The organism is Klebsiella sp. A-Nf5, assembly GCF_002810545.1.
Taxonomy (GTDB): domain Bacteria; phylum Pseudomonadota; class Gammaproteobacteria; order Enterobacterales; family Enterobacteriaceae; genus Klebsiella; species Klebsiella variicola.
Window position 1 is genome coordinate 1 of record NZ_PIOG01000042.1, and the last position, 52,006, is coordinate 52,006.

General features: G+C 56.8%; 44 protein-coding genes and 1 tRNA gene. 22 read left to right on the forward strand and 23 right to left on the reverse strand.

The features are described from left to right. Both gyrA and rcsC read left to right on the forward strand, forming a co-directional pair. Positions 1-2,107: DNA topoisomerase (ATP-hydrolyzing) subunit A (gene gyrA, locus CWM53_RS05360; RefSeq protein ID WP_100750724.1), on the forward strand; the 2,107-nt coding region annotated here is incomplete at its 5' end. A gap of 131 nt (positions 2,108-2,238) precedes the next feature. Next, a complete protein-coding gene (gene rcsC, locus CWM53_RS05365) occupies positions 2,239-5,079 on the forward strand; it encodes a two-component system sensor histidine kinase RcsC (protein ID WP_100730114.1) in 2,841 nt (946 codons plus the stop codon). A gap of 45 nt (positions 5,080-5,124) precedes the next feature. On the opposite strand, the gene rcsB is transcribed toward rcsC, so the two are convergent. Together rcsB and rcsD are read right to left on the reverse strand one after the other, a co-directional pair. Further along, a complete protein-coding gene (gene rcsB / locus CWM53_RS05370) occupies positions 5,125-5,775 on the reverse strand; it encodes a response regulator transcription factor RcsB (protein ID WP_004201684.1) in 651 nt (216 codons plus the stop codon). Positions 5,776-5,790: 15 nt separating this feature from the next. Then, the gene (gene rcsD, locus CWM53_RS05375) at positions 5,791-8,448 is read right to left on the reverse strand and encodes a phosphotransferase RcsD (RefSeq protein ID WP_074387966.1); all 2,658 of its coding nucleotides are present in this window, start codon (positions 8,446-8,448) and stop codon (positions 5,791-5,793) included. A 771-nt stretch (positions 8,449-9,219) separates the two neighbouring features. On the opposite strand from rcsD, the gene CWM53_RS05380 reads away from it, so the two are divergent. The 6 genes from CWM53_RS05380 to mgtE all read left to right on the forward strand — a co-directional run bounded on the left by CWM53_RS05380 (position 9,220) and on the right by mgtE (position 16,568). Further along, the gene (locus CWM53_RS05380) at positions 9,220-10,311 is read left to right on the forward strand and encodes a porin OmpC (RefSeq protein ID WP_061153822.1); all 1,092 of its coding nucleotides are present in this window, start codon (positions 9,220-9,222) and stop codon (positions 10,309-10,311) included. 103 nt (positions 10,312-10,414) lie between these two features. Beyond that, positions 10,415-11,467, forward strand: a complete 1,053-nt coding sequence (apbE, locus tag CWM53_RS05385; protein WP_074387967.1) for an FAD:protein FMN transferase ApbE — start codon at positions 10,415-10,417, stop codon at positions 11,465-11,467. Positions 11,468-11,540: 73 nt separating this feature from the next. Beyond that, the gene (gene ada, locus CWM53_RS05390) at positions 11,541-12,605 is read left to right on the forward strand and encodes a bifunctional DNA-binding transcriptional regulator/O6-methylguanine-DNA methyltransferase Ada (RefSeq protein ID WP_100730115.1); all 1,065 of its coding nucleotides are present in this window, start codon (positions 11,541-11,543) and stop codon (positions 12,603-12,605) included. Further along, positions 12,605-13,258: a DNA oxidative demethylase AlkB gene (gene alkB, locus CWM53_RS05395; protein WP_074387969.1), complete on the forward strand. Its 654-nt coding sequence runs from the start codon at positions 12,605-12,607 to the stop codon at positions 13,256-13,258. Before ada ends, alkB begins: the two co-directional genes overlap by 1 nt. A gap of 74 nt (positions 13,259-13,332) precedes the next feature. Further along, positions 13,333-14,976: a multidrug ABC transporter permease/ATP-binding protein gene (locus CWM53_RS05400; RefSeq protein WP_074387970.1), complete on the forward strand. Its 1,644-nt coding sequence runs from the start codon at positions 13,333-13,335 to the stop codon at positions 14,974-14,976. Between the two features lie 155 nt (positions 14,977-15,131). Further along, positions 15,132-16,568 carry a magnesium transporter gene (gene mgtE / locus CWM53_RS05405; RefSeq protein WP_061153827.1) on the forward strand — a complete coding sequence of 479 codons (1,437 nt, stop codon included), beginning with the start codon at positions 15,132-15,134 and terminating at the stop codon, positions 16,566-16,568. Here mgtE and CWM53_RS05410 read toward each other — a convergent pair. Further along, complete coding sequence (locus CWM53_RS05410) at positions 16,531-17,691, reverse strand: SulP family inorganic anion transporter (RefSeq protein WP_074388007.1); 1,161 nt, start codon at positions 17,689-17,691, stop codon at positions 16,531-16,533. The two genes, mgtE and CWM53_RS05410, sit on opposite strands and share 38 nt — an antisense overlap. 359 nt (positions 17,692-18,050) lie before the next feature. Between CWM53_RS05410 and mqo the strand changes: the two genes are divergently transcribed. Next, on the forward strand, positions 18,051-19,685 hold the full coding sequence (mqo, locus tag CWM53_RS05415; protein ID WP_032733376.1) for a malate dehydrogenase (quinone): 1,635 nt from the start codon (positions 18,051-18,053) through the stop codon (positions 19,683-19,685). Positions 19,686-19,750: 65 nt separating this feature from the next. On the opposite strand, the gene eco is transcribed toward mqo, so the two are convergent. From eco to CWM53_RS05435, 4 genes are all read right to left on the reverse strand, one after another. Further along, on the reverse strand, positions 19,751-20,242 hold the full coding sequence (gene eco, locus CWM53_RS05420) for a serine protease inhibitor ecotin (RefSeq protein ID WP_032733375.1): 492 nt from the start codon (positions 20,240-20,242) through the stop codon (positions 19,751-19,753). 153 nt (positions 20,243-20,395) lie between these two features. Beyond that, positions 20,396-21,505 (reverse strand): AI-2E family transporter, encoded by a 1,110-nt coding sequence (locus CWM53_RS05425; RefSeq protein ID WP_008803986.1) that lies wholly within the window; start codon positions 21,503-21,505, stop codon positions 20,396-20,398. A 348-nt stretch (positions 21,506-21,853) separates the two neighbouring features. Further along, on the reverse strand, positions 21,854-22,042 hold the full coding sequence (locus CWM53_RS05430) for a hypothetical protein (RefSeq protein ID WP_074387972.1): 189 nt from the start codon (positions 22,040-22,042) through the stop codon (positions 21,854-21,856). A gap of 70 nt (positions 22,043-22,112) precedes the next feature. Next, complete coding sequence (locus CWM53_RS05435; RefSeq protein ID WP_004102265.1) at positions 22,113-22,322, reverse strand: YdgH/BhsA/McbA-like domain containing protein; 210 nt, start codon at positions 22,320-22,322, stop codon at positions 22,113-22,115. A gap of 333 nt (positions 22,323-22,655) precedes the next feature. Here CWM53_RS05435 and CWM53_RS05440 point away from each other — a divergent pair, with 333 nt between their 5' ends. The 7 genes from CWM53_RS05440 to CWM53_RS05470 all read left to right on the forward strand — a co-directional run bounded on the left by CWM53_RS05440 (position 22,656) and on the right by CWM53_RS05470 (position 27,822). Next, on the forward strand, positions 22,656-23,396 hold the full coding sequence (locus CWM53_RS05440) for an amino acid ABC transporter ATP-binding protein (RefSeq protein WP_008803988.1): 741 nt from the start codon (positions 22,656-22,658) through the stop codon (positions 23,394-23,396). 8 nt (positions 23,397-23,404) lie between these two features. Beyond that, positions 23,405-24,103 carry an ABC transporter permease subunit gene (locus CWM53_RS05445; RefSeq protein ID WP_061156331.1) on the forward strand — a complete coding sequence of 233 codons (699 nt, stop codon included), beginning with the start codon at positions 23,405-23,407 and terminating at the stop codon, positions 24,101-24,103. 9 nt (positions 24,104-24,112) lie between these two features. Further along, complete coding sequence (locus tag CWM53_RS05450) at positions 24,113-24,865, forward strand: amino acid ABC transporter permease (protein ID WP_100730116.1); 753 nt, start codon at positions 24,113-24,115, stop codon at positions 24,863-24,865. Continuing rightward, positions 24,855-25,697, forward strand: a complete 843-nt coding sequence (locus tag CWM53_RS05455; RefSeq protein WP_100681029.1) for a transporter substrate-binding domain-containing protein — start codon at positions 24,855-24,857, stop codon at positions 25,695-25,697. The genes CWM53_RS05450 and CWM53_RS05455 overlap by 11 nt, the downstream gene beginning before the upstream one ends. Before the next feature lie 4 nt (positions 25,698-25,701). Further along, entirely contained in the window at positions 25,702-26,241 is a 540-nt protein-coding gene (locus CWM53_RS05460) for an L-2-amino-thiazoline-4-carboxylic acid hydrolase (protein ID WP_100730117.1), read from the forward strand. Between the two features lie 208 nt (positions 26,242-26,449). Then, the gene (locus tag CWM53_RS05465; protein WP_074387976.1) at positions 26,450-27,238 is read left to right on the forward strand and encodes a pyrroline-5-carboxylate reductase family protein; all 789 of its coding nucleotides are present in this window, start codon (positions 26,450-26,452) and stop codon (positions 27,236-27,238) included. A 224-nt stretch (positions 27,239-27,462) separates the two neighbouring features. Beyond that, positions 27,463-27,822 (forward strand): colicin E1 family microcin immunity protein, encoded by a 360-nt coding sequence (locus CWM53_RS05470; protein WP_100730118.1) that lies wholly within the window; start codon positions 27,463-27,465, stop codon positions 27,820-27,822. A 272-nt stretch (positions 27,823-28,094) separates the two neighbouring features. Here CWM53_RS05470 and CWM53_RS05475 read toward each other — a convergent pair whose 3' ends face one another. From CWM53_RS05475 to CWM53_RS05490, 4 genes are all read right to left on the reverse strand, one after another. After that, positions 28,095-28,733 carry a tyrosine-type recombinase/integrase gene (locus CWM53_RS05475; RefSeq protein WP_407045615.1) on the reverse strand — a complete coding sequence of 213 codons (639 nt, stop codon included), beginning with the start codon at positions 28,731-28,733 and terminating at the stop codon, positions 28,095-28,097. Positions 28,734-28,831: 98 nt separating this feature from the next. Beyond that, positions 28,832-28,908, reverse strand: a tRNA-Pro gene (locus CWM53_RS05480). Between the two features lie 76 nt (positions 28,909-28,984). Then, on the reverse strand, positions 28,985-30,745 hold the full coding sequence (yejM, locus tag CWM53_RS05485) for an LPS biosynthesis-modulating metalloenzyme YejM (protein ID WP_100631137.1): 1,761 nt from the start codon (positions 30,743-30,745) through the stop codon (positions 28,985-28,987). An 18-nt stretch (positions 30,746-30,763) separates the two neighbouring features. After that, positions 30,764-30,991, reverse strand: coding sequence for a YejL family protein (locus tag CWM53_RS05490; RefSeq protein WP_004195346.1), 228 nt, complete (start codon positions 30,989-30,991; stop codon positions 30,764-30,766). Positions 30,992-31,177: 186 nt separating this feature from the next. Here CWM53_RS05490 and yejK point away from each other — a divergent pair, with 186 nt between their 5' ends. Beyond that, entirely contained in the window at positions 31,178-32,185 is a 1,008-nt protein-coding gene (yejK, locus tag CWM53_RS05500) for a nucleoid-associated protein YejK (RefSeq protein WP_074388020.1), read from the forward strand. Between the two features lie 10 nt (positions 32,186-32,195). Here yejK and CWM53_RS05505 read toward each other — a convergent pair whose 3' ends face one another. Then, complete coding sequence (locus CWM53_RS05505; protein ID WP_074388021.1) at positions 32,196-32,957, reverse strand: DeoR/GlpR family DNA-binding transcription regulator; 762 nt, start codon at positions 32,955-32,957, stop codon at positions 32,196-32,198. Between the two features lie 81 nt (positions 32,958-33,038). Here CWM53_RS05505 and CWM53_RS05510 point away from each other — a divergent pair, with 81 nt between their 5' ends. After that, positions 33,039-33,635 (forward strand): NUDIX domain-containing protein, encoded by a 597-nt coding sequence (locus CWM53_RS05510; protein ID WP_074388022.1) that lies wholly within the window; start codon positions 33,039-33,041, stop codon positions 33,633-33,635. A gap of 79 nt (positions 33,636-33,714) precedes the next feature. On the opposite strand, the gene rplY is transcribed toward CWM53_RS05510, so the two are convergent. Together rplY and CWM53_RS05520 are read right to left on the reverse strand one after the other, a co-directional pair. Beyond that, the gene (rplY, locus tag CWM53_RS05515) at positions 33,715-33,999 is read right to left on the reverse strand and encodes a 50S ribosomal protein L25 (RefSeq protein ID WP_008804000.1); all 285 of its coding nucleotides are present in this window, start codon (positions 33,997-33,999) and stop codon (positions 33,715-33,717) included. A 136-nt stretch (positions 34,000-34,135) separates the two neighbouring features. Continuing rightward, positions 34,136-35,893, reverse strand: a complete 1,758-nt coding sequence (locus tag CWM53_RS05520; RefSeq protein WP_074388023.1) for a DEAD/DEAH box helicase — start codon at positions 35,891-35,893, stop codon at positions 34,136-34,138. A gap of 147 nt (positions 35,894-36,040) precedes the next feature. On the opposite strand from CWM53_RS05520, the gene rsuA reads away from it, so the two are divergent. From rsuA to CWM53_RS05535, 3 genes are all read left to right on the forward strand, one after another. Beyond that, positions 36,041-36,760 (forward strand): 16S rRNA pseudouridine(516) synthase RsuA, encoded by a 720-nt coding sequence (rsuA, locus tag CWM53_RS05525; RefSeq protein WP_061153842.1) that lies wholly within the window; start codon positions 36,041-36,043, stop codon positions 36,758-36,760. After that, the gene (locus CWM53_RS05530) at positions 36,757-37,953 is read left to right on the forward strand and encodes a Bcr/CflA family multidrug efflux MFS transporter (RefSeq protein ID WP_074388024.1); all 1,197 of its coding nucleotides are present in this window, start codon (positions 36,757-36,759) and stop codon (positions 37,951-37,953) included. The genes rsuA and CWM53_RS05530 overlap by 4 nt, the downstream gene beginning before the upstream one ends. A gap of 330 nt (positions 37,954-38,283) precedes the next feature. Next, entirely contained in the window at positions 38,284-38,628 is a 345-nt protein-coding gene (locus CWM53_RS05535) for a YejG family protein (protein ID WP_002912974.1), read from the forward strand. Positions 38,629-38,631: 3 nt separating this feature from the next. Here the strand turns inward: CWM53_RS05535 and yejF are convergent, their stop codons facing one another. From yejF to CWM53_RS05580, 9 genes are all read right to left on the reverse strand, one after another. Beyond that, entirely contained in the window at positions 38,632-40,221 is a 1,590-nt protein-coding gene (gene yejF, locus CWM53_RS05540) for a microcin C ABC transporter ATP-binding protein YejF (RefSeq protein WP_100730119.1), read from the reverse strand. A gap of 1 nt (position 40,222) precedes the next feature. Then, a complete protein-coding gene (locus tag CWM53_RS05545; protein ID WP_012967542.1) occupies positions 40,223-41,248 on the reverse strand; it encodes a microcin C ABC transporter permease in 1,026 nt (341 codons plus the stop codon). Further along, positions 41,248-42,342, reverse strand: coding sequence for a microcin C ABC transporter permease YejB (locus CWM53_RS05550; RefSeq protein WP_008804006.1), 1,095 nt, complete (start codon positions 42,340-42,342; stop codon positions 41,248-41,250). The genes CWM53_RS05545 and CWM53_RS05550 overlap by 1 nt, the downstream gene beginning before the upstream one ends. Positions 42,343-42,351: 9 nt before the next feature. Beyond that, entirely contained in the window at positions 42,352-44,157 is a 1,806-nt protein-coding gene (locus CWM53_RS05555; RefSeq protein ID WP_100730120.1) for an extracellular solute-binding protein, read from the reverse strand. Between the two features lie 68 nt (positions 44,158-44,225). Beyond that, complete coding sequence (locus tag CWM53_RS05560; protein ID WP_100631143.1) at positions 44,226-45,788, reverse strand: cyclic di-GMP phosphodiesterase; 1,563 nt, start codon at positions 45,786-45,788, stop codon at positions 44,226-44,228. A gap of 188 nt (positions 45,789-45,976) precedes the next feature. Further along, positions 45,977-46,546 carry a bifunctional murein DD-endopeptidase/murein LD-carboxypeptidase gene (gene mepS, locus CWM53_RS05565; protein WP_004201653.1) on the reverse strand — a complete coding sequence of 190 codons (570 nt, stop codon included), beginning with the start codon at positions 46,544-46,546 and terminating at the stop codon, positions 45,977-45,979. 426 nt (positions 46,547-46,972) lie between these two features. Then, the gene (locus CWM53_RS05570) at positions 46,973-47,686 is read right to left on the reverse strand and encodes a phosphatase PAP2 family protein (protein ID WP_165785028.1); all 714 of its coding nucleotides are present in this window, start codon (positions 47,684-47,686) and stop codon (positions 46,973-46,975) included. Between the two features lie 28 nt (positions 47,687-47,714). After that, positions 47,715-48,701 carry a CobW family GTP-binding protein gene (locus CWM53_RS05575; protein ID WP_100631144.1) on the reverse strand — a complete coding sequence of 329 codons (987 nt, stop codon included), beginning with the start codon at positions 48,699-48,701 and terminating at the stop codon, positions 47,715-47,717. Positions 48,702-48,821: 120 nt separating this feature from the next. After that, complete coding sequence (locus CWM53_RS05580; RefSeq protein ID WP_100730121.1) at positions 48,822-50,288, reverse strand: mannitol dehydrogenase family protein; 1,467 nt, start codon at positions 50,286-50,288, stop codon at positions 48,822-48,824. A 207-nt stretch (positions 50,289-50,495) separates the two neighbouring features. Between CWM53_RS05580 and uxuA the strand changes: the two genes are divergently transcribed. Beyond that, the gene (gene uxuA / locus CWM53_RS05585; RefSeq protein WP_074388032.1) at positions 50,496-51,686 is read left to right on the forward strand and encodes a mannonate dehydratase; all 1,191 of its coding nucleotides are present in this window, start codon (positions 50,496-50,498) and stop codon (positions 51,684-51,686) included. Positions 51,687-52,006: the final 320 nt, after the last annotated feature.

The window sequence follows — 52,006 nt, forward strand, 5'->3', positions numbered from 1 at the left end:
AGGGATGGCCACCAACATACCGCCGCATAACCTGACGGAAGTGATCAACGGCTGTCTGGCGTATGTTGACGATGAAGACATCAGCATTGAAGGGCTGATGGCGCATATTCCAGGCCCTGATTTCCCGACCGCCGCCATTATCAATGGCCGTCGTGGCATTGAAGAGGCCTACCGCACCGGTCGCGGTAAAGTGTACATCCGCGCCCGCGCGGAAGTGGAAGTGGACGCGAAATCCGGCCGCGAAACCATCATCGTGCACGAAATTCCGTATCAGGTGAACAAAGCGCGCCTGATTGAGAAAATCGCCGAGCTGGTGAAAGAAAAACGCGTGGAAGGCATCAGCGCGCTGCGTGACGAGTCTGATAAAGACGGGATGCGCATCGTGATTGAAGTGAAGCGCGATGCGGTAGGGGAAGTGGTGCTCAACAACCTCTATTCCCAGACCCAGCTGCAGGTCTCCTTCGGCATCAACATGGTTGCTCTGCACCATGGTCAGCCGAAGATCATGAACCTGAAGGACATCATCGCCGCGTTTGTACGTCACCGCCGCGAAGTGGTGACCCGCCGTACGATTTTTGAACTGCGCAAAGCACGCGACCGGGCGCATATCCTCGAAGCGTTGGCCGTTGCGCTGGCCAACATCGACCCGATTATCGAACTGATCCGTCGCGCGCCGACTCCGGCAGAAGCGAAAGTGGCGCTGGTTGCCCAGGCGTGGGATCTCGGTAACGTTGCGGCGATGCTGGAGCGCGCCGGTGATGACGCCGCGCGTCCGGAATGGCTGGAGCCAGAGTTCGGCGTGCGCGATGGTAAATACTACCTGACCGAGCAGCAGGCCCAGGCGATTCTGGATCTGCGTCTGCAGAAACTGACCGGCCTTGAGCATGAAAAACTGCTCGACGAATATAAAGAGCTGCTGGAGCAGATCGCGGAACTGCTGCACATTCTCGGCAGCGCCGACCGTCTGATGGAAGTGATTCGCGAAGAGCTGGAGCTGATCCGCGACCAGTTCGGCGACGAACGTCGTACCGAAATCACTGCCAACAGCGCTGATATTAACATCGAAGATCTGATCAACCAGGAAGACGTGGTGGTCACCCTGTCGCATCAGGGCTATGTGAAGTATCAGCCGCTGACCGACTACGAAGCACAGCGTCGTGGCGGCAAAGGCAAGTCAGCAGCGCGCATTAAAGAAGAAGACTTCATTGACCGCCTGCTGGTGGCTAACACCCATGACACCATCCTCTGCTTCTCGAGCCGCGGCCGTCTGTACTGGATGAAGGTCTATCAGCTGCCGGAAGCCAGCCGCGGCGCGCGCGGTCGTCCGATCGTCAACCTGCTGCCGCTGGAAGCCGATGAGCGTATCACCGCCATCCTGCCGGTCCGCGAGTACGAAGAGGGCGTCAACGTCTTTATGGCGACCGCCAGCGGTACCGTGAAGAAAACCGCGCTGACCGAGTTCAGCCGTCCGCGTTCCGCCGGTATCATCGCGGTCAATCTGAACGAAGGCGATGAGCTGATCGGCGTCGATCTGACCTCCGGTCAGGATGAAGTGATGCTGTTCTCCGCGGCCGGTAAGGTTGTGCGCTTCAAAGAAGACGCCGTTCGCGCCATGGGCCGTACCGCCACCGGCGTACGCGGCATCAAGCTGGCGGAAAATGACAGCGTCGTCTCGCTGATTATTCCGCGCGGCGAAGGCGCGATCCTGACGGTGACGCAAAACGGTTACGGTAAACGTACCGCAGCGGCGGAGTATCCGACCAAATCGCGTGCCACTCAGGGCGTTATCTCGATCAAAGTCACCGAGCGTAACGGTTCCGTGGTGGGCGCCGTGCAGGTGGATGACTGCGATCAGATCATGATGATCACCGACGCCGGGACGCTGGTTCGTACCCGCGTTTCCGAGGTGAGCATCGTGGGCCGTAACACCCAGGGCGTGATCCTCATCCGCACCGCGGAAGATGAAAACGTGGTGGGTCTGCAGCGCGTGGCAGAGCCGGTGGACGACGAAGAACTGGATGCCATCGACGGTAGCGTAGCGGAAGGCGATGACGATATCGCCCCGGAAGCGGATACCGATGACGACATCGCCGAAGACGAAGAGTAATCGTCCGCGGTAAATGTTCTGAAAGGGCCGGGTATTCTCCCGGCCCTTTTTGCATTAACATTGCGGCAAAGCTGGTTTACCGCTACTTTAACCCCATTCTGTTGAGTCCCTGACGGCCGAGCATCGCCACATTGAAATATCTTGCCTCGTTTCATACAACCCTGAAGGTTTCACGTTATCTGTTCAGAGCGCTGGCGGTATTGCTGTGGCTGCTGATTGCGTTTGTCTCTGTGTTCTATATCGTTAATGCCCTGCACGAGCGGGAAGCCGAGATCCATCAGGAGCTCAATCTCAATGCCGATCAGGCCCAGCGCTATATTCAGCGTACGGCGGATGTGATTAAAGAGCTGAAGTACGTCGCCGGTAACCGCCTGTCGGCAGGGGATGCGGTAGCGCAAGGGCAAAATAGCGATATAGCAGTGCCCAACTTTGAACCCCTGTACCCTGATTCCGATTGCAGCGCGATGAGCACCACCTGGCGTAATTCGCTGCAATCGCTGGCGTGGTTTATGCGCTACTGGCGGGATAATTTTACCGCTGCTTACGACCTTAACCGCATCTTTCTCATTGGCAGCGATAACCTCTGCATGGCCAACTTTGGCCTGCGGGATGTGCCGATTGAGCGCGATCAGGCGCTGAAAGTCCTGCATCAGCACATTGAGCAATATCGCAACGCGCCGCAAAACGAGCGAGGCAACAACCTGTTCTGGATAAGCCAGGGCGTGCGTCCCGGCGTGGGCTACTTTTATGCCCTGACCCCGGTCTATATGGCCAACCGTCTGCAGGCGATGCTCGGCGTGGAGCAGACCATCCGTATGGAAAGCTTCTTCACGCCGGGCAGTTTGCCGATGAGCGTGACGATTTTTGACGATAACGGCCAGCCGCTGATCTCGCTGGCCGGCGCGGAAGGCAAAATCCAGAGCGAAGCGAAGTGGATGCAGGAGCGGATGTGGTTTGGCTACAGCGCCGGCTTTCGCGAGCTGGTGCTGAAAAAAAGCCTGGCGCCGTCCTCCTTAAGCATCGTCTATTCCGTTTCGGTGGACCAGGTGCTGGAGCGGATCCGCATGCTCATCATCAACGCCATCATTCTCAATATCCTGACCGGGGCAATGCTGTTTGCGCTGGCGCGAATGTATGAGCGGCGCATTTTTATCCCGGCGGAAAATGATGCTCAGCGACTGGAAGAGCATGAACAGTTCAACCGCAAAATCGTGGCCTCCGCCCCGGTGGGGATCTGTATTCTGCGCACCGTCGACGGGACCAATATTCTCAGTAACGAGCTGGCGCACAACTACCTGAACATGCTGACCCATGAGGATCGCCAGCGGCTGACGCAGATTATCTGCGGCCAGCAGGTCAACTTTGTCGATGTGCTGACCAGTAACCATACCAACCTGCAGATTAGCTTTGTCCATTCGCGTTATCGCAATGAAAACGTCGCCATCTGTGTGCTGGTGGACGTTTCCGCCCGCGTGAAAATGGAGGAGTCGCTGCAGGAGATGGCCCAGGCGGCTGAACAGGCCAGCCAGTCGAAATCGATGTTCCTCGCGACCGTCAGCCATGAGCTGCGTACCCCGCTATACGGCATCATCGGTAACCTCGATCTACTGCAGACGAAGGCCCTGCCGAAGGGCGTTGATCGCCTGGTGACGGCGATGAACAACTCTTCCAGCCTGCTGCTGAAAATCATCAGCGATATTCTCGATTTCTCGAAAATCGAGTCTGAGCAGTTGAAGATCGAGCCGCGGGAGTTTTCCCCACGCGAAGTGATGAACCATATTTCTGCCAACTATCTGCCGCTGGTGGTACGCAAGCAGCTGGGTCTGTACTGCTTTATCGAGCCGGATGTCCCGGAGCAGATGTCCGGCGACCCGATGCGCCTGCAGCAGGTGATCTCTAACCTGCTGAGCAATGCGATCAAGTTCACCGACACCGGCTGTATTATCCTGCACGTCCAGTGTGCGGGGGATTATCTGCAGATTAGCGTCCGCGATACCGGGGAGGGGATCCCGGCGAAAGAGGTGTTGCGCCTGTTCGACCCCTTCTTCCAGGTGGGGACCGGCGTGCAGCGAAACTTCCAGGGCACCGGCCTTGGCCTGGCGATCTGTGAAAAGCTGATCAGCATGATGGATGGCGATATCGCCGTGGAAACGGAGCCGGGGATGGGCAGCCGCTTTACCATCCGTATCCCGCTGTATGGCGTGCAGAATACACCGCAGGTGACGGCGGACGGTTTCGCTGGCAAGACCTGCTGGCTGGCAATCCATAATACCTCGCTGGCGATGTTCGTCACGTCGCTGCTCAGCTATCACGGCCTGACGGTACGCCGCCATGCCGGAGAAACGCCGGATGCCGACGATGTCTTGCTGACTGACGATGAAGCGCAGGCGGGTTGGCGGGGAAGTGCGATGGTTATCTTCTGCCGCCGCCATATCGGCATCCCGCAGGAGCGAGCCGCCGGTGAGTGGCTGCACAGCGTGACGACGCCGCATGAACTGCTGCCGCTGCTGGGGCGTATTTTCCACGTCGCCCTCGACAGCGCGGAGAATAGCCGGGCGCTGATGGCGCCGGACGCGCAGATCGGTAATAACGACGACATGATGATCCTCGTGGTCGACGATCACCCGATTAACCGCCGTCTGCTGGCGGATCAACTGGGATCGCTCGGCTATCAGTGCGTGACCGCTAACGACGGGGTCGACGCGCTCAACGTACTTAGCAAACAGCATATCGATATCGTGCTCAGCGACGTCAACATGCCCAATATGGATGGTTATCGTCTGACGCAGCGCATTCGTCAGCTTGGCCTGACGCTGCCGGTGATCGGCGTCACCGCCAATGCCCTGGCGGAAGAGAAGCAGCGCTGTCTGGAATCGGGGATGGACAGCTGTCTGTCCAAGCCGGTGACGCTTGACGTGCTGAAGCAAACGCTGACGGTGTATGCGGCGCGGGTACGTAACGGGCGGGAATAACGGGGAGCTCCGTCTCGCCGGGGCGAGACGGAGAAAGCAAAGGGATTACTCTTTATCCGTCGAGCTCAGCGAGACGGAGGAGAGGTAGTTCAGCAGCGCAATGTCGTTTTCCACGCCCAGCTTCATCATCGCCGACTTCTTCTGGCTACTGATGGTTTTGATGCTGCGGTTGAGCTTTTTGGCGATCTCGGTCACCAGGAAGCCTTCAGCGAACAGACGCAGCACTTCGCTCTCTTTCGGCGACAGGCGTTTATCGCCATAGCCGCTGGCGCTGATTTTTTCCAGCAGACGAGAGACGCTTTCCGGTGTGAATTTCTTCCCTTTCTGCAGCGCGGCCAGCGCTTTTGGCAGGTCGGTTGGCGCACCCTGCTTGAGGACGATCCCTTCGATATCCAGATCCAGCACCGCGCTGAGGATCGCCGGGTTGTTGTTCATGGTCAGAACAATGATCGACAGATCCGGGAAGTGGCGCTTGATGTATTTAATCAGCGTGATCCCGTCGCCGTATTTATCACCGGGCATGGACAGATCGGTGATCAGCACATGGGCGTCCAGCTTCGGAAGATTGTTGATAAGGGCCGTGGAGTCTTCAAACTCGCCAACGACGTTCACCCACTCAATTTGCTCAAGTGACTTACGAATACCGAACAGTACGATCGGATGGTCATCGGCAATAATTACGTTCATAGTGTTCATGTATAAGGCTACCTTCTACAGCAAGCTCTTGACGTAAGCGTCAATGTCGCTGATATATTTTTCTATGCCTTGCGCATCCTTTTCGCGAATCAGATGCTCAAGCGTTTCACATAACTGCTTGCCGGGTATCAGATTAAGCATAGCAAATGCCCCTTTGAGGCGGTGGGCGGTTTGCGCCAGAGCAGCAAAATCACCCGCTTCGATTTCAGTATACAATCTCTGAACATCATCCGGTACCGTATCGGCAAACAGTGCGTAATAGCCGCTGGCATGGAGTTCGGCGTTACTCTCGTTTCCTGAGGTGGCGGGCTGAACCGCCTCCTCCGCCAGCTGCTGCTCAATAAGCTGCAGGATAGCCTCCTGCATCGCCGTGCTAATATTAAAGTTGACCCGCAGTTGTCCCGGGCCGATCTTGCGTATCCCCACCTCATCATCGCTTAAAAGCAAGCCCGAAGCAGTAAGATTAGACGGATTATCCGTTAAATACAGATCGAACGCTTGACTTGTCGCCCGATCGTCCGGCGTGATGCAGGACGCCCCCCAGCTCTCCAGCTGGCGGGTGACAATCCGCCGCACTTCACTGGAGGTCACATCCAGCAGGACGATAACGTCATCCAGCAGATGTTCGCCCGCCTCTGGCGCCTCTTCGCTGGCCGGCATTTTCAGATGCAGGGTATAACGAGTCCCCAGCGACTCCCGCGCTTTGATGGTCAACTGCCCACCCAGTTTGCGCGTCATGCGGTCGCACAGCCAGAAGGTGAGGGCGTTTGCTTTGCCGTACAGATCGCTCTGGGTCGCGTTGAGATACGGGAAGTGCAAATTATCGATCTCGTTTGCCGAGACGCCGTTGCCGGTATCCAGAATGCGGAAGGTCAAACGATCGCTGGCCGACTCGTCCTGGCAAACGTCGAGGGTGATCTTGCCGATAGGCGTGGTGGTGATGGAATACTGGATTAACAGCACCAGTGTGCGTCGCAGGGCTTCACGGTCACCGTAGCGCTGCTCACCGGCAGGGAGCGCGTTATTGATCAGCAGCTGCAGACCCTTGCGCTTCATCGCCGGCAGAACTTCCGGTACAACGTCATCGATCAGTTCCTGAACCGAGAACAGCGCCTGGCTGGTTTTCCAGGTGTCGCTTTCCAGCAGATTAGCAAGCTGAATGTCATCGATCAGTTTGACCAGCTCATCGGCGTGCTGCGCCAGCGTCCGGTTCTCTGTACTGCTGAGCGCCGCCGCCTCTGCCGCCAGAGTCAGGGCGGGCTGCTTCAGGGCGCTGCCAATGTGCTGCATAAAGGCCGCCCGGCCCTGCTGGTTTTTCTCATACAAGCGCTGGGCCTGCTTGAGCTTTTTATTGACCAGCACTTCACGGTCCTGGTCACGGATAATCAGGATCTGCGTGCGCGGCGCGACCTGGCTGCGATACTGGCGGATTTCATACTGCTCGTTGTTGACGGTGGCCTGAATCACCCCCTGATGCTGGTCCGCCATATTGGTGATGTTCTGCAGATTCAGATGCGGGAGCAGGTGGTCGGCAATAGGGTTGCTGATAAGGGTTCGGTTGGCTTCCTGATCGTGGACCAGCAGCCCCAGCGGCAGCAAAGAAACAATCTCTTCATTAATAGCGCGCAGCAGACGCAGTTCGCTGTTGGCGGCGGAAGGGAGCCCGGCGCCAGACGGACTGCTGCGTCCTTTAAAGTGACGAAAGGTGGTAAAACCAAACAGCGCCAGCGCCAGCAGGCCGATGTTGAGCAGCAGCGGCAGAAGAATATTCTGCAGGGCGGCCAGCAGCATGCTGCTCAGCGGTACCGTCCAGAGTAACTGCATACCGGTCGTGCTGATATCAGTGGCGATGTCGATCTGCATGCCGTTAAAAGTGATCCCGATATGGTCGGTGGTCTCTTTGTCAGGATTGGTGGCAAGGTTTTGCGACGGGTCTGGCTCAATACGGAAGCTGTCCAACGCCATGCCCGGCGGGATCAGATCGTTAATCGGCAGGTCGAAAGCGACCACGGTGGCCAGGTGTCCGGGCTGGTTGAAGGTGGTGCGTAACGTAAAGTAGTGCGCATTCTGCCAGGCGAGATGGCGCAGCGGCGAGAAGGTCTCGCGCTCATCAAGGGTATTGGCCTGCAGCAGCATCTCCGCGCGCCGGGATTCCACCACGCTACTGATCGTTGACTCTTTAAAGCTTGAGGAGAGGTCCTTCAACGGCAGGGTTGAGACCAGAATCAGGCTATTGTCCAGACCATTGAGATAGTACATCGACCATGGGATGGTCTCCGCGCCCCACAAAATATCGAGATAATCGGACATTTTCTGCGTCATCTCGAGGGTCGAGCTGTCATGGGAGCCAAAAATCAGCGCTTCGGTTTTACGCCGGGGCTTCTCAAGGTAGTAGACGTCCTGTTTTAAACGCGTCTCCTGCAAGCCACCGCTCGAAGCGTTAGCCGAGGTCGCGGCGATATTGTCGTAAATCTGCCAGGTAGCATAGCGCCAGGTGTCAATGCGCTGGTGCAAGGCGTGGGAGACATCAACCACCTGATAGCTCTTCTCTTTCAGCCAGGCATTGACGGCACTTTGAATCATCACCCCCATCGTCGCCAGCAGGACAATAACCATCAAAATGAAGAAGCGGCTGATGTTGCCGGGGATCAGGGAGAATTTTTTCGGGGTCATCTTGTGGCTGAACGACTCATCATTGTTTGTAAACAGGATGTAGCGCCAGAGTAACTGGCAACAAAGCAGATGCTGCAGGCAGTATAAAGGCTAATGGCGTAAATCCATACTACAGAATGGTGCCAGCGGCGCGATACCCTCCAGGAATTATCTTAGAATCGAAGCGCAAATGAAACCGCGCCATCAACGCTGACCAGTAGCGATATTGACAAAATGTGGGGATAAGAATCGCACGAAATAACAAGACATTGGCTGAATAAGAGCAACTAACAAGCTAATTGATTGATTAATAGTCGTTAGGGAATCTTTGGCTGTAGCACAGATAAATTAAAGTTGTGTAAAGAAGGGTAAAAAAAACCGGATGCGAGGCATCCGGTTGAAATAGGGGTAAACAGACATTCAGAACTGAATGACGGTAATAAATAAAGTTAATGATGATAGCGACTGTTATTTTAGTCACCAATGATAGTTTTGTTTTACCATTCAGTGCTATAGGGTTATTTCTATGTATGTGATTGATTATAAATGGTTAAATATTTTTTTTGATTATTAGTGCGTATTTCCCAGACCATTTTGCGGTGCAAAAAGTTCCGCCAAATTTACAAATTGAAACATCTTGTGGGCATTTTGAAACATCTTAGAAGTTTTAGTATCATATTCTTGTTGGATTATTCTGCATTTTGCAGCACAATGAAATAGCCGACTGATTAGAAGGGTAATCAGTAAGCAGTGGCATAATAAAAGGCATATAACAAACAGAGGGTTAATAACATGAAAGTTAAAGTACTGTCCCTCCTGGTACCGGCTCTGCTGGTAGCAGGCGCAGCAAATGCGGCTGAAATTTATAACAAAGATGGCAACAAATTAGACCTGTACGGTAAAATCGATGGCCTGCACTACTTCTCTGACGACAAGAGCGTAGACGGCGACCAAACCTACATGCGTGTAGGCGTTAAAGGCGAAACTCAGATCAACGACCAGCTGACCGGTTACGGCCAGTGGGAATACAACGTTCAGGCGAACAACACTGAAAGCTCCAGCGATCAGGCATGGACTCGTCTGGCATTCGCCGGTCTGAAATTTGGCGACGCGGGCTCTTTCGACTACGGTCGTAACTACGGCGTGGTATACGACGTAACGTCCTGGACCGACGTTCTGCCGGAATTCGGCGGCGACACCTACGGTTCTGACAACTTCCTGCAGTCCCGTGCTAACGGCGTGGCAACCTACCGTAACTCTGACTTCTTCGGTCTGGTTGACGGCCTGAACTTTGCTCTGCAATACCAGGGTAAAAACGGCAGCGTCAGCGGCGAAGGCGCGACCAACAACGGTCGTGGCGCGCAGAAACAGAACGGCGACGGCTACGGTACTTCTGTAACTTATGACATCTTTGATGGCATCAGCGCTGGTTTCGCGTTCTCTCACTCTAAACGTACCGACGATCAGAACAACCTGGTTCTGGGTAACGGCGACAACGCTGAAACCTACACCGGTGGTCTGAAATACGACGCGAACAACGTTTACCTGGCGACTCAGTACACCCAGACCTACAACGCGACCCGCGCCGGTTCCCTGGGCTTTGCTAACAAAGCACAGAACTTCGAAGTGGTTGCTCAGTACCAGTTCGACTTCGGTCTGCGTCCGTCCGTTGCTTACCTGCAGTCTAAAGGTAAGGATCTGGAAGGCTACGGCGACCAGGACCTCCTGAAATATGTTGATGTTGGCGCGACCTACTACTTCAACAAAAACATGTCCACCTATGTTGACTACAAAATCAACCTGCTGGACGACAACAGCTTCACCCGCAACGCCGGTGTTTCTACCGACGACGTGGTTGCACTGGGCCTGGTTTACCAGTTCTAAGTCGCAAGCTGCACAAGAAAAAGGCGCCTCTGGCGCCTTTTTTTATGTCTGGTTTAACCTCGCTGGTATACTCTTGTCGCCCTGGTAAGAGGAGCCTCGATTAATGGACATGACTTTCTTTCGCGCCGCAATGCTGGGCGTCTGCGTATTGCTCTCTGGCTGCGATTCAGCCACCACCCCTGCGACCCCCACCTCGACGGCCACCGTGCTGGATGGCAAAACGATGGGCACCTTCTGGCGGGTCAGCGTCATTGGCGTGGATGAGGCAAAGGCTCAGGCGTTGCGCGATAAAGTTCAGGCCCAGCTGGACGCCGACGATCGCCTGCTGTCGACCTGGAAAAACGACTCGGCGCTGATGCGTTTCAACCACGCGGCGGATACCCGGCCCTGGCCAGTGAGCGAAGCGATGGCGGACATCGTGACGCTGTCGCTGCGGATTGGCGCCAAAACGCACGGCGCGATGGATATTACCGTGGGGCCGCTGGTCAATCTGTGGGGCTTTGGCCCGGATAAACAGCCGGTCACCACTCCGGATGCGCAGGCGATTGCCGCGGCGAAGGCGCGCACCGGCCTGCAGCATCTGCAGGTTATCAATCAGAGCGGCAGGCAGTTCCTGCAAAAAGATATCCCCGACCTGTTTGTCGATCTCTCCACGGTGGGAGAGGGCTATGCTGCCGATCACCTCGCGCGATTGATGGAGCAGGAGGGGATCTCCCGCTATCTGGTGTCGGTGGGCGGGGCGCTGGTGAGCCGCGGGATGAACGGCGAAGGTAAGCCCTGGCGGGTGGCGATACAGAAACCGACCGACCGGGAAAACGCCGTCCAGGCGATTGTCGACATCAATGGTCACGGCATCAGCACCTCCGGCAGCTATCGTAATTACTATGAACTCGACGGCAAACGTATCTCGCACGTCATCGATCCGCAGACCGGGCAGCCGATAAGCCATAAGCTGGTCTCCGTCACCGTCATTGCGCCAACGGCCCTGGAGGCGGATGGCTGGGATACCGGACTGATGGTGCTCGGGCCGGAAAAAGCGCAGCAGGTGGTGCGCGAGCAGGGGCTGGCGGTCTATATGATCGTCAAAGAGGGCGAGGGGTTTAAAACCTGGATGTCGCCACAGTTCCGCACCTTCCTCGTCGGCGAGAAAAATTAAAAAGCAAGATTGCGGGTTTTTTGCTGCGGGCGTCGCCGCAGACTGAGGATACACTTACAGCAGGAGCCTCGTCATGAAACCGATAGTTGCCGATACCGATGACCGCCGCTGGCAGGCGGTTTGCGAACGTGATACCCGGGCCGATGGTCAGTTTGTCTTCGCGGTACTGACCACCGGCATCTGCTGCCGCCCTTCCTGCCGCTCGCGTCGTGCGCGGCGGGAAAATGTGCGCTTTTTTGCCGACGTCGCCTCCGCCGTGGCGGCGGGGTTCCGCCCCTGCAAACGCTGCCAGCCGGATAAAGACGATCCCCAGCAGCAAAGGGTCGACAAAGTGGCGCAAGCTTGCCGGTTGCTGGAGCAGGACGCGCCCCTGACCCTTGAGGCGCTGGCTCGTGAGCTGGCGGTCAGTCCTTTTCATTTCCACCGTTTGTTTAAATCCGTCACCGGTATGACCCCCAAAGCGTGGCAACAGGCGTGGCGTGCCGGACGCCTGCGGGAAGCGCTGGAGCAGGGGAACACGGTGACCCGCGCCGCGCTGGCAGCCGGTTTTCCCGACAGCAGCAGCTATTATCGTCAGGCCGATGCGGCATTAGGCATGACGGCGAGCCAGTTTCGCCGTGGCGGCGCTGCCACCGTGGTGACCTGGACGACGGGCGACTGCGCGCTGGGTCGCTGTCTGGTGGCGCAAAGTGAGCGCGGCGTCTGCGCGGTTCTGCCGGGCGATAACGATACGGCATTGCTCGACGACCTGCGCCAGCGCTTTCCCAACGCCGAGCTGCGTCAGGGAGACCCTGAGTTCCGTCGTCAGATGGCGGAGATTTTCGCTCACCTCGACGACAGCCGGCGGCCGGTGTCGCTGCCGCTGGATCTGCAGGGCACTGCGTTTCAGCTGCAGGTCTGGCAGGCGCTGCGGCAGATCCCGGCGGGCGAGACCCGCAGCTACCGCCAGGTGGCAGAGTATATTGGTCTGCCACGAGCAGCAAGAGCGGTGGCTGGCGCCTGCGCGGCGAATTCGCTGGCGGTGATCGTTCCCTGCCATCGGGTGGTACGGGAGGGCGGCGCGCTGTCCGGTTATCGCTGGGGAACGGCGCGGAAAGCGCAGCTGCTGGCGCGCGAGGCCCAACACGAGGAGGAATAATGCTCGATCTCTTTAGCGATACGCCACCGTGGCAGGAGCCGCTGGCACCCGGTGCGGTGGTGCTCCGACGCTTCGCCCGCGAGCGCGCCCCGGCGCTGCTGCAGGCGATTGCCGATGTCGCCCGCCAGTCGCCATTTCGCCAGATGGTCACGCCGGGTGGATACACCATGTCAGTCGCCATGACCAACTGCGGTGCGCTGGGCTGGACCACCGATCGCTACGGCTACCTGTACGACCCGGTCGACCCGTTAACCGATCAAACCTGGCCGCCGATGCCTGCCGTATTCCGCGAACTGGCCCTGGCGGCAGCCGCCGCCGGCGGCTATCCGAACTTTTCCCCCGACGCCTGTCTGATTAACCGCTATCAGCCGGGCGCAAAACTGTCGTTGCATCAGGATAAAGATGAACAGGATCTGCAGGCGCCGATCGTCTCGGTCTCGCTGGGTCTGCCGGCCATCTTTCAGTTTGGCGGGTTGCAACGCAGCGACCCGCTGCAGCGGCTGCTGCTGGAGCATGGCGATGTGGTGGTCTGGGGCGGCGAGTCGCGTCTGTTTTATCATGGTATTCAGCCGCTGAAAGCCGGTCATCACCCCGAAACGGGCGACTGTCGTTACAACCTCACTTTTCGGCAGGCGGGCAGTCGCCAGTATTAAAATAAGAATTATTCTTGATGTCATCGGCGAGCCGTTTAAACTGCTGGCTGTTTTGCTTTTCCGGATAGCCTGTTATGGAACTTCTCTCTCTCGTCTGGCGTCAGTATCGCTGGCCGTTTCTCGGCGTGATTGCCCTCAGTCTGCTCAGCGCCGCGCTGGGTATCGGCTTAATCGCCTTCATTAACCTGCGCCTGATTACCGCTGTCGATACCTCGCTGCGGGTCCTGCCGGAGTTTCTTGGCCTGCTGGGGCTGCTGATGGCGGTGACGCTGGGCTCCCAGCTGGCGCTGACCACCCTCGGCCACCATTTTGTTTATCGTCTGCGCGGCGAATTTGTTAAACGCATCCTCGATACTCAGATTGAACAGGTGGAGAAGATCGGCAGCGCGTCGCTGCTTGCCGGGCTGACCAGCGATATCCGTAACATCACCATCGCCTTTGTGCGCCTGCCGGAGCTGGTGCAGGGGATCATTCTGACCTTCGGCTCTGCCGGCTATCTGGCCTGGCTGTCAGGAAAAATGATGCTGGTGACGGCGTTGTGGATGGCGCTCACCATCTGGGGCGGTTTTGTGCTGGTGTCGAGGGTGTACAAACATATGGCCAGCCTGCGCGAAACGGAAGATAAACTGTATCACGACTACCAGACGGTGCTGGAGGGGCGCAAAGAGCTGACCCTCAACCGCGAGCGCGCGGAGTATGTGTTTAATCAGCTCTACCTCCCGGATGCCCGGGAGTATCGGCACCATATCGTTCGCGCCGATACCTTCCATCTCAGCGCGGTTAACTGGTCGAATATTATGATGCTTGGCGCCATCGGGCTGGTGTTCTGGATGGCCAACAGCCTCGGCTGGGCCGATACCGCCGTGGCGGCGACCTATTCCCTGACGCTGCTGTTTCTACGCACGCCGCTGCTCTCCGCCGTCGGCGCGCTGCCCACCTTGCTCAGCGCCCAGGTGGCGTTTAACAAGCTGCGCCAGTTCTCTCTCGCCCCATATCAAGCCGAATTTCCCCGGCCGCAGGCGCATCCTGACTGGCAAACGCTGGAAATGCGCGATGTCACTTTCCATTATCCGGACCAGCGCTTTGCGGTAGGGCCGCTTAACCTGACGCTGAAACGCGGCGAGCTGGTGTTTCTGATCGGCGGCAACGGCAGCGGCAAGTCAACTTTGGCGATGCTCCTGACCGGCCTGTATCAGCCGGTTTCCGGTCAGATCCTCGTGGACGGCCAGCCGCTGGCGGCGGAGAGGCCAGAGGAGTACCGCAAACTGTTCTCCGCGGTGTTTACCGATGTCTGGCTGTTTGACCGTCTGCTCGGGCCGCAGGGCGAGGAGGCCGATCCGGCGCTGGTGGCAACGTGGCTGGAGCGTTTGCAAATGGCCCACAAGCTGCAGCTGGAGAACGGGAAAATCGCCGACCTCCGGCTGTCGAAAGGGCAGAAGAAGCGCGTGGCGCTCCTGCTGGCGCTGGCCGAGTCCCGGGACATCATTCTGCTGGATGAATGGGCGGCGGATCAGGACCCGCATTTCCGCCGCGAGTTCTACCAGGTGCTGCTACCGCTGATGCAGCAGATGGGGAAAACCGTGTTCGCCATCAGCCATGACGATCACTACTTCCAGCACGCCGACCGCCTGCTGGAGATGCGTGCCGGCCAGCTGTCCGAACTCACCGGGGAGGAGCGGGCGCAGGCTTCCCGCGATGCGGTGGCCCGTACGGCCTGATGCTCGCCGCGAGCCCGGGGGAAACCCCGGGCGCCGCGCCGCTGAAATTTTCAGCGACTACATTGCTGACAGTTATTATTTCCCCCTCCCCGCGCTATGCTTAAGGCTTCCGGCCCACAGGCCGGCTCACTATTCTCAAAAGGATTGCCCGATCGATGTCCGTTTTGCATAAAAAAAGCGCCCGCTTGCGTGACGAAGAGCGCGCTCGTCTGATTTGGCTCTTGAGCACCGATAAAGCGGTGACCTCCGCGCTGCTGGGCAAACTGACGCTGGCCGAACGTTACGATGAAGGCACGCTGGCCGATGACCTGGCCGAAGTCGAGATCCTGGTCTCGCATCTGCCGCCGCCGGATCTCGCCGATGCGCTGGAAGCGCTCCCCTATGACGCCCGCACCGCGCTGTGGTGCCTGGTGCCTGACGATAAACGTGGCGAAGTGCTGCTGGAAGCCTCAGAAAACGTCTGGGGCGACCTCATCGACAAGATGAGCGACCCCGAGCTGCTGCAGGCGATGCAGCCGCTGGATATCGATGAACAGGTTTACCTGCTGCAGCATCTGCCGCGCAACCTGACCGGACGGCTGCTGGCGACCCTGCCGGCCGAGAAGCGCGCCCGTATTCGCCAGATTATGCGCTACGCCGACAACAGCGTCGGGGCGATCATGGAGTTTGAGGTCATTACGGTGCGACCGGAGGCCACGCTGGCGGCGGTGCAGCGCTATCTGCGGCGTCTGGGTAAAATGCCGGAAAACACCGATAAGCTGTTCGTCACCACCCGTAACAAGCTGCTGCTCGGCGAGCTGGAGCTGCAGACCATTCTGCTCAACGATGCGCAGAAGCGGGTAGGGGAGGTGATGGAGGGCGATCCGGTCACCTTTCAGCCGCACGAAGAGGCCGAGAAGGTGGCGCGCACCTTTGAACGTGATGACTTACTCAGCGCCGCCGTCATTGATGCCGACGGCAAGCTGATCGGGCGACTGACCATCGATGAGATCGTCGATGTGGTTTATGAAGAAACCGATAACGATCTGCGCCGGATGGGGGGCCTGAGCGATGAAGAGGATGTCTTTGCCCCGGTCAGTAAAGCGGTTAAAACCCGCTGGGCGTGGCTGGCGGTCAACCTGTGTACGGCATTTATCGCGTCCAGGGTCATCGATGGCTTCGAACACACCATTTCACAGCTGGTGGCGCTGGCCTCGCTGATGCCGATCGTCGCCGGGATCGGCGGCAATACCGGCAATCAGACGATCACCATGATCGTCCGGGCGATGGCGCTGCAGCAGATCCAGCCCGGCAGCTTTACCTTCCTGATCCTGCGTGAAATGGGGGTCGCCCTGATTAACGGCCTGGTATGGGGCGGGATTATGGGGGCTATTACCTGGTGGCTGTATGACGATCCGCAGCTCGGTGGGGTGATGACGCTGGCCATGATGCTCAACCTGCTGATGGCGGCGATGATGGGCGTGATAATCCCGATGGTGATGGTCAAGCTGGGGCGCGACCCGGCGGTCGGCTCCAGCGTGATGATCACTGCGATCACCGACACCGGCGGCTTCTTTATTTTCCTTGGTCTGGCGACGCTGTTTCTGATGTAGCCTGCGCCTTCGTGCGCAGGCGGCGGGGGATGAGCGCCATGGCGACGATCCCCGCCAGCACGCCGATCGCCAGATTGCTGGTTCCCACCGTCGCGGCGACGGTCACCAGCATCACCAGCGTTTCCGGCCACGGATTACGCGCCAGTTCGCTCGGGCGAATGCTGTGCCAGCTAAAGGTTTTCACCGCCACAATCACCATCACCCCAGCCAGCACCGCCATCGGGATCTGCGCCATCACCTGGCTGAGCGCCGTTACCAGCAGGAGCAGCACCAGACCGGCGATCACCGTTGAGAGACGGCTGCGGGCTTTGCCCATCTCCACGTTAACGATGGTCTGGCCGATCATCGCGCAGCCGGCTATACCGCCATAACAACCGGCAAGGATATTGGCGATACCCAGCCCGGCGCTCTCCCGCGATTTATTCGACGGCGTATGGGTGAGATCATCCACCAGCTTAGCCGTCAGCAGGGACTCCATCAGGCCGACAAAGGCGATGCTGAGGGCGCAGGGCCAGATAATCTGCAGTGTCGCCAGGTTCAGGGGGACGGTCAGGGCGGTGAATCCTGGCAGGCCGCCGCTCATCGAGCCTTCATCGCCGACGGTGGGCAACTGCTGGCCGGTGGTGACGGTATAGAGAGTGAGCACAACAATGGCGATCAGTGGCGCCGGGACAGCCTTAATGAAGCGCGGCGCCCACAGGACGATAAGCAGCGTCAGGACGAACAGGCCGACGATCAGCGGTTGGCGACTCCAGAAATGCGGTACCTGAGCAAAGAAAATCAGTATCCCAAGGGCATTGACGAATCCGGTCATCACCGCCGGGGGAATAAAACGCATCAGGCGCGCCATGCCGCACAGGCCAAACAAAATTTGAATCATACCCGCCAGAATGACCGCCGGCAGAATGTAGCCCACGCCGTACTGATGCACCATCGGGCCAATCACCAGCGCTACCGACCCGGCAGCAGCCGTCACCATTGCCGGGCGCCCGCCGAGCACCGACATCGCCAGGCAAAGCACCACCGAGGCAACCAGGCTGACCTGCGGGTCAACGCCGGCAATGACCGAAAACGAAATGACTTCAGGAATCAACGCCAGGGCGGTAAGCACGCCGGCCAGCACTTCGCGCGTCAGCAGCGACGGGGAGCGGAGGATCGGACGCAAAGTGCCGGAAGCGGAGGAGTCAGGAACAGGCGGCATAAAAAAAGTTCGCAGGTTATAAAAAAAGGAGGAGCGGTGTCAGGCCCGGCTTCCGTGCGGTCTGTCACAAAACCGAGGATGATAGCGCGGAATCCGCAAGGCTACCAGTATGAAAAGTGATTTTATGTATACATTTATTAAACATTTTTATAACGGATCTCAAAACGGAACTTAAAATTTAAACAATATTTAAATTTTTTAGCTTAGGTGGTAACGTGAGTGGTGAGAATCGTATCACCTGCGCTAAATAAAAACAGCGAGTAAAGTAAGGCTCAAATCCGATGAATAAAAAGATGGCCGTACCACGCTCACAGGCGGTTGGTCCCAACAGCACTCGGACCAACACCCGCCATGAGCAAGAGACGGATGTATTGTTGATTGGCGGCGGCATTATGAGCGCCACACTGGGAACCTGGCTGCAGGAGCTTGAGCCAGACTGGTCTATTACCATGGTTGAGCAAATGTCCAGCGTGGCAGAAGAGAGCTCAAACGGGTGGAACAATGCGGGTACCGGCCACGCGGCGCTGATGGAGCTGAACTACACGCCGCAGACCGCCAACGGCATTAATATCGACAAAGCGGTCGACATCAACGAAGCCTTCCATATCTCGCGTCAGTTCTGGGCGCATCAGGTGACGCGCGGCGTCCTGAACAAACCAAAATCTTTCATTAACAGCGTGCCGCACATGAGCTTTGTGTGGGGCGAAGATAACGTCAACTTCCTGCGCGCGCGCTATGCGGCGCTGCAGCAGAGCGAACTGTTCCGCGGTATTCGCTATTCTGAAGACCATCAGCAGATCAAAGCCTGGGCACCGCTGGTGATGGAAGGCCGCGATCCGCAGCAAAAGGTGGCCGCCACCCGTACTGAAGTGGGAACTGACGTCAACTATGGCGAAATTACCCGCCAGCTGATCGCCGGCCTGCAAAAGCATGATAATTTCTCCCTGCAGCTGGGTACCGTGGTACGTCGCTTCAAGCGCAACGCCGACAAGAGCTGGACGGTCACTCTCGCGGATGCCGACAACCGTCGTCAGAAGCGGGTCATTAAAGCGAAATTCATCTTTATCGGCGCCGGCGGCGCGGCGCTGACGCTGCTGCAGGAAACCGGCATTCCACAGGCCAAAGAGTATGCGGGCTTCCCGGTCGGCGGCCAGTTCCTGGTCTGCGAAAATCCGGAGGTGGTGAACCACCATCTGGCGAAGGTTTACGGCCAGGCCGAAGTAGGTGCGCCGCCGATGTCGGTGCCGCACATCGATACCCGTATTATCGACGGTAAACGCGTGGTGCTGTTCGGGCCGTTCGCCACCTTCTCGACCCGCTTCCTGAAGAACGGTTCATTGTGGGATCTGCTGGCCTCGACGAATACCTCGAATATTCTGCCGATGCTCAATGTCGGTCTGGACAACTTCGATCTGGTGAAATATCTGATTAGCCAGGTGATGCAGAAAGATAAAGATCGTCTGGCCGCGCTGTGCGAGTACTATCCGGAAGCGCGGAAAGAGGACTGGCGGTTGTGGCAGGCCGGTCAGCGCGTGCAGATTATCAAGCGCGATGCGAAGAAGGGCGGGGTACTGCGCCTCGGCACCGAAGTGGTCAGCGATGACGAAGGCACCGTCGCGGCGCTGCTCGGCGCGTCGCCAGGGGCCTCCACGGCGGCGCCTATCATGCTGCAGCTGATGGAAAAAGTGTTTAAAGATAAAGTCAATTCGCCGGAATGGCAGGCCAGGCTGAAGGCCATCATCCCGACCTACGGTATTCGCCTTGATGGCAACCCGGCGGAGATTGAGAAAGCGCTGGCGTGGACCAGTGAAGTGCTGGAGCTGAAATATGAGCCAGCTGCGGCGGCGGATGAAGCCCCGCAGGCGGAGCTGAAGCCGCTGAGCGGTGGTAAGCCGATGGCGGATATCGCGCTCTGACAAACGCGCTGACAAAAACGGCAGCCTGCGGGCTGCCGTTTTTTTTGTCGGTTTGACGATTCGCCTTAGCGGACGACGGCGTTACCGATGGTTTCGTCGGCGCGCCAGATGCGATATTTCACATCGACATTGGTCGGCGCGTACACGACGATCGGCAATTTGCTGTTGTAGCGCAGCATGGCATCATCGCCGAGGCCGGCAGTGACAAATTTCTTCTCTTTCTTGCCGTCCGGGCAGGCCATCATGGTGGAGACCGGGCCGCTCAGCTTATCAAAGACATAGTAGTCATAGCCCCAGCCTTCCAGGGTTTTGCTTTCCAGCTTCCCGCCTAAACGATGGTGGTTGCAGTCAACTTCCAGCGTCTGGCCGATTATCAGCTCAACCTTCAGCGCTGACTCATCCTGCTGCTGCGGCAGCTGAATAACCTGACGCTTCATGCCTTTTTCCGCTTTCGGGAACGGCGCGACTTTCTCCAGCGGCTGGTCTGCGGCCAGGGCGCCAGCGGACATGCAGGCGGCGGTCAGCAGAGAAACAGCTAGCGTAGTGATTTTTTTCACGGTTGATCATCCTTTATTTTCGTTCCTGACAGATACAGCCTATCATTGCTTTGCTGAATGTTAAGTTTTATTTACTAATTTTTTCAAAATTAATGGTGTTATGTACTGGCGTGATTCCATCACGCACCTTGCGCCCGACGCCGGCCGATGAAGCTATTCGTTGCGGCTATTTTTCGCTTCCTCAATGAATTCTTCATCTAATTCATCAGTGTTACCGGCATGCTCTCGTCCCGACAGCAGGTTCCAGCAAGCGATAAACAAGGCGGCAATCAGCGGCCCGATAACGAATCCGTTGATACCGTAGATCTCCATGCCGCCCAGAGTGGCGATAAGGATCAGGTAGTCCGGCATTTTGGTATCTTTGCCCACCAGCAGCGGACGCAGAATGTTATCCACCAGGCCAATCACAATCACAAAGAAGCCGACGATAAAGGCGCCCTGCCACAGCTGCCCGGTGGCGAAGAGGTAAATCGCCGCCGGCACCCAGATAATGGCCGAGCCTACCGCCGGGATAAGCGACAGGAACGCCATCAGCGCTCCCCACAGAATACTGCCGTCCAGACCGGCAACCCAGAAGGCAAAGCCGCCCAGCGCCCCCTGCGCCAGCGCAACAGCCACAGTGCCTTTTACCGTGGCGCGGGCGACCGCGGCGAATTTAGCGAACAGGTGCTGCTTCACGTAGCTCGATAACGGCAGGGATTCGAGGGTCAACAGCACCAGGTAAGGCCCATCCTTCAGCAGGAAAAACAGCAGGTACAGCATAATGCCGAAGCTGACGGTAAAGCCAAAGGTGCCTTTACCAATCAGAAACGCGCTGCCGGCCAGATACTGGCCGCTTTTCAGCGCAACATCGGAGAGCTGCTGCTGGATCTGCTGCGCGCTATCGAGGTTGTGCTCGGCAAGGAAACTTCTCGCCCAGCCGGGGAGGTGGGCAAACAGACTGGCGACCACCGTCGGGAACTGAGTGTCGTTATGCTGAAGTTTGCTATACACCACGTTCAGCTCGTAGGCCAGCGACGAGAGGATGATCGCCAGCGGCGTAAAAACGATAAGGCAGATAATGACGATGGTCAGCAGCGCCGCGAGGCCATTGCGCTCGCCGAGGCGGGTACGAATCTTGTTTTTGACCGGATTAAAAATCACCGCAAGGATCGCGGCCCAGAGGATGGCGGAATAATAGGGTGAGAGAACATCAAAAAAGGCCAGGGTTACAATAAAGACGATAAGGATGAAAAATCCTTTGGTAAGTCCATTAACTCTCATGTCATCCGCTCCTGCTTATGAGTCATACAGTCGAATGATAGATGCTACGACGTAATTTACCATCTGGATAGTCGTACTCTATAACAGAGGGGAAAAAGTGGATAAAAGCCCTGGCAGAAAACCCTGCGGACGCTATTGAGTAAAACAGACAACTTCTGCTTTCAATGCCTGTCCGGTACGCATGATGAAAGCAGTGTTATCTGCAAAATGTGCTGTCAGGAAGCAACGAGGTGTAGAAGCGCAGTATATCGATACGGCAAAAGCGGAAGTTATGGCGGATAATCCATGGTCAAACGGGCAGAAAAAAAGCGCGCAGCGGATATTTCCACGCGCGCCTTATGCAGTGTCTTACTGAAGATTGCCTGCGGTCAGGCTCTCTTTATCAAAGGCATGGCTGACATCAATATGATTCTGATGCATCGATGTATCGATATTTGAACCCGCCTCCGGATGCGTCTGGCTCTTCTCTGCGGCTATCACGCCGGACGAAAGTGTAGCGGCCAACAGCAGTGCGGTGACTACGCCGATATTTTTCATGTTCTGTTCCTTATTTCATCGTGTTGTCGCTGTCGCCTGTTTCTTCCGGCGGCCCGGCAATATGGCGATTTTATTTCGTCAGCTCAGCGGTCATATGTACGCGGTTATTGAATTGAGCGCTGGTGATTTTGTAAGACGCGCCTTGCTCTGCGGCCTGCGCGGCAATTTTGGCTTCTGCACGGTCCAGGGTGGAAGCGCTGGCGCTGATGCTCTGAGCAAAAGTACCGAAAGAGATCATAGAGAGTGCGGCAACTGCAACGAAAGTTTTGATGGATTTCATGGTCGTATTCCTGAAGTGTTTTGTCAGTGTTGGAGCGTTGTTGCCCCGATGTGATAAATGATAGGCTGACGGTCGGATGATTAAAATCGAAACAATTTGCTCTCATTGTTCAGTAAATTTGAATAATTATTGTCAAGTATCGCCATCCAGTTTTGTTAAGAAAGTTAAATTACAATTCAGCCTCATTGTCATAACAAATATATAAAAAGTTATTTTTTAACTTTCGATAGATGATTTTCTTGTTTGCTATCATCTGAACTGCAGCAATATAGTTTTTAGGCAGCAATAAGCGCCGGCGTGCGGCAAATAAAAATTATCCACGAATATTTCATTATGATAACTATTAATAAGATCAGTAAAAGCTTCTCCGGTGAAAGAGTGCTAAAAGAGGTCTCGCTCAGTATTCATTCCGGCGAGATTATTTGCATTATTGGCCCCAGCGGCTCAGGGAAAACTACGCTATTACGTACGCTTAATTTCCTGGAGCCTGCCGATAGCGGGCAAATAAGAATAGATGATGTGGCGCTGGATTGCGCAAAAGCGGGCAAAAAGGAGATTGAAAAGCTACGGGCAAAAACCGCCATGGTTTTTCAATCGTGGAATCTCTTTCATAATCTGACCGCACTGCAGAATATTACCGAAGGCCTGATTTACGCTCAAAAGCGCCCGCGTCAGGAGGCGCAGGATATTGCTGAACAACTCTTAAAGCAGGTGGGGTTATTGCATAAAAAAGACAGCTATCCGCACAGTCTCTCCGGCGGCCAAAAGCAGCGTATCGGGATTGCGCGGGCGCTGGCAATTAACCCCGCCGTTCTGCTGCTGGATGAGCCGACTTCCGCGCTGGATCCGGAAAAAGTTGGTGAAGTGCTGGAGCTTATTCAGACGATTGCCGCTGCGGGTCAGACGATGATTATCGTGACCCATGAAATGGCGTTCGCCCGCCAGGTCGCTTCCCGGGTGGTATTTATGGAAAACGGCGAAATCGTTGAGCAGGGCCCGGCGGAACAGATATTTGGCGCAGCACAGCAGGGGCGAACCCGGGCGTTTCTGGCGCAACTGCACTATCATGCCTGAGGCTAATGATGAACAATAACCCGCTCTTTAACTGGCAGGATATCGCCGGAATATTGCCGAAACTGCTGGAAAATTTACCCGTGACCCTCGGGATAACGCTGGCCTCGCTGCTGCTTGGTTTGACGATCGCGCTGCTGATTGTGCTGCTGCAGTTTAGTCGCTTTAAGCCGCTCAGCGCGGTGGCAAACGGGTATACCGACATTCTGCGTGGCGCCCCCCTGGCGCTGCTGATCCTGCTGTTTTTCTTCGGCGGAAAATTAATTTTGACTGCGCTGGCGCTGCCGCCGCTATGGATTAGCGATACCACCTTTGCGGTGTTGTCTATTTCGGTCAGCATCAGTCCCTATTTTGCGGAAATGATGCGTTCAGCGTGGCGTGCGGTGGATATCGGCCAGAAAGAGGCCATTATCAGCTTGAATATTCCCTGGCATAAGGGAATGCTGCGGATTATTTTTCCCCAGGGGCTCATTATTGCCATTCCCGTTTTTGGTAATCTTTTAATTAACCTCGTGAAGATGACCTCACTGGTCAATATTATTGGTATTGTAGATATTTTTGGTCGTGCACAAAAGATTTCGCAAAATAGCTATGGGTCTAAACAGGTCGCGGCATTTATTAGTGTTATTATCGTTTACTGGGTGCTGAATAGTATTATTCTCTATTTTACCACTCGTATTGAAAAGAAGTATCAGTTCCTGCTGGAGTGATAGATTAACATGTTTAGCCTGGCATTCATTCGGGACAATTTTACGTTTATTTTAAGCGCGCTGCCGGTCACCTTGGTGATAACGTTATTGTCCTTACTCTTTTCCACTCTGCTGGGCGCGGCGCTGGCGTGGGTGATTATTCGTCAGGTTCCCGGCGTTCAATGGGGGGCGAAGGTATTTCTCTCCTTTAGCCGTTCGGTCCCGGTACTGGTGATGCTGTATTTCTTTTTTTACGTCTGGCCGTGGATAGCCGCCGGGCTGTTTGGCGGCGCGCAGGACAATATGTACCACTATAAACTCTCGCCACTGGTAGCGGCGGTCACCGCGCTATCGCTGATTTTCAGCGCGTATTTCGCCGAAACCTTTCGCGCAGGCTGGAACGCGGTTGATAAGGGGCAGCGCGAGGCCGCATGGTCAATTGGGCTAAGCGGGTTCACGCAGTTCCGACGCATTATTTTTCCGCAGGCGGCAGTATCCGCACTGCCGAACTTCACCAGCGTGCTGATCGATCTGATTAAAGACACCTCGCTGGTTTACACCATCACCGTTATTGATCTGATGGCGAAAGCCAATATCGCCGCCGCGCGCGGGTTTCATTTTGTCGAAGCCTATTGCGTCGTGTTGGTGATTTATATCGTGCTGTGCCTGGCAATTGCCAGAGCATTGCGCAGTGTAGAACGGTTTCTGCGCGCCCGCTGGCAAGGAAACGTAAAAAAGAGTGTTCCACGGTTATCATTTTGGGGAAGGTATTTTGAAAAATAAAATTTTACTGGTGAGTGCGCTGGCGTTGGCAATGGGAATTAACGCCGCGCAGGCGGTTGAAAAAAGTCCGAACGCGAAGACGATTGAGGTTGTCGTTAACGCTAACGGTTTTCCCTTTAGCTTTGTTGACGATAACAACAATATTACCGGCTACGATGGCGATCTGTTAAAGGTGCTGGACCAGCGGTTAACCGACTATACGTTTCATTTTAATGCGGTCTCGCGCGACGCGATGATCGTCGGCCTGTCGACCGGCGCGTATACCCTTGCGGCGGATCACTTTTATCTCACCAAAGAGCGGGCGGAAAAATACGACCACTCCGGTGAGCCGACCGGGATCAGCGATTTACGCCTGATTGTACGTAACGATGAGAACGATATTCATAACCTTGGCGATCTCGCCAGCGGTAAGAAAAAACTGGTGCCGATTCATACCTCCGACGCCCGTTATACGGTGATTGAAAACTACAACAAAAAACATCCGGGCCAACAAATTAACCTGCAGCCCAACGGCGAGCAGTCCGCCGCCGATATCTTTAAAGCGGTCGCATCCGGGGAATACGATGCGGCGATTTATCCCATTGGCGCACTGCTGGCGTTAAATAAGGCGCTAAATCTCAATCTGAAAGCTTCGGATTCCGTCGGCCTGTTTCCTAACGTCTATTTGTATAAAAAAAATACCGACCCGCAGTTGATCAAAGCGATTGATGCGCAGTTGGTTGCCCTGAAAAAAGACGGCACGCTAGCTGAGCTCTCACGGAAATGGTACGCCGAAGATGTGTATGCCCTGCCGGGCGCCAGCGACGTCAAAGTGAATACCGACTGGGAATAAACGCATGACGCAAATAAGCTCGGAACCGGCGCATAACGCCGCCACCTTAAACGATGAGGTGACCCTGGCGCTGCGCGCCGTTACTGAAAAACGCGCGGCTACCATCGGTTACCTGTTGGACGAAAGCCGACAACGTCATATCGAGGATGATTTTGCGCGTGAAGCCATACGCCACTATGGCCGCGATATCGGGCATAAGCTGCGTGCGCAAATGCGCGATCGCCAGGATTTGCAAGAGTTTGCCGGGCTGTTTACCCGCGGGCTGGAATCTCAGGTTTATGAGATGGAGCCCGTTAGCGCCAGCCGGGCTGAATTTATCGTCCTGTTTCACTACTGTCCTTACGTTAACTGCTGGCGGCAGCAGGGGCGGGGCGCCAGCGAAATTGAGACGCTATGCGATATCTGCATGGAAGGGGATCATGCGTTAACCGACGCGTTTCCGGGGCTGCGTTTAGAGGTGCAGACCGCGCTGGCTCGCGGTGATGCCGCCTGTCGGCTGCGTTTTTACCAGTCAGAGTCGCATGAGGCGGAATGGCAACCTTAAGTGGAGGCCACGCAACCAGTTTATTAATCAGCCAGAAGCGGCGATTCAGGCACTGAGCAGGCAAAAGCTCACCACGGTTGACGGCGACGTTGACGGACGGATTTATCCCACTGACGGAACGGGGATTTGCGTTGCCGCCCCCGCGCGACAAAGCCGGCGCTTCGGTGTTGGTAACGGCGAATATCGTTTTGAGTAAGGAGTAAGATTTATGGCAAAGGTCCATTTTATTGGTGCCGGACAGATGACGGAGGCGATTATTCGCGCGTCATTAAGCAACGGTACGCTGCGGGCGGACGCGATCTCGCTGGAGGATATCGACAGCGCGCGAATCGAGGCTCTGCACTCCCGCTATCGGTTGTCGGGCGACGGTGGCTTAAGCGAGGCCTCTTTACTGGTGCTGGGGATCCGTCCGCAGGACGATCTGGCGGCGGTGGCGAGCCGCGTGCGCGCCCAGCTAAACGGCTCGACGACGGTGGTTTCTCTGATCGCGGGAGTGACCCTGGAAACGCTGGCCTCCCTGTTTGGTGAGGCAACGCCGATTGCCAGGACGATCCCCAATACTCTGACCGATACCGGATTTGGCTATAGCGGCGTGAGCTTAAACGCCCACGCCAGCGCGGCTGAGATTGAGCCGTTTCTGCGCGGTTTTGGCAAAGTGCTGTATTTGCCAGAGCGGTTGATCGATGTTTTTACCGGTTTTGGCGTCGCGGGGCCGAACTATATTTACTACTTTATTGAGTCGCTTACTGATGCCGGCGTACTGGCGGGGCTGTCGCGGCCTCAGGCGACGGAGGTGGTGCTGGAGAACCTGCTCGGCGCGGTCGAGATGCTGCGCCAAAGCCAGAAGCATCCGCGTCAGCTTCTGGATATCAATAATTCACCGGCGGGAGTCGGGATCCACGCTCTGTATGAGCTGAACAACAGTGATTTTGCCGCAGGCCTTCAGCGCAGCGTACTGGCGGCGGTCAGGCGTACCCGTGAACTGGGACAGCGCTAAAACCCTTCTTCCCGCGACAGGCCGTGCAGCACCCCGGCGCTTTTCCGGTGATGCACTTAGAGGTGCGGCTTAAGGCCGCATGAGAGCGGTAGCCCAGCCGGATCGCTAATATCGTCGTGTATTAATCCACGGGGAGCAGGTCAGTGTTGTAAAACGTAGAAGGAACGGATACTCACTGGTCATGATATGATAGATTTAATGGTATAGCTATGAAGGAATCATAGATGATGACCTTGAAATATTATTTAAGGCACTGCTTATGGGGATGGTGTGGTTATGGCTATCTGATCTATTTTATAGTGCGCGATATGAATAACGGGCATATTTTTCCTCCCTATGCTCCTTATATGCCATTTGTGGTTGCATATCTTGTTTTAAGCGCCTTCCTGTACCCATTCTCATATTATTCTTCGGAGAAACTAGCCCTTAAGATAATGACCAAACACTTTTGGGAACGTCACATTGGCGTGAACAGTGGTGTGTTTGGTATGTTCATTATTGTGTGGTTGTTTTGCATGCCGCTGTCTGTACCCTTATTCATCGTGTATTTATGTATACGTGAAAAAGTTAAAGTAAGTGATTAAAAAATATGAAAGTTCTCGTAATGGATTCACGCTGCGTCTGATAAGGGCATGGAACTGCTGATAACTACGGGTTTGTTCGTTTCTGAAAGACTTCCGCGTATTTGGCAATGTCATTTATTATTCCATTGTCCTTATCCTTGTCCATGTTGCGGCATTATTTGGGAAGATGGCTAACAGGCTATATACGTCCTGACATGTTGCGTGCCGAGTATAAATGAGTGCACTATCGCTCGTGCGGTTGTAATTGTAAGGGCAGTTATTCCGGGATTGGGTCAGTCCAGACGTACTTCGTTCGTGTCTATATGCGCGAGGGCTGCCTCGATTACATCTGGCGTAAACACGGCTTCAGTTGCTGCTGTACTGAATATGGCTTGCAAGCCATGAGAAACAAGAATGCCTTTGTAGCTCATACAGCGTAAGGTTGCATTGGCAGTCTGGCTGTTCATCGACTGTTTGTGGTCATTGGCGGATGGAAAAATGTATTCGCGGTGGTCGCTGATAGTCGCATAGCATCCAAAATCGCTAACACTTGCGAGGGGAGGGGGGATGGTATGCTCGCGACGCATCTTCATTCGACCAGCAGGTATTGTCCATGTGCTTGTGTTAGGGTCTATTTCAGACCAACGGGCAGACGCGGACTCTGCTGGGCGAGTTACGGTCAGCAATTGCCATTCATTCAGTAGCCGGGTCTGTAACTCGATGCTGGCAACAGAAAGAGTTTTCATCAGATCGGGAAGTGCTTCAGGCCTGATGGTAGGCATATTCTTTTTGACAGGTGCCTGGAATACTTTACGGATCTTAGCAGCGGGGTTAGAAAGTATCAGACCATCATTTACCGCGTAATCCATCACCTCGTTGATAAGCTGAATAACCCGCTTTAATGCTTCCAGTTTGCCACTGGCTTCAATCAAATCGACGGAAAACAGGCAACAAAAAACCCGCAAACTCAGAGAGAGTGCGGGTTTCTGTAGGGTTACCGGTCGTTAACAACACTTACCGGTGAATGATTTGGTCGGCACGAGAGGATTTGAACCTCCGACCCCCGACACCCCATGACGGTGCGCTACCAGGCTGCGCTACGTGCCGACGCGTGGGGAACAATATTACCCGTTCCCCGAGCGAATGCAAGCGGGTCGCGCGCGATTGATTCATAATTAATCAATCAGTTAGCGATAAAGCGTTTTTCGTCAGTCAGGACCTGCAGCAACAGGCTGAGCTGCGGTTTCTGATCTTTAATTTTCTCGCCGTCGCGGCTCCAGGTGGTATAGGTGCCGTTATGGTTGAGGACCACGGTGATAGTCGGGGTGGTAATGGCCAGCGTATCGCCGTTGGCCGCGGTGACCCAGTTACGACGCCGTACGGCGCTGAACAGATCTTCACCCTGCGAGTACTCATTGGCTGGCGTCGAAACGTGGAGCAGACGCTGCATCAGCGTGGTCATCACATCTTTGTTATCGGTCAGCGTGGCAATTTCCTGGGCCGGCGTGCCTGGCCAGTGAATAACCAGCGGTACCTGCAGCTGCTCGCGCGACCAGTCGAACGGGTCGTGTTTGACGTTAAGCGGCTTGCCGTGGCCAGCGGTGATAATCACCACCGTGTTGTCGAGCTTGCCGGCTGCACGTAGCGCGGTCAGCACCCGATCAATCTGGGCGTCGACGTCACCTGCCGCCTTGCTGTAACGGCGGACAAAGCCCTGTTGCTGCGTGTCGTCGAGGGTCGTACCGTTGAGCGAGATCCACGAGAACCAGCGATTCTCATCCTGCGCGTAACGGTCCAGCCAGCCGATCCATTGATTGGCCGTCTGCTCGTCGCTCTGGGTCTTCGCGCTCGGTAGCGAGAAGTCGGAGAGCAGCGCCTGACGATAGAGCGGGCTGCTAAACCCATCGGAGGAGAACAGGCCCAGCTGGTAGCCCTGCTGGTTGAGGGCGGTGATCAACGCGGCGGGAATACGCGCCGAGAGGACACCGTCCATATAGCCTGGTGAAATACCGTAGAACAGGCCAAACAGGCCGCTGTCGGCGGTATTACCCGAGCTCATATGCTGGGTAAAATTGACGTTCTCTTTGGCGAACGCCGCCAGCGCCGGCATGGTCTTTTCAAACCGCGAGTAGTTCAGATTGTCGACGGTGATCAGCAGCACGTTGTAACCCGCGCCGAGGTCACGGTAACGCAGGTTGCTGAGCGGATACTGGACCGATACCGCCTCCGGCGCCCCTTGTTCCACCAGGCGACGCTGATAATCCTGGGCGTCGAGCAGGCCATGTTTCTCGAGGAAACGGCGGGCGGTCATCGGATAGGAGAGCGGCAGATTCGCCCGCTGCATTGTGATCGGGCGATAGAAATTGGCATCCGCCCAGATATAGACCAGGTGGCTGCCGACGAACGACAGAAAGAAGAACCAGGCGACCGGGCGGGCGTAATGGCGGCGACGCGTCAGGCTGCGCAGTTTCTGCCAGCTCCAGGTGGCGAAGAGCATTTCAATCAAAAAGATGACCGGGACGCTGATAAACATCAGCTGCCAGTCGCGCGCCATCTCATTCTGGTCAGGGTTAATGACCAGCTCCCAGACGACCGGGTTTAAGTGAAGATGGAAGCGGGTGAAAACCTCGCTATCTATCAGCAGCAACGTCATCCCGGCGGTGGCAAGGATCACCGACAGGAAGCGCATCAGGCGCTGCGAGACCACGATAAAGGTCAACGGGAAGAGGATCAGCACATAGCTGGTAAACACCAGGAAGCTGAAGTGTCCGACGAGACTGACGTACGAAAAAAGTCGTCCGGCAAGCGTCGTCGGCCAGTCGGCGACAAAAAGATAGCGGCTGCCGAGCACCATGGCCAACAACATGTTGAACAGGGCGAACCAGTGCCCCCAGCTAACCATCTGGGAGACTTTTTCTCGGTAGGGCTGACGTAGAGTCACCATATACTGTTGCTGTTATCCTTAATGCGCCGGATCGTCGTTAATGGAAGACTGCAAAGCCTGCGCGAAAGAACGGGCGATGGCCTGACGCTGCGCCGGCGCGACGCTACTGTTGATCAGGTTGGTCACCATATTGCCTAACACCATCAGTGAAAGGTCAACCGGGGCTTTGTGTGATTCCAGGACGTTCGTCAGCTCACTGAGCAACTGTTCGACCTGTTGATCGCTATAGCGGGAAATTTGCGGCATAAACTCAAAATCTGTTTGTTCGTGAAAGGGCAACATATTACCGTAGCAGCAGCTTTTTTTCCGCATTTTTTCGCCGCGGCGCAAAAGCGCACCGATCGTCGGTAACAACGTCGAAATGTGTGGCGCCAGTTGCGTCGGCAACCCGGCGGTGGTTGAATACCGCCCGGTCTAAAAGGAGAGTTTAACATGAGTCTGGATATCGACCAGATTGCCCTGCATCAGTTAATCAAACGTGATGAACAAAATCTGGAGCTGGTGCTGCGCGAGTCACTGCTGGAGCCGAACGCGACGGTCGTCGAGATGATGGCTGAACTGCACCGGGTCTATAGCGCCAAAAGCAAAGCCTATGGCCTGTTCAATGAAGAGAGTGAACTGGCGCAGGCGCTGCGTCTGCAGCGTCAGGGGGAAGAAGAGTTTCTGGCGTTCAGCCGCGCGGCGACCGGTCGTCTGCGCGATGAACTGGCGAAATACCCGTTCGCAGAAGGGGGCATTGTCCTGTTCTGCCAGTATCGTTACCTGGCGGTCGAGTATCTGCTGGTGGCGGTGCTCAATAACCTGAGCAGTATGCGCGTCAACGAAGAGCTGGATATCCGCTCGACCCATTATCTGGATATTAACCATGCTGATATCGTCGCGCGCATCGATTTGACCGAGTGGGAAACCAACCCGGAATCGACCCGCTATCTGACCTTCCTGAAAGGGCGGGTAGGGCGCAAAGTGGCCGACTTCTTTATGGATTTCCTCGGCGCCAGCGAAGGGCTTAACGCCAAAGCGCAGAATCGCGGCCTGCTGCAGGCGGTGGACGACTTTGCCGCCGATGCCCAGCTTGATAAATCCGAGCGACAGAATGTGCGTCAGCAGGTCTACGCTTACTGCAATGAACAGCTGCAGGCCGGGGAAGAGATTGAGCTGGAGTCGCTGTCCAAAGAGCTCGCCGGCGTCAGTGAGAGGAGCTTCCAGGAGTTCACTGCCGAGCAGGGCTATGAGCTGGAAGAGAGCTTCCCGGCGGATCGCAGCACCTTACGCCAGCTGACCAAGTTTGCCGGCAGCGGCGGCGGATTGACCATTAACTTCGACGCCATGCTGTTAGGCGAGCGCGTGTTCTGGGATCCCGCCACCGATACCCTGACCATTAAGGGTACCCCGCCGAATCTGCGCGACCAGCTGCAGCGCCGGACGTCCGGCGGTAATTAAGTCCCACGCGCTATCGCTGAACGGGGATGATCTCCACGCCGCACTGCACCAGCTGCTGGCGCAGTGCGGCGTCGGGTTCACCATCGACGATAAGCATACTGGCGAGGCTCAGTTCGCCGATGGCAAAGGCTGACGCGGCGTTGAGCTTCTCCCGGGACGCCATCACCACGGTTTCCGCCGCTCTGGCCGCCAGTGCGCGTTTGATGCCCGCTTCTTCATAATCACCGGTAGTGAAACCTGCCCGCGGGTGGATGCCGGTCACCCCCATAAAGAACAGATCGGCATTGATCCGCGCCATACCCGCCAGCGTCTCGGCGCCCACAGCGACGACTGAATGTTTAAACACTTTGCCCCCGAGCAGGATCACCTCGATTCGCGGGTGGTCGACTAGCGCCACGGCAATACCGGGGCTGTGGGTGACCACCGTACAGCTCAGCTCCGCAGGTAAAAAGCCGATCATCGCTGCGGTGGTGGTGCCACCATCGACAATCACCACCTGTCCTGGTTGGATCAGCGCGGCAGCGGCGCGCGCTACCGCCTGCTTGGAGGCGATCTGCACGCTTTTGCGCGTTTCAATAGGCGCAATGGCGGCAGAAACCGGCAGTGCGCCGCCATGGACCCGCTGTAGTTTCCCGTCCGCCGCCAGCTCGCGCAGATCGCGGCGAATGGAGTCCTCGGAGACGTTAAATCGCTGACTCAGTTCCCCGGACATGACCTGTTTTTCCTCAGTGAGGATCTGGAGGATCTGTTGTTTTCTCTGACTGGCGAGCATCGATTTTCCTTCACGGCTGATCTTGTTTGTGCACGATTATGCATGTTATGGTGCCGTCTGTCACCTCAAAGGGGAAATAACATGCAAACTCACGCACCGCACGTCCGCCACGTTCGCGAGACGCTGCTCTCTGACAACTGGTACATCCTGAAAAAATATACTTTTGAACTGCTGCGCCGGGACGGCCGCTGGCAGGAGCAGAGCCGGGAAGCCTATGACCGCGGCAACGGCGCGGTCATTTTACTCTATAACCGTGAGAAGCGGACGGTGGTCCTGACCCGTCAGTTCCGTTTTCCGGTGTTTACCCACGGCCACGATGGGTATCTGATTGAGGCTGCCGCCGGGCTGCTGGATAACGCCTCGCCGGAAGCGCGGATCGTTGCCGAAGCGGAAGAGGAGACCGGCTTTCGCGTGACGCGTATCGAACCCGTCTTCACTGTCTTTATGAGCCCAGGCTCTGTTACTGAGAAGCTCTACTTTTTTATCGCGGAATATCAGGCTGATGATCGTCGGGGCGACGGCGGCGGGCTGGCGGCAGAAGGTGAGGATATTGAAGTGCTGGAGTGGCCGCTGGCGCGGGCGCTGCAGGCTATTCGCGATGGCGAGATCATGGATGCTAAAACGATAATGCTGTTGCAGCATCTGGCACTAAATGCTGACACGCTCCTCGCCGGCTAAGGCCGTGGGCGGTGCAGATAACAAAACGCCCCGGAGCCAAAGACTCCGGGGCGTTTGCCATACAACTTGCTATCGGCGATTACGCGCGAACGAAGTCGATGTGGGTCAGTTTCGGCTTGAACGCGTGACGCTGAACAGCCTGAACTTTCACTTTCTCTTCTTTGCCATCGATAACGAGGGTCACAACTTCGCCGTAAAATTCAGCTTTATCCTGCATGTTCCACAGTTTGTCGTGATCCAGTTCGATAGCAACCGGAGCAGCTTCGCCACCGTAGATGATTGCCGGGAACTTGTTAGCTGCGCGCAGGCGGCGGCTCGCACCCTTACCCTGCTCTTTACGTACTTCTGCGTTGATAGTAAACATTGATGTCTCTCTATATATAAAGCCTGCAACAGGCGACCCAGCTGCAGGCAGATTATCTGCTTTGCGAATGCAAAAGCGGGCGGCATTATAGCCGCCAATCGGCACAGCGGCAATCAAAACCTCAGTTTTTGGCGGATTAACGCAGCTCATTGGCGCGACGGAAACGGCCCTGATAATCGAACACTTTTTCCCGCACCTGCCAGTATTGCCCCTTCATTCGGGCGACGACAAAGTCAGGATGGCGCAGCAGCGCCTGCTGGGCAATGATATCCGCCGGGGTTATCCAGCGTAACGGCACGCCCGGCGTACGGGTATGCGGGCGGATAAACAACTGCTCAAAGGCGGTACGCTGGGCGGGCGTTTGCAGACGGAAGCGCTCACTCACGTCGGCGCCGTCCTCATCATAGTAGGTGATTTTCAGCCACGGGCCTTTCTCGTCGCTACCGTGCTGCATAGCCATGCCGCTGCAGCGCAGCACCAGCGCGTCCTTTAGCTTTAGCGCCGCCTTCAGCATATCGTCCGGGTCGACCAAAATCGTGTCGCACTCGCGGCAGCGGCGGGCAGCGATATCGTTTTCCGCGTTGCACTGCGGGCAGTTTTTGAAGCGAAAGCGGAAGTCGCACTGTTCGCGGTGGCCGTCATCATCTTCAAACCAGCCCTGGCAGCGGCGGCCAAAGTGTTCAATCAAGGTGCCGTCGGCGGTGGTTTTGCCCCAGAAGGTGTTGGCGAAGCCGCAGGCCGGGCAGAAGACCTGCACCGGAACGTTGTCGCTTTTCCCCTTCGGCGTCCCCACTTCCGGGGCGTACAGATCATGCGGGTTGCCGGCGTAGTCGAGGATCAGGCAGTCGGTTTTGCCCGGCGCCAGGCGCAGGCCGCGGCCAACGATCTGTTGGTAAAGACTCACCGACTCGGTGGGGCGGAGGATGGCGATCAGGTCAACGTGCGGGGCGTCGAAGCCGGTGGTCAGCACCGCGACGTTCACCAGATAGCGATACTCCTGCGCTTTAAACGCCTCGATGATGCGATCCCGCTCTGGTCCAGGCGTTTCCCCGGTGATCAGCGCCGCTTGCGCCACCGGCAGCAGGCCAGTCACTTCCCGGGCGTGTTCCACGGTGGCGGCAAAGATCATCACCCCTTTACGGCTTTCGGCGAACTCCACGATCTGGCTGACGATATGCGGCGTAATGCGCTGCTGTTTTTTCAGCTCGTGGTTAAGATCGGCTTCGCTGAACAGGCCGTTGCTTTGCGCCTGCAGACGGCTGAAATCGTACTGCACCACCGGCATATCAAGGCGTTCCGGTGGCGTCAGGTAGCCGTGCTTAATCATATAGCGCAGCGGCAGCTCATAGATGCAGTCGCGAAACAGCGCTTTCTCGTCGCCGCGAACCATGCCGTGATAGTGAAACTGATAGATCCAGCCCTTGCCGAGGCGGAACGGGGTGGCCGTCAGGCCGAGCAGCCGGAGCTGAGGATTCACCTGCCGCAGGTGACTAATGATTTGCTGATACTGGCTGTCGTCGTCATCGCTGATGCGGTGGCATTCATCGACGATGAGCAGCGAGAATTCACTGTGAAACTGGTCGAGATTACGCGCCACCGACTGCACGCTGCCGAACACCACTTTGCCATGGCTCTCTTTACGCTGCAGACCGGCGGCAAAGATATCCGCCTCGAGGCCAAGGGCGCAGTATTTCGCATGGTTCTGCGCCACCAGCTCTTTGACGTGGGCCAGCACCAGCACGCGGCCGCGGGCCAGCCGGGCGAGCTCGGCGATCACCAGGCTTTTGCCCGCGCCGGTGGGCAGGACAATGGCCGCCGGCTCGGTATGGCGACGAAACCAGGCGAGGGTGGCGTCGACAGCTTCTTGTTGATAGGGGCGTAATGTAAAAGTCATGAATTCACGGGGCTAATTAACTCGCGAATAGTATGCCACGAATCTTTTCCCTTGAGTGGTGTTAAGAGCCCGTTATACTAGCCAGTGAAATTCTTCTTTTTCGGGCGAGTTGCCCGCTCCAGCATTATTACAGGCTAAAAAAAACTCATGCGACTTGATAAGTTTATCGCTCAGCAGCTTGGCGTCAGCCGGGCTATTGCCGGGCGTGAAATCCGCGGTAGCCGCGTTACCGTGGACGGCGACATTGTGAAAGATACCTCTTTTAAGCTCCAGCCGGAGCACGAGGTGGAGTATGACGGTAACACGCTGACCCAGCAGCACGGCCCACGTTACTTTATGCTCAACAAGCCGCAGGGTTACGTCTGTTCCACCGACGATCCCGATCATCCGACGATCCTTTATTTCCTCGATGAGCCGGTGGCGCACAAGCTGCACGCCGCCGGGCGCCTGGATATCGACACCACCGGACTGGTGCTGATGACCGATGACGGCCAGTGGTCGCACCGCATTACCTCGCCACGCCACCACTGTGAAAAAACCTATCTGGTGGAGCTGGAAAGCCCGCTGGCGGAAGGGACCGCAGAGCTGTTTGCCAAAGGCGTCCAGTTACATAACGAAAAAGATCTCACTAAACCGGCGGTGCTTGAAGTCATCACCCCGACCGAAGTGCGTCTGACCATTAGCGAAGGGCGCTACCATCAGGTGAAACGTATGTTCGCCGCCGTGGGCAACCATGTGGTTGGCCTGCATCGGGAACGCATCGGCGACATCCTGCTGGATGACGCGCTGGCGCCGGGTGAATATCGTCCGCTGACGGAAGCGGAAATCGCCAGCGTGGGCGCCCCGCAAGCACGGAGTAAAACGTGACGGTGAAGCAGAATTCTTCTGTGGGAATTGTGTTTATTCTCGGCCTGCTGGCCATGTTGATGCCGCTGTCGATCGATATGTATCTTCCGGCGCTGCCGGTGATCGCCGCCCAGTACAACGTCCCGGACGGCAGCGCGCAGATGACGCTCAGCACCTATATCCTGGGCTTTGCGCTGGGTCAGTTGCTGTACGGGCCGATGGCAGACAGCCTTGGTCGCAAACCGGTGATCCTCGGCGGGACGCTGGTGTTCGCCGCGGCGGCGGTGGCCTGCGCCCTGTCGCAGACCATCGATATGCTCATTGTCATGCGTTTCTTCCACGGTCTGGCGGCCGCGGCGGCCAGCGTGGTGATCAACGCCCTGATGCGCGATATCTATCCGAAAGATGAGTTTTCACGGATGATGTCGTTTGTCATGCTGGTGACGACCATTGCGCCGCTGGTGGCGCCGATGGTCGGCGGGGCGGTGCTGGTCTGGTTTAGCTGGCATGCCATCTTCTGGATCCTCGCGCTGGTGGCCCTGCTGGCCTCGCTGATGATTGGCCTGTTTATCCGCGAGACGCTACCAGCTGACAGGCGTCTGCCGTTCCATCTGCGCACTACGCTGGGTAATTTTGCCACCCTGTTTCGCCACAAGCGGGTGCTGAGTTATATGCTGGCGAGCGGTTTTAGCTTCGCGGGCATGTTCTCTTTCCTCAGCGCCGGGCCATTCGTCTATATCAATATTAACCACGTCGCGCCTCAGCACTTTGGCTACTATTTTGCGCTGAACATTGTTTTTCTGTTCCTGATGACCATGTTCAACAGCCGGTTTGTGCGGCGGGTGGGGGCGTTGCGGATGTTCCGTGCCGGGCTGTGGATCCAGTTTGCCATGGCGGTCTGGATGGTGGTTTGCGCGCTGCTCGATGTTGGCTTCTGGTCACTGGTGATCGGCGTGGCGGCCTTTGTCGGCTGCGTATCGATGGTGTCGTCTAACGCTATGGCGGTGATCCTCGATGAGTTTCCGCATATGGCGGGCACTGCTTCGTCGCTGGCCGGAACGTTTCGTTTTGGTATTGGGGCGATCATCGGCGCGCTGCTGTCTATGGCAACGTTTACCACCGCCTGGCCGATGCTGATCTCTATTGCCTTCTGCGCAACCTGTTCTATTTTCTTCTCGCTTTACGCTTCCCGTCGGCGAAAAATCGCACACTAGGTCACATTTTCAGGGGCGAAATCGCCCCTTTCTTGATACATGTCAACCAGAATGAGCTTCAGGGTTCTGCGATTTGTTTCCTTTATGTAAAATCAATTAGTGTAAAAAGTCGCATTGTTGCGATAAAAAAGTTGTTTTGGATCACAGAAACGGGTACATATAGCGCCAATCGGCTCGCCGGGTAAAAAAATAAAGCGCTGGATTATAAGTGCTTAACCCTGTCCCGCCGCGGCTGTAAACGTTTTCTGCGTCAAGGCAGGACTATTTGTCAACAGTGTGTTAATATTGATGTAAATTTATTGTGAAGCTTTTTGCTTCCGGGGAAACCACGTGAATACACAACAACTCTCTATCGTACACCGTCTGCCGCAGAGCTATCGCTGGCTGGCCGGTTTTGCGGGTTCCAGAGTTGAACCGATTCCGCAAAACGGCGCGCAGAACGAGAACAGTCTCGTTGCCCTGAAGTTGCTGAGTCCGGACGGTGAGAAAGCCTGGCCGGTTATGCATAAGCTCAGCCAGGCGTTAAGCGACATCGAAGTCGACTGTTCAGTCCTTGAGTGCGAAGGCGAACCGTGCCTGTTCGTTAACCTGCAGGATGAATTCGCCGCCACCTGTCGTCTGAAAAATTTTGGCGTGGCCATCGCCGAGCCCTTCTCCGGCAACAACCCCTTCTGACCGTCAGCTCAGCGCCAGCAGCTGGCGGGTATACTCGTGTCGGGGTGCGCTGAAGACGGACTTGCACTCGCCCTGTTCAACCACCTCTCCCTGACGCAGCACCATCACCTGATGACACAGCGCCCGCACCACGCGTAAATCATGACTGATAAAAATATAGGCCAGCTGATGCTTTTGCTGTAATGCTTTCAGCAGATTCAGGATCTGCGCCTGAACGGTTTTGTCCAGCGATGAGGTCGGCTCGTCGAGGACGATCAGCTGCGGCTTGACGATCAACGCTCTGGCGATGGCGATACGCTGCCGCTGGCCACCGGAGAACGCCGCCGGGTAGCGCTGGCGGCTGGCCGGATCGAGGCCGACCTCCTGCATGGCGAGGATCACCGCCTGTTCGCGTTCCGCTGCCGTCAGCGTCGGCTGGTGGACGCGCAATCCTTCTTCAATAATCTGCTGCGCCGTCAGGCGCGGATTGAGCGACGAGTTCGGATCCTGAAAAACCACCTGTATTTGTCGGCGAAGCGGCAGCAGCTGTCGACGGTTACGCCCCTGAATCGGCTGGCCGGCAAAGGTTATCCTGCCCTCGGATGAGATCAGGCGCAGCAGCGCCAGACCGGTGGTGCTTTTTCCCGATCCCGATTCGCCCACCAGCCCCAGCGTCTCGCCGGCGCGCAGCCGAAAACTGAGGCTGTTGACCACCCGATGGTGATCGACCACCCGGCGCAGGATCCCTTTGCGAACAGGAAACGCCACGTTTAAATCGTCCGCCTGCAGCAGCACCGGGGCATCGACGGCCAGCGGCACCGGCTCACCGTCTGGTTCGCTATCCAACAGACGTTGGGTGTACGGATGCGCTGGTGCGCTGAACAGCGCCCGACAGTGATTTTGTTCCACACAGCGGCCGTTCTGCATCACCGCCACCCGGTCAGCCAGCTGACGGACAATGCTCAGGTTATGGGTGATAAACAGCAACCCCATGTTCAGCTCCCGCTTCAGCTCGCGCAGCAGCTGCAGGATTTGTGCCTGCACTGACACGTCGAGGGCGGTGGTCGGCTCATCGGCGATCAGCAACTCCGGGCGCGTCAGCAGCGCCATGGCGATCATCACCCGCTGGCGCTCGCCGCCGGAGAGCTGATGCGGATAGTCCGCCAGCCGCCGCGGTGCCTGACGGATCCCAACGCGCTCCAGGCAGTCGAGGATCTCCCCGCGCGCCGCCTCTTTGCGCATTCCCCGGTGTAACGACAGCACCTCATAGAGCTGTTTTTCCAGGGTATGCAGGGGGTTGAGCGACACCATCGGCTCCTGAAAGATCATCGCGATTCGGTTGCCGCGCACACCGCGCAGCGTGGCCTCATTCGCATGCAGCAGCGACTGGCCATGAAAGCGGATATCGCCGCTGGGGTAGCTGGCCGGCGGGGTGGGGAGCAGCCGCAGCACTGACAGCGCGGAGATGCTTTTTCCGGAGCCGGATTCTCCCACCAGCGCCAGCGTCTCACCGACTGCCACCTCGAGCGACAGATTATGTACCACGGTCTGCGTCTCACCCTGCTGGCGAAAGGCAATAGAGAGATTGTCGATAGCTAACAGCGGGTGGGTCATATTACACCGCCTTACTTGGGTCAAAGGCGTCGCGAACCGCTTCACCAATAAAAATCAGCAGTGTCAGCAGTACGGCGACGGAGAGAAACGCGGCAATGCCCAGCCAGGGCGCCTGCAGGTTGTTTTTTCCCTGCAGCAGCAGCTCCCCGAGAGAGGGGGAGCCGAGCGGCAGACCGAAGCCGAGAAAATCCAGCGACGTCAGGGTGGTAATGGAGCTGCACAGGATAAAAGGCAGGAAGGTGAGGGTCGCCACCATTGCGTTAGGCAACATATGCCGCAGGATGATCTGCCGGTCGCTGACCCCTAGCGCCTGCGCCGCCCGGATGTAGTCGTAGTTGCGGGTGCGAAGAAATTCAGCGCGCACCACGCCCACCAGCGTCATCCAGCCAAAAAGGACGGTGATTGCCAGCAGCCACCAGAAGCCAGGCTGCACGACGCTGGAGAGCAGGATGATCAGAAACAGGGTCGGCATCCCTGACCAGACCTCGATAAAGCGCTGGCCCCAGAGGTCGATTTTGCCGCCATAGTAACCCTGTATCGCCCCGGCCAGCACCCCCAGCACGCTGGAGAACAACGTCAGTAGCAGGCCAAAGAGCACAGAGATGCGCGTCCCATAGAGGATCCGCGCCAGCACATCGCCGCCGTTGGCGTCGGTGCCAAGCCAGTTGCTGGCCGAGGGCGGTGACGGAAAGGGGACGGTGCTGGCAAAATTAATCGTCGTGGCGCCGAAGCGCACCGGCGGCCATAGCGCCCAGCCGTGGGTGGACAGCTGGTGCTGCAGCCAGGGATCCTGATAGTCGGCGGCGGTGGCAAATGCGCCGCCAAAGGTTTGCTCGGTGTAGTTTTTTAACACCGGAACATACAGCTGGCCCCGGTACTGCACCAGCAGCGGGCGATCGTTGGCCAGCAGCTCGGCGCCGAGGCTGCAGAAGAAGAGAATTAAAAACAGCCACAGCGACCAGTAGCCGCGACGGTTGTGACGAAAGCGCGCCCAGCGGGCCTGATTAACGGGACTGAAGAAAGACATTAGCGGCCCTCAAAATCAATGCGCGGGTCGACCAGCGTATAGCTGATATCGCTGACGATATTCAGCAGCAGGCCAATCAGAGTGAAAATATAGAGCGTGCCGAACATCACCGGATAGTCGCGGGAGACCGTCGCTTCATAGCCCAGCAGACCCAGGCCGTTCAGCGAGAACATCACTTCGATCAGCAGCGAACCGGTAAAGAACATACTGATAAAGGTGGCCGGGAAGCCGGCGATCACCAGCAGCATGGCGTTGCGGAACACATGTCCCCAGAGGATCTGTTTCTCACCGACGCCTTTGGCGCGGGCGGTGACCACATACTGTTTGCGGATCTCGTCGAGGAAGCTGTTTTTGGTCAGCATGGTCAGGGCGGCAAAGCCGCCGATCACCGTCGCCAGCACCGGCAGGGTGATGTGCCACAGGTAGTCGAGGATTTTCTGATACCAGGGAAGGGTGTCGAAGTTCGGTGAGACCAAACCGCGCAGCGGGAAGAGGTCGAAATAGCTGCCGCCGGCAAAAATCACGATCAGCAGGATGGCGAACAGAAAGGCGGGGATCGCATAGCCAATAATAATCAGCGTACTGCTCCAGATATCAAAGCGGCTGCCGTTGCTGACCGCTTTGCGAATACCCAGCGGAATGGAAACCAGGTAGATAATCAGCGTACTCCACAGTCCGAGGCTCACCGAGACCGGCAGGCTGTCTTTAATCAGCTGCAGTACTGAGGCGCTGCGAAACAGGCTGTCGCCAAAATCAAAGCGCAGATAATCGCCCAGCATCTTCAGGTAACGCTCGTGCAGCGGCTTGTCAAAGCCGTAGCGGTGGGTGATCTCGGCGATGACTTCCGGATCAAGGCCCCGCCCCCCGCGATAGTGCCCCTCGCTGATGTTCCCTGCGCCGGTGCGGGCATGGCTGGCGCCCATCCCGCCGTCGCCGGCACCCGGCATCCCGCCGTGCTGACCAAATTCGATGGCGGCGATGGCCTGATCGACCGGGCCGCCGGGTGCGATTTGCACAATAAAAAAGTTAATGGTGATGATGGCCCACAGGGTGGGGATCACTAACAGCAAACGGCGGATCAGGTAGCTGCCCATGGGATGTCCTTAACGTCTGTCCGCGGGGAGGGTGGCCGCTTTGTTCACGTCGTACCACCAGGTATCGAGCCCTGACGAATAAATGGGGCGGGTCTCGGGGAATGAGAATTTATTCCACCACGCGGTGCGGTCCTGCGCCATATACCACATCGGCAGCATGTAGTTATTCCAGGTGAGCACACGGTCCAGCGCCCGACCGAGGGGGATCAGTTTCTGCTTATTGCCCTGCCACTGCAGGATCTGTGCAATCAGCTTATCCACCACCGGGCTTTGCACCCCCGGCGCGTTATAGCTGGAGTGAATATAGTCTGACGCCCAGGAGATTTGCAGGTCGGTGCCGGGCCAGGGCATGGCACGCCACAGGCTCGGCATCATGTCGTAATCGCGGCTACGGCGGCGGTTGCTGTACTGCGAGTTATCAACCTGACGAATATCCATGACGATCCCCAGGCGCTGCAGGTTGTGCTGAAACGGCAGCACCCAGCGGTCATTGCCTCCGGCTGGCATCAGCAGCTCAAAGCGCAGCGGCTTGCCGGTGGCGGCGTTGATCCGGCGCTGATTTTTTACCGTCCAACCCGCCGCATTGAGCAGGGCGTCGGCTTTGAGTAAGTTGTCGCGGTCGAAGCCATCGCCGCGGGAGACCGGCGGCTGGTAAACCTGGCTGAAGACCTCGTGGGGCAGTTCGTTTTTCATCGGCGTCAGCAAGGCCAGCTCGGCCGTGTCGGGCAGGCTGCGGGCGGCATATTCGGTGTTCTGGAAATAGCTGTTGGCGCGCTGATAGGCGCTGTAAAACAGCGCCTTGTTCATCCATTCAAAATCGAACGCCAGAGTAATCGCTTCCCGTACCCGGCGATCGGCGAATACCGGACGCTGAATATTGAACGCCAGCCACTGGGTATCCTGCGCCGAGGTATTAGTATGCTCATCTTTAATAATGTAGCCGCGGCTGAAGTTGCGACCGACGTAGCGGGTGGCCCAGTTTTTGGCGACCGTCTCTTCCCGGCGATCGACGGCTCCCGCTTTAAAGGCTTCGAAAGCGACATTGTCGTCGAGATAATAGTCATAGCGCAGCGTATCGAAATTCCAGCGACCCCGGTTGACCGGCAGATCGGCTGCCCAGTAGTCGGCGACCCGTGAATAGGTGATGTATTGCCCCATTCGCCAGGCGCTGATGCGGTATGGCCCGCTGGCCAGCGGCGGCTTTGACAGCGGGTCGCTGAGTTTGTGCTGGCGCCAGAATGCCTCAGGCATCACCGGCAGGCTCAGCAGGCTCAGCATGTTCTCTTTGCCGGGCTGCCCGAGGTCGATTCGTACGGTCAACGGGGCGATGGCCTTAACGGTGGTGCCTTTATAAAACAGGCGGAACTGCGGCACCCCTTCAGTCATAAACTTGTTGAAGGTAAACGCGACGTCCCGGGCGGTGATTGGCGTGCCGTCATGGAAGCGGGCGCGCGGGTTGAGAGCGATCTCCATCCATGAATAATCCTCAGCATAGCGCGCCCGCTCGGCAATCAGCGGGTAGTAGCTGCCGGGCTCATCATCCGAGGTAGTGAACAGGGTATCGTAGAGCGCCTCAGTGCGCACGGCGGGATTGCCGCGCAGTGCGTAGCGGTTGAAGTTGTCAAAGGTGCCGATCGCCGCCAGGGTGAGGGTGCCGCCTTTTGGCGCCTCTGGATTGGCATAATCAAAATGGCTGAAGCTGGCGGCGTATTTGGGTTCACCGATAATCGCAAAGGCGACGCTTTCTTTTATAGTTTGCGCCTTAGCGCTAAGGCTAAACAGAGCAAGCAGAATTAAAAAGAGGCGCGCATACATAGGCGGCAGAATACCTTGTCATGGTCGGCCCCCATAGCCGACCTCTGTTCCCGCATCATATGTGAGACTTAGCGCGTTGTGAAATAATTCGCAGGTTCATCATGCGCGGCGACCAGCGCCTCCAGCGATAGCGGACGGCTTATCCAGTACCCCTGCAGGAAATTGACGCCCTGGGCACGAAGCCATTCCGCCTGTTCCTGGGTCTCCACTCCTTCAGCGACGGTCATTAATTTCAGCCGGCGGCTGAGGGTCAGTACCGCATCCAGCACCGGCGAGGTCACAGTTTCGGTGCCAATCGCCTGCACAAAGCCGCGATCGATCTTCAGATAATCGAAGTTATAGCGTTCGAGATAAATCAGCGCGCTATGCCCGGTACCAAAGTCATCAATTGCGATTTCAAAACCCTGCTGGTGGAGCCAGGCGAAGTTAGCGATCGATTTTTCTTTATCAATCATGGCCCGCTCAGTCACCTCCAGCACCACGTGAAAATGGTCGGCGGGCAGCGCGGCGGCAAAGCGCAGCATATCGTCGCGGAAGCTGTCAGCCTGCAGATGGGCAGGGGAAATATTGAGCCCCAGCTTGACGCCGCGGGGCAGGATCCGTTTAAGCACTTGACCGTCGCTGGCGATCAGCGCCAGCAGGTGATGGGTCAGCGGCACGATCATCTGCTGGGTTTCCGCCAGGTTAATAAAGACGTCGGGCGGGATTTCACCCACCACCGGATGGCGCCAGCGCATGAGCACTTCCACGCCGCTGATGCGCAGGGTCTGGGCATTCACGACCGGCTGATAGACGACGTAGAACTGGTTATTTTTGATCCCCAGCAGTATCGATTTTCGCGGATCGGATTTGATCGTCAGCACGTAATAACAGAGCAACCCCGCCAGCAGGCCGCACACTACCCCGAGCAACAGGGCAAACTGTGTATTTTCCGCCAGCCAGCTGTTGGCATACAGGTAGACCTTCAGCGGTAAACCGTCGATCTGTACCTGGCGGATCGGTGCGTTGTCCAGCGTTTGCGGATCCACCAGCCGGTTACTGAAGGTGGAGATGGCGGTATGGCCGATGGCCAGCGCTATACCGCTGAAATCATTTTGTCGTGCGGAATAGAGGATATAGGGCGTGAGGTTGGCGTTAATCGATACGAAAATGCCGCTGTTTGCATCATCGGGTTTGCTGACCCATAACGCCAGCGCTGCGCTTTTCGGCATCATCGGCGTGCCCGGCAAAATCGCCATATCAACGGGTTTGTGAATATCGATCGCCGGGATAAGCTGACTGAGGGGCGTATTCATGGCCCCTGTCGCCGAGGAGCAAAAGACGACGCCGTTTTTGACCAGCAGAAACGCGCGAACGTTAGGGCTGAAGGCGGCATGGGAGGTGAGCCCGGAGTCGATGTTTTCGCAGGGCTGATCCACCAGCGGCTGCAGGCCGTCAATGGTCTGACGGAGATCGTAAAAATAGCTTTTCAGGTAAGTGTTAACGTTGTTGATAATGGCGTCGAAACGCTCTGCCCGGTTATGGTAAATCACCATGAACTGAATGCAGCCGGCCAGCAGCGCGACGATAACCCCCACGCAGAGGCTGGTTAACCAGATTTTACGCTGGGGCGAAAAGTAGCGAGTAAGCATAGCTATAGTCTTTCCGTGTTATTGAATCGCATCAACGGGTTGTTAGTCGTCGTTTTTCTCATTCCCACTTAAAAGACATAGCTTATTTTGCGTCGTTCAGAATCAGGTGGCAAAAAAAAACACTGCCGGGGCAGTGTTTTTTTATCCCGCCTCCAGCCAAGGGATAACCGGCGGCGGTAGAGGACAGTTTACGAGCGGCTCAGAACTCGACGCGCTTCGTTGTAGCGCTTTTTCCAGTACGGTTCATCCATGCTGGAGATGGTCACCCCGCTGCTGGTGGAGGCGTGAACGAACTGGTTGTTGCCGAGATAGATCCCGACGTGGCGGCCCGTAGAGCCGGCGCGGAACAGAACCAGATCGCCAGTACGCAGCTGGGTACGGGAAATCGATTTTCCGGTTTCCTGCTGTTCAGAGGTTGAACGCGGCAGTTCCAGACCAAATTGTTCGCGGAAGGTGCGCTGCACGAACGCCGAGCAGTCGATACCTTTGCGAGTGCTGCCACCGAGGCGGTAACGCACGCCTTTCCAGCTGGCATACTGATCCATCAAACGGGACTTCACGTCCAGGTTACGGACCATCGTTTCAAATTCATCCTGAGAGGCTTGCAGTGATGATAAATCGCCACTACCCACAGCATGCGTCTCAGAATGCATATTTCTGGCGGTACTTGTTGAACTACACGCGGAAAGCAGAACCGCTACTGCAATCGCGGGGGCTACCCGCAAGATGTATCTCAAAATCGGCTGAGATTTGACCATGCTGTTTATTTTCCCTTGTTGTCCTTAACGACAATGTCGTTATAAAAAATGCCAAACGTGTTAGAGCCTAAATACCCATCCGCAATGAGACAATTCCTTAAGCTTAAATTTGTGCAGTCACGCACAAATTTATTCATGCTCTGAATTAATGTTGCGGAAAAGGCAAAACGTGAACGAGATTACCCTATCAAACGCCGCATGGCGAGCGGTTTTGCGCGATTTCTTATAAGTATTTTGGTGACAAAAAGTGAATCATCGGGAAAGGACAAAATAGCGCCAGTATCGGGTAAAAAACAGACAATCCCTTCATTTGTCACGGGATTAATGTGACAAGAAGATGAACATCATGTTGAAAAAAAGCACAATTGAAAAAGGGGACCCAAAAGGTCCCCTTATAGATAATGACGCCAGGCGGCGAGCACGGCATTATTTGGTCGATATTCCGCCGGGCAGGGAGCGATCGAAAAGGGCGATCAATTTATCGCTCAGCGGTGTCATCAATACCCACGGCGCGCCAATCAGGACGGCGGTCAGGGAGCCCACGGCAATATCGCTGAACCAGTGAGCGCCAATCATGACGCGCGGGAAAGCAAAGACCACAAATATCACCAGCGCCACGGCCAGCGCACGACGGCCGAAATAGCGCCACATAAAGCTCGCGAAGATCAGCAACATCATCCCATGATCGCCAGGGAAGCTGTCCTTTGAGGCATCCTTGGTGGGGAAATGGACGACATCGCTGACGCGGGTGATATCGTCGAAAAACAGCGATGGACTGGCGCGCTGAACCGGCATCAGGTGCTGCGCCAGCTGGTTAATGATCACCGCCGCCAGCAGCATCACCAGGCCCATGATGGCAATCTGACGACGGCCCGCCGCCGACGCTTTAAGCCAGTAACTGAGCATCAGGCAACCCATCGCCAGCAGCGAGCAGGCGTCGAAGGCGCGATTGTTGATGATCGCCAGCAGCCAGGCATAGGCGTGGCTGACGCTGACGCCATGGTTAAAGAAATGGAAGATCGCAGAGTCGAGCGGCGACCACGCGCCGTGGTTGGCTGGTAAATACCAGGAACAAAATAGTGCCACACCCGCGATGTTAAGCAGCAGGATTAAAGGAATTCGGTTTTTCATCATAGCCATTGCGATTCTGTAACAGTCGGCGGCAACCTTAGCCGTCGTAACTTAAACGAAGCCTCAACAGTGAGGTCTGGAGCGCGTTCCAGTCGGCTTCGTTCGCCGAGATAAGCTCGATCCGGCTATCGGGTGGGGCGACGCTCAGGGTCTCGATATGCAGATCCTCGCCCTGGCGGTTGATCCTCACAGCCCCTTCGGCAATGCGCATCACACCTTTGACGCGTGCCACAGGTGCCAGCCGTGCCCATTCGAGCAGGCCGATGGTCTCGAAGACCGTTTCCGCGTCGAAAATCCAGCCGCAGGCCTGATAGCCCTGGCCGCTGTTGAGATGGCGGCGCCAGCGCTGGTGCTCAGGCAGGCTGAGTGCGGCGAGACCGCTGGTCGGGCGAGAGTGGTGAACATGCTCCGCACTCGCCGGCAATGGGGCGGTGTTGCGGCGCGGCTCATCGAGCAGGGCGAGGTCGATATTGCCCTGGGTCGCCGACACCTGACGACGATCGCCGCCCCAGCGCAGCCACCAGTCGGCCAACGCCTGGGCGCTTGCGGGCGTTTCCCGATCGTTTTTGTTGGCCACAATGATGTCCGCCGCCGCCAGCTGATCGCGGAAATTGTCATTGTTGACGACTTTCTCATCCAGCAACTGGCGGGGATCGAGGATGCACACTGTGGCGCGCAGATCGATCCAGGGTTCATACACTGCTGCGGTGAGGATATCGAGGATCTGCTTCGGGTGGCCAAGGCCGGTGGGTTCGATCAACAGACGATCGGGTTTACCCTGGCGCAGCAGGGTATTCAGTCCAACCTGCATCGGCAGGCCGTTGACGCAGCACATGCAGCCGCCGGGGATCTCTTTGAGCAGGGCGCCGCTGTCGGCCAGCAGCGCGCCGTCTATCCCGACTTCACCAAACTCATTCACCAGTACGGCCCATTTTTCATCCGCAGGTTTCTGTGCCAGCAGATGAAGAATAGAGGTCGTCTTACCGCTACCGAGAAAGCCGGTGATCAAATTGGTTCTGGTCACTCTTTTCTCCAGGATAAATGTAATGTTGTAACAGTTACGCCTATCCTGACGAAAAAAGGGAGAAAAGAGAAGACCTGAGGCGGACAGAAGCGGATTCTGTCCGCATAAGCGCAAATATTGTTAAGAATTCAGCGCGCGGGCCACGGCCTCGCGGGCACCGTGCGTCGTCAGCTGCTGCCAGGCGGTGCGGATCCCGGCGACAAACTGCGCGTTGTGCGGCAGGTCGCGGCCAAATATTTCCTCCAGCCCGAGCAGCGCATCGACGCGCTGTTGCTCATCGCTCTGCGCCACCCGCTGCTGGATCTTGTCGACCAGCGGATCGCGCACGTCGATCGTCTGACCCGCATCGTCAGTACCGCTGACGTAGCGCATCCAGCCGGCAACGCCGAGGGCCAGCAGCGGCCAGCGGCTACCGCGCTCAAGATGCACGCGGATGCCGTCGAGCATACGCTGGGGCAGCTTCTGGCTGCCGTCCATGGCGATCTGCCAGGTGCGGTGTTTGAGCGCCGGATTGCTGAAACGGGCGATCAGGCTGTCGGCATAAGCCTCCAGATCGACGCCGGTAATGGTCAGCGTCGGGGCCTGTTCGTCAAGCATCAGCTGGCGAGCTGCCCGGCGGAAGACGTCATCCTGCATGCAGTCGCTGACGTGCGCATGACCTGCCAGATAGCCAAGCCAGGCGAGGAAAGAGTGACTGCCGTTGAGCATCCGCAGCTTCATTTGTTCCCAGGGCAGCACGTCGTCGGTCATCTGCACGCCTGCCGTCTCCCAGGCCGGTCGTCCGGCGACGAAGTGGTCTTCGACCACCCACTGAATGAAGGGTTCGCAGCTGATGGCGCAGGGATCGTCGACCCCCAGCACGGCGGCGATTTCCGCCAGCGACTCGGCGGTGGCCGCAGGAACAATGCGATCCACCATGGTGCCCGGGAAGCTGACGTTATCGGCGATCCAGTTCGCCAGCGCCGGGCTGCGTTTTTCCGCCATGCCGAGGACGGCATTTTTCACCACGTGGCCGTTGTCGGGAATGTTATCGCAGGAGAGCACGGTAAAGGGCGGCAGGCCCCGTTCCCGGCGGCGGGCCAGCGCTTCAACTAATATACCGGGAGCCGACTGCGGCAGCGTCGGATTCTCCAGATCGTGAATGATGCGCGGATGCGTTGGATCCAGCTTGCCGGTCGCCGGATCGATGCAATAACCTTTTTCCGTGATGGTCAGCGAGACAATTGCCACCTGCGGCTCGCAAAATTTTTCGATAATTGCCGCCAGTGAATCGAGCCTGGCGTTCAGACATTCGTGCACCGCGCCGATAATAATGGGCTGATTACCGTCGGCGCCTTTTTCCAGCAAGGTAAACAGGTGGTCCTGTTCGCGAAGCTGGCTCATCAGCGTATCGCCACTGAACAGACTGATTTCACAGATCCCCCAGTCGCCACCGACGTTATTCAGCACGCGATCGGTCAGCAGCGCCTGGTGCGCGCGATGAAACGCGCCAAAGCCGAAATGGACAATACGCGAGCGGAGCTGGCTGCGATCGTACTGAGGACGTTGCACGCTTTCCGGTAGCGTAGCGGTTGCAATTGTTGTCATTCTTCACACACCTGTTTAACTGCTTATTAACAATGTCAGTCTAAAGTTATATGACAGGAAATTAAATTGGTAAGCCGAAATTATCCGTTGACTGTGAGCTGGATCAATCAATGCGCCGGCACTGTTTGCAGCCTGAGCAGAAACATGTATGGTAGTCGTCATGAGTGTCGCCATTATTGGTATAACAACTTTTGTGAGGGCATAGCGATGGAACAAACCTGGCGGTGGTATGGGCCGAACGATCCGGTATCGCTTGATGATGTACGGCAGGCAGGGGCGACCGGCGTCGTGACTGCGCTGCACCATATTGCAAACGGTCAGGTCTGGCCGGTAGACGAGATTAAAGCGCGTCAGGCGCTGTTAGCGGCAAAAGGGCTGACCTGGTCGGTCGTCGAAAGCATTCCGGTCCACGAGGATATTAAAACTCATAGCGGGCAGTATGCGACCTGGATTGCCAACTATCAGCAGAGCATCCGCAACCTCGCGGCCTGCGGCATCGATACCGTGTGCTACAACTTTATGCCGATCCTCGACTGGACGCGCACCGATCTGGAATATGAGCTGCCGGACGGCTCCCGGGCGCTGCGTTTCGATCAAATAGCCTTCGCCGCCTTTGAACTACATATCCTTAAACGCCCGGGCGCGGAAGCGGATTACAGCGAAGAAGAGCAGCGCCAGGCCGAAGCCTGGTTCAAGGCGATGAGCGAAGCGGATATTGAGAAACTGACCCGCAATATCATCGCCGGCCTGCCGGGGGCGGAAGAGGGTTACACCCTCGACCAGTTCCGCGCGCGTCTGGCGGAATATGACCACATCGATAAAGTGCAGCTGCGCGACAATATGGCCTATTTCCTGCGCGCCATCGTGCCGGTATGCGAAGAGGTGGGGATCCGTCTGGCAGTGCATCCGGACGATCCGCCGCGGCCGATCCTCGGCCTGCCGCGTATCGTGTCGACCATCGAAGATATGCAGTGGCTGAAAGAGACGGTGGACAGCATCAATAATGGCTTCACCATGTGTACCGGGTCGTATGGCGTCCGCGCTGATAACGATCTGGTGAAGATGGTGGAAACCTTTGGCGATCGCATCCATTTCACCCATCTGCGCTCCACCTGCCGTGAAGCGAACCCGAAAACCTTCCACGAGGCGGCGCACCTTAGCGGCGACGTCAATATGGTGGCGGTGGTGGATGCGATTCTGCGTGAAGAGCAGCGGCGTAAACAGGCTGGCGATCTGCGTCCGATCCCGTTCCGTCCGGATCATGGTCATCAGATGCTCGACGATCTGCGCAAGAAAACCAACCCAGGCTATTCGGCGATTGGCCGTCTCAAGGGGATGGCGGAAGTGCGTGGCGTCGAGCTGGCGCTGAAAATGACCAAATACCCTGAACTGCTATAATCGCGGTAATCGGGATAATAAAAGGGACAGCCAGCGGCTGTCCCTTTTTACTGTCGGGGCGTCAGCCTGGTCGGGTAAGTGAAGCGCCACCCGACAAAATAACGGCGCAATGGGGTAGATACTGTGATCGGTTTGCAACAGTGTCGACCCTGGAAAAACCTGTGTTCTCTGTTATTTCCGGGCAGATTGCGCTCCCGATATGTCTTCTGCGTTATGCCTGGCATGGCGCAGGGAGCGCACAGGGGGCGGCCAGTCGCCGCCGCCCCCTGTACCCCCGGGCTCCGGCCAGCAACATCGCCACTGCGTGGTACCTTCGACTT

Coding starts and splice junctions, on each gene's coding strand:
- CWM53_RS05440 (WP_008803988.1), top strand. CDS start 22,656: ATGATAACTATTAATAAGATCAGTAAAAGCTTCTCCGGTGAAAGAGTG.
- mepS (WP_004201653.1), bottom strand. CDS start 46,546: ATGGTCAAATCTCAGCCGATTTTGAGATACATCTTGCGGGTAGCCCCC.
- apbE (WP_074387967.1), top strand. CDS start 10,415: ATGGACATGACTTTCTTTCGCGCCGCAATGCTGGGCGTCTGCGTATTG.
- CWM53_RS05460 (WP_100730117.1), top strand. CDS start 25,702: ATGACGCAAATAAGCTCGGAACCGGCGCATAACGCCGCCACCTTAAAC.
- CWM53_RS05430 (WP_074387972.1), bottom strand. CDS start 22,042: ATGAAAAATATCGGCGTAGTCACCGCACTGCTGTTGGCCGCTACACTT.
- yejM (WP_100631137.1), bottom strand. CDS start 30,745: ATGGTGACTCTACGTCAGCCCTACCGAGAAAAAGTCTCCCAGATGGTT.
- CWM53_RS05400 (WP_074387970.1), top strand. CDS start 13,333: ATGGAACTTCTCTCTCTCGTCTGGCGTCAGTATCGCTGGCCGTTTCTC.
- CWM53_RS05490 (WP_004195346.1), bottom strand. CDS start 30,991: ATGCCGCAAATTTCCCGCTATAGCGATCAACAGGTCGAACAGTTGCTC.
- CWM53_RS05505 (WP_074388021.1), bottom strand. CDS start 32,957: ATGCTCGCCAGTCAGAGAAAACAACAGATCCTCCAGATCCTCACTGAG.
- CWM53_RS05545 (WP_012967542.1), bottom strand. CDS start 41,248: ATGTCTTTCTTCAGTCCCGTTAATCAGGCCCGCTGGGCGCGCTTTCGT.
- alkB (WP_074387969.1), top strand. CDS start 12,605: ATGCTCGATCTCTTTAGCGATACGCCACCGTGGCAGGAGCCGCTGGCA.
- rsuA (WP_061153842.1), top strand. CDS start 36,041: ATGCGACTTGATAAGTTTATCGCTCAGCAGCTTGGCGTCAGCCGGGCT.
- CWM53_RS05445 (WP_061156331.1), top strand. CDS start 23,405: ATGAACAATAACCCGCTCTTTAACTGGCAGGATATCGCCGGAATATTG.
- CWM53_RS05380 (WP_061153822.1), top strand. CDS start 9,220: ATGAAAGTTAAAGTACTGTCCCTCCTGGTACCGGCTCTGCTGGTAGCA.
- uxuA (WP_074388032.1), top strand. CDS start 50,496: ATGGAACAAACCTGGCGGTGGTATGGGCCGAACGATCCGGTATCGCTT.
- rplY (WP_008804000.1), bottom strand. CDS start 33,999: ATGTTTACTATCAACGCAGAAGTACGTAAAGAGCAGGGTAAGGGTGCG.
- rcsB (WP_004201684.1), bottom strand. CDS start 5,775: ATGAACACTATGAACGTAATTATTGCCGATGACCATCCGATCGTACTG.
- rcsD (WP_074387966.1), bottom strand. CDS start 8,448: ATGACCCCGAAAAAATTCTCCCTGATCCCCGGCAACATCAGCCGCTTC.
- CWM53_RS05425 (WP_008803986.1), bottom strand. CDS start 21,505: ATGAGAGTTAATGGACTTACCAAAGGATTTTTCATCCTTATCGTCTTT.
- CWM53_RS05555 (WP_100730120.1), bottom strand. CDS start 44,157: ATGTATGCGCGCCTCTTTTTAATTCTGCTTGCTCTGTTTAGCCTTAGC.
- yejK (WP_074388020.1), top strand. CDS start 31,178: ATGAGTCTGGATATCGACCAGATTGCCCTGCATCAGTTAATCAAACGT.
- yejF (WP_100730119.1), bottom strand. CDS start 40,221: ATGACCCACCCGCTGTTAGCTATCGACAATCTCTCTATTGCCTTTCGC.
- mgtE (WP_061153827.1), top strand. CDS start 15,132: ATGTCCGTTTTGCATAAAAAAAGCGCCCGCTTGCGTGACGAAGAGCGC.
- CWM53_RS05465 (WP_074387976.1), top strand. CDS start 26,450: ATGGCAAAGGTCCATTTTATTGGTGCCGGACAGATGACGGAGGCGATT.
- CWM53_RS05510 (WP_074388022.1), top strand. CDS start 33,039: ATGCAAACTCACGCACCGCACGTCCGCCACGTTCGCGAGACGCTGCTC.
- ada (WP_100730115.1), top strand. CDS start 11,541: ATGAAACCGATAGTTGCCGATACCGATGACCGCCGCTGGCAGGCGGTT.
- CWM53_RS05580 (WP_100730121.1), bottom strand. CDS start 50,288: ATGACAACAATTGCAACCGCTACGCTACCGGAAAGCGTGCAACGTCCT.
- CWM53_RS05450 (WP_100730116.1), top strand. CDS start 24,113: ATGTTTAGCCTGGCATTCATTCGGGACAATTTTACGTTTATTTTAAGC.
- CWM53_RS05550 (WP_008804006.1), bottom strand. CDS start 42,342: ATGGGCAGCTACCTGATCCGCCGTTTGCTGTTAGTGATCCCCACCCTG.
- CWM53_RS05560 (WP_100631143.1), bottom strand. CDS start 45,788: ATGCTTACTCGCTACTTTTCGCCCCAGCGTAAAATCTGGTTAACCAGC.
- CWM53_RS05470 (WP_100730118.1), top strand. CDS start 27,463: ATGATGACCTTGAAATATTATTTAAGGCACTGCTTATGGGGATGGTGT.
- mqo (WP_032733376.1), top strand. CDS start 18,051: ATGAATAAAAAGATGGCCGTACCACGCTCACAGGCGGTTGGTCCCAAC.
- CWM53_RS05520 (WP_074388023.1), bottom strand. CDS start 35,893: ATGACTTTTACATTACGCCCCTATCAACAAGAAGCTGTCGACGCCACC.
- CWM53_RS05570 (WP_165785028.1), bottom strand. CDS start 47,686: ATGGCTATGATGAAAAACCGAATTCCTTTAATCCTGCTGCTTAACATC.
- CWM53_RS05435 (WP_004102265.1), bottom strand. CDS start 22,322: ATGAAATCCATCAAAACTTTCGTTGCAGTTGCCGCACTCTCTATGATC.